The 55,633-nt window shown below is 59.8% G+C and carries 56 protein-coding genes; 30 read left to right on the forward strand and 26 right to left on the reverse strand.

Translation table 11 applies throughout. From position 1 onward, the window contains the following. The 4 genes from G7W63_RS19905 to G7W63_RS17905 all read right to left on the reverse strand — a co-directional run. A partial coding sequence (locus G7W63_RS19905) for a hypothetical protein (protein WP_207308990.1) occupies positions 1-303 on the reverse strand: 303 nt, incomplete at its 3' end. Continuing rightward, positions 300-710, reverse strand: a complete 411-nt coding sequence (locus G7W63_RS17895; RefSeq protein WP_242634480.1) for an ExbD/TolR family protein — start codon at positions 708-710, stop codon at positions 300-302. The genes G7W63_RS19905 and G7W63_RS17895, both read right to left, overlap by 4 nt. A gap of 4 nt (positions 711-714) precedes the next feature. Further along, positions 715-1,116: an ExbD/TolR family protein gene (locus tag G7W63_RS17900; RefSeq protein ID WP_166261623.1), complete on the reverse strand. Its 402-nt coding sequence runs from the start codon at positions 1,114-1,116 to the stop codon at positions 715-717. Continuing rightward, positions 1,103-1,864, reverse strand: a complete 762-nt coding sequence (locus G7W63_RS17905) for a MotA/TolQ/ExbB proton channel family protein (RefSeq protein WP_166261626.1) — start codon at positions 1,862-1,864, stop codon at positions 1,103-1,105. The genes G7W63_RS17900 and G7W63_RS17905 overlap by 14 nt, the downstream gene beginning before the upstream one ends. A 166-nt stretch (positions 1,865-2,030) precedes the next feature. Between G7W63_RS17905 and G7W63_RS17910 the strand changes: the two genes are divergently transcribed. Both G7W63_RS17910 and G7W63_RS17915 read left to right on the forward strand, forming a co-directional pair. Then, positions 2,031-4,373 (forward strand): sensor domain-containing diguanylate cyclase, encoded by a 2,343-nt coding sequence (locus G7W63_RS17910; protein ID WP_242634481.1) that lies wholly within the window; start codon positions 2,031-2,033, stop codon positions 4,371-4,373. 50 nt (positions 4,374-4,423) lie between these two features. Then, on the forward strand, positions 4,424-5,338 hold the full coding sequence (locus G7W63_RS17915) for a DMT family transporter (RefSeq protein WP_166261629.1): 915 nt from the start codon (positions 4,424-4,426) through the stop codon (positions 5,336-5,338). Here the strand turns inward: G7W63_RS17915 and G7W63_RS17920 are convergent. Then, entirely contained in the window at positions 5,327-6,085 is a 759-nt protein-coding gene (locus tag G7W63_RS17920) for a sulfite exporter TauE/SafE family protein (protein ID WP_207308991.1), read from the reverse strand. The genes G7W63_RS17915 and G7W63_RS17920 overlap by 12 nt on opposite strands. A gap of 39 nt (positions 6,086-6,124) precedes the next feature. Then, complete coding sequence (locus G7W63_RS17925; RefSeq protein WP_166261632.1) at positions 6,125-7,225, reverse strand: transglycosylase SLT domain-containing protein; 1,101 nt, start codon at positions 7,223-7,225, stop codon at positions 6,125-6,127. Positions 7,226-7,450: 225 nt separating this feature from the next. On the opposite strand from G7W63_RS17925, the gene G7W63_RS17930 reads away from it, so the two are divergent. Next, positions 7,451-8,950: an amidase gene (locus tag G7W63_RS17930; protein WP_166261635.1), complete on the forward strand. Its 1,500-nt coding sequence runs from the start codon at positions 7,451-7,453 to the stop codon at positions 8,948-8,950. Between the two features lie 112 nt (positions 8,951-9,062). Next, entirely contained in the window at positions 9,063-9,638 is a 576-nt protein-coding gene (locus G7W63_RS17935; RefSeq protein WP_166261638.1) for a hypothetical protein, read from the forward strand. A gap of 54 nt (positions 9,639-9,692) precedes the next feature. On the opposite strand, the gene G7W63_RS17940 is transcribed toward G7W63_RS17935, so the two are convergent. The 4 genes from G7W63_RS17940 to G7W63_RS17955 form a co-directional block, all read right to left on the reverse strand. Then, positions 9,693-10,817, reverse strand: coding sequence for a HupE/UreJ family protein (locus G7W63_RS17940; RefSeq protein WP_166261641.1), 1,125 nt, complete (start codon positions 10,815-10,817; stop codon positions 9,693-9,695). Further along, on the reverse strand, positions 10,814-11,917 hold the full coding sequence (locus tag G7W63_RS17945; protein ID WP_166261644.1) for a tetratricopeptide repeat protein: 1,104 nt from the start codon (positions 11,915-11,917) through the stop codon (positions 10,814-10,816). Before G7W63_RS17945 ends, G7W63_RS17940 begins: the two co-directional genes overlap by 4 nt. A gap of 91 nt (positions 11,918-12,008) precedes the next feature. Further along, the gene (locus G7W63_RS17950) at positions 12,009-12,251 is read right to left on the reverse strand and encodes a hypothetical protein (protein ID WP_242634482.1); all 243 of its coding nucleotides are present in this window, start codon (positions 12,249-12,251) and stop codon (positions 12,009-12,011) included. Between the two features lie 12 nt (positions 12,252-12,263). Beyond that, entirely contained in the window at positions 12,264-13,736 is a 1,473-nt protein-coding gene (locus G7W63_RS17955; RefSeq protein WP_166261647.1) for a DUF4331 domain-containing protein, read from the reverse strand. Positions 13,737-14,106: 370 nt separating this feature from the next. Between G7W63_RS17955 and G7W63_RS17960 the strand changes: the two genes are divergently transcribed. Together G7W63_RS17960 and G7W63_RS17965 are read left to right on the forward strand one after the other, a co-directional pair. Continuing rightward, on the forward strand, positions 14,107-14,661 hold the full coding sequence (locus G7W63_RS17960; protein ID WP_166261650.1) for a sigma-70 family RNA polymerase sigma factor: 555 nt from the start codon (positions 14,107-14,109) through the stop codon (positions 14,659-14,661). Beyond that, positions 14,658-15,365 carry an anti-sigma factor gene (locus G7W63_RS17965; RefSeq protein WP_166261653.1) on the forward strand — a complete coding sequence of 236 codons (708 nt, stop codon included), beginning with the start codon at positions 14,658-14,660 and terminating at the stop codon, positions 15,363-15,365. The genes G7W63_RS17960 and G7W63_RS17965 overlap by 4 nt, the downstream gene beginning before the upstream one ends. Positions 15,366-15,380: 15 nt before the next feature. On the opposite strand, the gene G7W63_RS17970 is transcribed toward G7W63_RS17965, so the two are convergent. Beyond that, positions 15,381-16,811: an HDOD domain-containing protein gene (locus G7W63_RS17970; RefSeq protein WP_242634483.1), complete on the reverse strand. Its 1,431-nt coding sequence runs from the start codon at positions 16,809-16,811 to the stop codon at positions 15,381-15,383. 183 nt (positions 16,812-16,994) lie between these two features. On the opposite strand from G7W63_RS17970, the gene G7W63_RS17975 reads away from it, so the two are divergent. The 3 genes from G7W63_RS17975 to G7W63_RS17985 all read left to right on the forward strand — a co-directional run bounded on the left by G7W63_RS17975 (position 16,995) and on the right by G7W63_RS17985 (position 19,542). After that, positions 16,995-18,002, forward strand: a complete 1,008-nt coding sequence (locus G7W63_RS17975) for a methionine ABC transporter ATP-binding protein (protein WP_166262373.1) — start codon at positions 16,995-16,997, stop codon at positions 18,000-18,002. Next, positions 18,002-18,667: a methionine ABC transporter permease gene (locus tag G7W63_RS17980; protein WP_166261656.1), complete on the forward strand. Its 666-nt coding sequence runs from the start codon at positions 18,002-18,004 to the stop codon at positions 18,665-18,667. Before G7W63_RS17975 ends, G7W63_RS17980 begins: the two co-directional genes overlap by 1 nt. A 92-nt stretch (positions 18,668-18,759) precedes the next feature. Continuing rightward, positions 18,760-19,542, forward strand: a complete 783-nt coding sequence (locus G7W63_RS17985; protein WP_166261659.1) for a MetQ/NlpA family ABC transporter substrate-binding protein — start codon at positions 18,760-18,762, stop codon at positions 19,540-19,542. A gap of 89 nt (positions 19,543-19,631) precedes the next feature. Here G7W63_RS17985 and G7W63_RS17990 read toward each other — a convergent pair whose 3' ends face one another. After that, a complete protein-coding gene (locus tag G7W63_RS17990) occupies positions 19,632-20,285 on the reverse strand; it encodes a peroxiredoxin (protein WP_166261662.1) in 654 nt (217 codons plus the stop codon). A 223-nt stretch (positions 20,286-20,508) separates the two neighbouring features. Between G7W63_RS17990 and G7W63_RS17995 the strand changes: the two genes are divergently transcribed. Next, the gene (locus G7W63_RS17995; protein WP_166261664.1) at positions 20,509-21,462 is read left to right on the forward strand and encodes an alpha/beta fold hydrolase; all 954 of its coding nucleotides are present in this window, start codon (positions 20,509-20,511) and stop codon (positions 21,460-21,462) included. Between the two features lie 12 nt (positions 21,463-21,474). Here the strand turns inward: G7W63_RS17995 and G7W63_RS18000 are convergent, their stop codons facing one another. Further along, the gene (locus G7W63_RS18000; protein WP_166261667.1) at positions 21,475-22,518 is read right to left on the reverse strand and encodes a GAF domain-containing protein; all 1,044 of its coding nucleotides are present in this window, start codon (positions 22,516-22,518) and stop codon (positions 21,475-21,477) included. Between the two features lie 243 nt (positions 22,519-22,761). Here G7W63_RS18000 and G7W63_RS18005 point away from each other — a divergent pair, with 243 nt between their 5' ends. The 3 genes from G7W63_RS18005 to fghA all read left to right on the forward strand — a co-directional run bounded on the left by G7W63_RS18005 (position 22,762) and on the right by fghA (position 25,234). After that, on the forward strand, positions 22,762-23,187 hold the full coding sequence (locus G7W63_RS18005) for a CBS domain-containing protein (RefSeq protein WP_166261670.1): 426 nt from the start codon (positions 22,762-22,764) through the stop codon (positions 23,185-23,187). An 80-nt stretch (positions 23,188-23,267) separates the two neighbouring features. Then, positions 23,268-24,377, forward strand: a complete 1,110-nt coding sequence (locus G7W63_RS18010) for an S-(hydroxymethyl)glutathione dehydrogenase/class III alcohol dehydrogenase (RefSeq protein ID WP_166261673.1) — start codon at positions 23,268-23,270, stop codon at positions 24,375-24,377. A gap of 8 nt (positions 24,378-24,385) precedes the next feature. After that, positions 24,386-25,234, forward strand: a complete 849-nt coding sequence (fghA, locus tag G7W63_RS18015) for an S-formylglutathione hydrolase (RefSeq protein WP_166261676.1) — start codon at positions 24,386-24,388, stop codon at positions 25,232-25,234. Here fghA and G7W63_RS18020 read toward each other — a convergent pair. The 6 genes from G7W63_RS18020 to G7W63_RS18045 form a co-directional block, all read right to left on the reverse strand. Then, positions 25,231-26,079: a DUF6279 family lipoprotein gene (locus G7W63_RS18020; protein ID WP_166261679.1), complete on the reverse strand. Its 849-nt coding sequence runs from the start codon at positions 26,077-26,079 to the stop codon at positions 25,231-25,233. The genes fghA and G7W63_RS18020 overlap by 4 nt on opposite strands. Then, complete coding sequence (locus tag G7W63_RS18025) at positions 26,076-26,441, reverse strand: thiol-disulfide oxidoreductase DCC family protein (RefSeq protein ID WP_242634484.1); 366 nt, start codon at positions 26,439-26,441, stop codon at positions 26,076-26,078. The genes G7W63_RS18020 and G7W63_RS18025 overlap by 4 nt, the downstream gene beginning before the upstream one ends. A 77-nt stretch (positions 26,442-26,518) precedes the next feature. Then, positions 26,519-27,487, reverse strand: a complete 969-nt coding sequence (locus G7W63_RS18030) for an NAD(P)H-quinone oxidoreductase (RefSeq protein ID WP_166261682.1) — start codon at positions 27,485-27,487, stop codon at positions 26,519-26,521. A gap of 24 nt (positions 27,488-27,511) precedes the next feature. Beyond that, positions 27,512-28,192 (reverse strand): type 1 glutamine amidotransferase domain-containing protein, encoded by a 681-nt coding sequence (locus G7W63_RS18035; protein ID WP_166261685.1) that lies wholly within the window; start codon positions 28,190-28,192, stop codon positions 27,512-27,514. A gap of 209 nt (positions 28,193-28,401) precedes the next feature. Next, positions 28,402-29,526, reverse strand: coding sequence for an HD-GYP domain-containing protein (locus G7W63_RS18040; RefSeq protein ID WP_166261688.1), 1,125 nt, complete (start codon positions 29,524-29,526; stop codon positions 28,402-28,404). 156 nt (positions 29,527-29,682) lie between these two features. After that, a complete protein-coding gene (locus G7W63_RS18045; RefSeq protein ID WP_166261691.1) occupies positions 29,683-30,132 on the reverse strand; it encodes an acyl-CoA thioesterase in 450 nt (149 codons plus the stop codon). 274 nt (positions 30,133-30,406) lie between these two features. On the opposite strand from G7W63_RS18045, the gene G7W63_RS18050 reads away from it, so the two are divergent. Beyond that, positions 30,407-31,426, forward strand: a complete 1,020-nt coding sequence (locus tag G7W63_RS18050; RefSeq protein WP_166261711.1) for a GGDEF domain-containing protein — start codon at positions 30,407-30,409, stop codon at positions 31,424-31,426. Here the strand turns inward: G7W63_RS18050 and G7W63_RS18055 are convergent. After that, positions 31,423-32,835, reverse strand: coding sequence for an MATE family efflux transporter (locus G7W63_RS18055; RefSeq protein ID WP_166261714.1), 1,413 nt, complete (start codon positions 32,833-32,835; stop codon positions 31,423-31,425). The two genes, G7W63_RS18050 and G7W63_RS18055, sit on opposite strands and share 4 nt — an antisense overlap. Before the next feature lie 209 nt (positions 32,836-33,044). Between G7W63_RS18055 and napE the strand changes: the two genes are divergently transcribed. The 8 genes from napE (at position 33,045) to G7W63_RS18095 (ending at position 39,452) form a co-directional block, all read left to right on the forward strand. Further along, positions 33,045-33,209, forward strand: coding sequence for a periplasmic nitrate reductase, NapE protein (gene napE / locus G7W63_RS18060; protein ID WP_166262377.1), 165 nt, complete (start codon positions 33,045-33,047; stop codon positions 33,207-33,209). A gap of 9 nt (positions 33,210-33,218) precedes the next feature. Further along, entirely contained in the window at positions 33,219-33,704 is a 486-nt protein-coding gene (napF, locus tag G7W63_RS18065) for a ferredoxin-type protein NapF (RefSeq protein WP_166261717.1), read from the forward strand. Beyond that, a complete protein-coding gene (locus G7W63_RS18070) occupies positions 33,691-33,975 on the forward strand; it encodes a chaperone NapD (RefSeq protein WP_207308992.1) in 285 nt (94 codons plus the stop codon). Before napF ends, G7W63_RS18070 begins: the two co-directional genes overlap by 14 nt. An 84-nt stretch (positions 33,976-34,059) precedes the next feature. Next, positions 34,060-36,564, forward strand: coding sequence for a periplasmic nitrate reductase subunit alpha (gene napA, locus G7W63_RS18075; RefSeq protein ID WP_166261723.1), 2,505 nt, complete (start codon positions 34,060-34,062; stop codon positions 36,562-36,564). 12 nt (positions 36,565-36,576) lie between these two features. Then, on the forward strand, positions 36,577-37,050 hold the full coding sequence (locus tag G7W63_RS18080) for a nitrate reductase cytochrome c-type subunit (protein ID WP_166261726.1): 474 nt from the start codon (positions 36,577-36,579) through the stop codon (positions 37,048-37,050). Continuing rightward, on the forward strand, positions 37,047-37,643 hold the full coding sequence (locus tag G7W63_RS18085) for a NapC/NirT family cytochrome c (RefSeq protein ID WP_166261729.1): 597 nt from the start codon (positions 37,047-37,049) through the stop codon (positions 37,641-37,643). Before G7W63_RS18080 ends, G7W63_RS18085 begins: the two co-directional genes overlap by 4 nt. A 73-nt stretch (positions 37,644-37,716) precedes the next feature. Continuing rightward, positions 37,717-38,685 (forward strand): iron chelate uptake ABC transporter family permease subunit, encoded by a 969-nt coding sequence (locus G7W63_RS18090; RefSeq protein ID WP_166262379.1) that lies wholly within the window; start codon positions 37,717-37,719, stop codon positions 38,683-38,685. Beyond that, positions 38,685-39,452: an ABC transporter ATP-binding protein gene (locus G7W63_RS18095; RefSeq protein ID WP_166261732.1), complete on the forward strand. Its 768-nt coding sequence runs from the start codon at positions 38,685-38,687 to the stop codon at positions 39,450-39,452. The genes G7W63_RS18090 and G7W63_RS18095 overlap by 1 nt, the downstream gene beginning before the upstream one ends. Positions 39,453-39,463: 11 nt before the next feature. Here the strand turns inward: G7W63_RS18095 and G7W63_RS18100 are convergent, their stop codons facing one another. After that, complete coding sequence (locus G7W63_RS18100; RefSeq protein WP_166261734.1) at positions 39,464-40,042, reverse strand: hypothetical protein; 579 nt, start codon at positions 40,040-40,042, stop codon at positions 39,464-39,466. A gap of 270 nt (positions 40,043-40,312) precedes the next feature. Between G7W63_RS18100 and msrB the strand changes: the two genes are divergently transcribed. Further along, positions 40,313-41,461 carry a peptide-methionine (R)-S-oxide reductase MsrB gene (gene msrB / locus G7W63_RS18105; RefSeq protein WP_423202303.1) on the forward strand — a complete coding sequence of 383 codons (1,149 nt, stop codon included), beginning with the start codon at positions 40,313-40,315 and terminating at the stop codon, positions 41,459-41,461. Between the two features lie 24 nt (positions 41,462-41,485). Here the strand turns inward: msrB and G7W63_RS18110 are convergent, their stop codons facing one another. From G7W63_RS18110 to G7W63_RS18130, 5 genes are all read right to left on the reverse strand, one after another. Further along, positions 41,486-43,402 (reverse strand): HAMP domain-containing methyl-accepting chemotaxis protein, encoded by a 1,917-nt coding sequence (locus G7W63_RS18110; protein ID WP_242634486.1) that lies wholly within the window; start codon positions 43,400-43,402, stop codon positions 41,486-41,488. A 96-nt stretch (positions 43,403-43,498) separates the two neighbouring features. Further along, positions 43,499-44,809 carry a TRAP transporter large permease gene (locus G7W63_RS18115; RefSeq protein ID WP_166261740.1) on the reverse strand — a complete coding sequence of 437 codons (1,311 nt, stop codon included), beginning with the start codon at positions 44,807-44,809 and terminating at the stop codon, positions 43,499-43,501. Further along, positions 44,806-45,357: a TRAP transporter small permease subunit gene (locus G7W63_RS18120; RefSeq protein ID WP_166261743.1), complete on the reverse strand. Its 552-nt coding sequence runs from the start codon at positions 45,355-45,357 to the stop codon at positions 44,806-44,808. Before G7W63_RS18120 ends, G7W63_RS18115 begins: the two co-directional genes overlap by 4 nt. Before the next feature lie 92 nt (positions 45,358-45,449). Beyond that, entirely contained in the window at positions 45,450-46,496 is a 1,047-nt protein-coding gene (gene dctP, locus G7W63_RS18125) for a TRAP transporter substrate-binding protein DctP (RefSeq protein ID WP_166261746.1), read from the reverse strand. 219 nt (positions 46,497-46,715) lie between these two features. Beyond that, entirely contained in the window at positions 46,716-48,326 is a 1,611-nt protein-coding gene (locus G7W63_RS18130) for a class I adenylate-forming enzyme family protein (RefSeq protein ID WP_166261749.1), read from the reverse strand. 141 nt (positions 48,327-48,467) lie between these two features. On the opposite strand from G7W63_RS18130, the gene G7W63_RS18135 reads away from it, so the two are divergent. From G7W63_RS18135 to G7W63_RS18165, 7 genes are all read left to right on the forward strand, one after another. Next, on the forward strand, positions 48,468-49,262 hold the full coding sequence (locus G7W63_RS18135) for an SDR family NAD(P)-dependent oxidoreductase (RefSeq protein ID WP_166261751.1): 795 nt from the start codon (positions 48,468-48,470) through the stop codon (positions 49,260-49,262). Beyond that, on the forward strand, positions 49,262-49,702 hold the full coding sequence (locus G7W63_RS18140; protein WP_166261754.1) for a PaaI family thioesterase: 441 nt from the start codon (positions 49,262-49,264) through the stop codon (positions 49,700-49,702). Before G7W63_RS18135 ends, G7W63_RS18140 begins: the two co-directional genes overlap by 1 nt. An 81-nt stretch (positions 49,703-49,783) precedes the next feature. Next, the gene (locus tag G7W63_RS18145; RefSeq protein ID WP_166261758.1) at positions 49,784-50,986 is read left to right on the forward strand and encodes an acyl-CoA dehydrogenase family protein; all 1,203 of its coding nucleotides are present in this window, start codon (positions 49,784-49,786) and stop codon (positions 50,984-50,986) included. Between the two features lie 163 nt (positions 50,987-51,149). Continuing rightward, positions 51,150-51,917: an SDR family NAD(P)-dependent oxidoreductase gene (locus tag G7W63_RS18150; protein ID WP_166261760.1), complete on the forward strand. Its 768-nt coding sequence runs from the start codon at positions 51,150-51,152 to the stop codon at positions 51,915-51,917. A gap of 142 nt (positions 51,918-52,059) precedes the next feature. Further along, the gene (locus G7W63_RS18155; protein WP_166261763.1) at positions 52,060-53,124 is read left to right on the forward strand and encodes a phosphotransferase; all 1,065 of its coding nucleotides are present in this window, start codon (positions 52,060-52,062) and stop codon (positions 53,122-53,124) included. Beyond that, positions 53,121-53,900 (forward strand): 5'/3'-nucleotidase SurE, encoded by a 780-nt coding sequence (gene surE / locus G7W63_RS18160; protein ID WP_166261766.1) that lies wholly within the window; start codon positions 53,121-53,123, stop codon positions 53,898-53,900. Before G7W63_RS18155 ends, surE begins: the two co-directional genes overlap by 4 nt. A gap of 22 nt (positions 53,901-53,922) precedes the next feature. After that, complete coding sequence (locus G7W63_RS18165; protein ID WP_166261769.1) at positions 53,923-55,587, forward strand: long-chain fatty acid--CoA ligase; 1,665 nt, start codon at positions 53,923-53,925, stop codon at positions 55,585-55,587. Positions 55,588-55,633 lie beyond the last annotated feature (46 nt).

Raw genomic sequence — 55,633 nt, forward strand, 5'->3', positions numbered from 1 at the left:
TGGCTCTGGCTCTGGCTCTGGCTCTGGCTCTGGCTCTGGCTCTGGCTCTGGCTCTGGCTCTGGTTCCGGTCTTGGTTCGGGCTTAGGTTGAGGCGCCGGGGCAGGTTCTGGTTCGACCGGCGCCTGGGCCTCTTCCTGGGACGACGCTTCTGCCAGGTCGATACGGATGCTGCTGGGGGCAGTTATAGCCGCCTCGCCACTGGTTAGCTCCACCTCAGGCGTCATGGGCAGGGCCGCAACAATGGTGACAGCCGCCAGGGCGGTGGCTGCCATGAGCATGAGCCAGCGCGACCGGGCCGTCATGGGGTAGGTTCCGTCAACAGCAGGATATCGGTGTGGCCCAGTTCTTCAAGCAGCCGGAACAGTGCCTCAAGGTCTGCCATGGTAATATCCCGGCTGGCGGCGATTCGCAGGGGTTGATCCTGGCCGGGCTGCGGCAGATGATCAGCAAGATCCGCCCTGGCCACAGGTTCACCTGCCACAAGCCATCGGTCAGCTGATTCCACAACGAGCTCTGCCTTCGGGGGCTCGGCCCGGTCCTCGCCAGCCATCGCTGGGAGCTCCGGCAAGGGCACCTCACTGATCTTGCCGGCCACGATAAAAAACATCAGCAGCAGAAAGACCAGGTTAATCAGCGGCAACAGGCTGTCTTCCACCCGGTCCAGCAGGCTTTTCCCACTGCCCGGAGTGATGGGGGTGAACTTGTTCACGGTTTCAGTTCCCGGTGTCTGAGGGCGGGCTGCGCTGCCATCGTACGTCCAGGCCGGCCTGGTCAAGGGCGCCCAGCGTCTGGGTAAAGGTTGCCAGGCTGGCATCGCCGCTGACCACCAGGTTGACGTCACTGTCGCCGCCCTGGGCCAGTGTTGCGACCAGCTCATCCGTAGCCCAGCTGCGGCCCTGCCAATGCAGCGCGCCGGAGGCCTGAAGCATCAGTTCGGGCCGTGCCTCACCCGTGCTTGATCCCCGGGACGCCGTGGTGTTCTCCAGCTCAAAGTGGTCAGTGGGCATCAGCCGGGTGGTGAGCATGAAGAACACCAGCAGGATAAAAACCACATCAATCAGAGGGGTGATCCGGATCGGCATGGGCCTCGGCGGCCGCGGGCTAACCAGCGACATGAGCCATTCTGGGGTGGCTGGCGTATTGCTCTGCCGTGGTCTCCCTGGCTTCTGGGGCGCTCGCTGTGCCCTGGCCCGGCAATTCCACGCTGACGATCTGAACCAGCGCGTCGTTCAGGCGGCTGTTAATGCGCCTCAGGCGGAATTCAACCCAAGCGGCCAGCGCGGCAAATGGAATGGCGAGCACCAGGCCGGCGGCCGTGGTGGTCAGGGCCTCATAGATGCCGCCACTGAGCTGGCTGGCGTTGGCCCGGCCCTCAGTGGCTGCCATGGCATTAAAAGCTTCCATCATGCCCATGACCGTACCGAGAAGCCCCAGCAGAGGGGCCAGCGCGGCAATGACTTCAATAATCTTGAGAGGCGCTTCAAACGGCTGCAGAAGTTTATGGGACCTGCGGGCCAACTCCTCCCGGAGGGCCGAGGGCTCCTTGCCGGAGAGCCGGGCGTTCATGGCAAAGGCAAGCAATGGCCTGAGAGGATTACCGCGGCCAAGGCCGGATTTGTTGGGCTCAACCCGCCCCGGCCAGCGTTTGTCCGGCGCTTCGTGCCAACCTGCAACCGCCTTGCGTACGTCAGCGGAGAACCGTGGCGCAAACAGGATGTCAGCCAGTACCAGATAGAAAAAGGTGATGAGCCCGACAACCGCAAGCGCGATCAGCACCAGCATGACAGGCCCGCCCATCTCGATAAGCTGATGGACCGGAGCTAACAGGTTTTCGGGGGCGCCGGTGAAGGATGTCTCTGACATGGCGTCGCCTCACATGGGGAACAGAAGGAATAAGAACGAATGATAACGATTATGATTTAAGGATGCCAGCCGTAACCGTCGCTTTTCCCTTACTCTGATAAACTTCGGTTTCAGATATGATTCGCAATCCTAACGGAAGTGCCTCAGGAGAGGATAGAACTGGAGCATGATGTTAAAGAACCTGATCCAGCGCTGGTATGACAGCCTGGTAAACCGTGCCGTAGCCTTGGTGGTATTGGGTATCGTGCTCACCGCGGTAACCGTCACACTGGTCAACAGCCACGTGGGTCGCCAGGAGCTCGAATCCCAGGTCCGGGAGCAGATGGCGGCGACAGCCTCCCTGGTGTCGCGGGAGCTGGATACCAAACTGACCGCTCGTTACCAGGTGCTGGCGAGCGTGGCGGCCCAGCTCAGTATGGAAAAGGTCACCCTGGAGCAGCGTGCCCAGCTGTTGCTGGATCGGCAAGTCGCCCTTCGTCACCTGTTCAACGGCCTCTACCTGTTCGATGCCGATGGTATTGTCATTGCCGAGCACCCCCCGGAACGGGAGCTTACCGGGCGCGATGCCAGCAGCCGGGCCTATTTCCAGGACACCAGTAACCAGCTCACCACCCTAATATCCGAGCCGTTTGTAACCGCTACGGGCCATCCGGCGGTGATGGTTACCTCACCCATATTCGATCGCAAGCAGCGTTTTATCGGCGTCATTGGCGGTGCCATCAGTCTGGCTGCGGACAATTTTCTGGGTGACGTCGAGCGCACACAGATCGGTGATACCGGTTATGTGGCGGTGGCTACCCGCCGTGGCATTACTCTGGCACACCCCCGGCAGGATGAGATCATGTCGGCGGTGCCCGAATCCAACGAGGTGCTCGTCAACGCCATGGCGGGTCAGGAAGGTACCTGGCGCACCAGCAACAGCCTGGGCGTCAATACGCTGATTTCAGTACGGCAAATGGATCAGGCTCCGTGGTTTGTAGCTGTGGTTTGGCCGGCCGCCGAGGCCTTTGCCCCGGTGCGAAGACTGACCGAAGTGATGCTGTGGGTCACTCTCGTTGTTGCTTTCCTGCTCGCCCCGCTGGCCCTGGTCCTGTTCCGCCGTCTGATGCATCCGCTGGGGGCCCTGGCAGAGCAGATCTCGGAGCGGAATCTTGGCCAGCAGGTCGAGCCCGTTCGGGTCGGCGGTGGCCGTGAGATCCGTGGTGTGGCGGAAACGTTCAACCAGGTCAACGCCGAACGCACCCGTGTCCTGAGCGCTCTGGTGGAGCGCGAGGCATTTTTCCGCTCCCTGTCCCAGAGTGCGCCTATCGGCATTGTGCAGACCGACGTGCTGGGTCGCATCGAGTTTGCGAACCCGGCTTTCGAAACCATTGTGGGCCGGGGCCTGGACAAGCTTACCCAGCGCTACCTGGTGACCGGCGTTTATGAGGAAGATCGCCAGATCGCGTTTGAGGCCTGGCGTGAGGCACTGGTCTCGGCGCGGCGCTACCGGGGCAAGTTCCGGCTGCGCAGTTCCTCGGGCGCCATGGTCTGGGTGGATGCCATGATTGCGCCTATCAAGACCGACGAAAAGTGCATAGGTACCATCTCGGTTGTGCGTGATATCACCCACGAGCTCGAGGTAGAGGCGCAGCTGAAGGCTGAGCAGAAACGGGCCGAAAGCATTCTGGGTATTCTCCACGAAGGGGTGTTGCTTACTGACAAGCAGGGCCGGATTCGCTATGCCAACAAAGCCGCGCGGCAATTCCTGGGCGTCAGTGAACTGACCGCAGAGGATAAGTTCTTCGATGCCGTCAGTATTCGCCTGGAAGATGCCATCTGGACCATGGGCAATCTTCTGGCCCGGGATGAAATCGAGAGCCTGGATGTGGTGCTCGCCAACAGCCGCGGGGAAAAATTCGATATTGAGCTCACCATGCTACGGCTCAACCGCGATAGCGACCACGAACGCCTGGTGCTTGTACTCAGGGATGACAGTGAACGGCGCCGGAACGAGCAGAGACTGTCATGGGAAGCGAGTCACGACAGCCTGACAGGTCTGCTGAATCGCCGGGCCTTCACTTCAGTGATGGCCAAATGGCTGGCGGAAGCCAACCGGTCAGCCAGCGCCAGCGTGTTACTTCTTATTGATCTGGACCATTTCAAGCCGGTGAACGATCATGGTGGCCACCTGCTCGGGGATGAAATGCTCAGGCAGCTGGCCGCTCGGCTGACCCAGGGGGTCAGACAGTCCGATTCCGTGGGCCGCCTGGGTGGTGATGAATTTGGTATCCTGCTGCCAGCCTGCGGCCTCGAACGGGCAGTCGCCATTGCCGAGCAGATTCGTGCCAGTATCGCTGAGCTTGTCCTTGAGCAGGATGGCGTCGAATACCGGGTGACGGCCAGTATCGGAGTATCCGAATTGTCGGCCTGGGACAATGGCATCAAGGAGGTTATGGCCCGTGCTGACCAGGGCTGCTATGCCGCCAAGGCCGAAGGTCGAGACTGCGTGGTCGCCGTGCCGCTCTGAGCGGACCCTTGCCCGGCTAAGGTTCACCCCAAACCGCGGAAATCCATGTCATGGACAGTCTAGATCAGTCCCAGGAACTCAGACGCCTGCGCACCCGTGGCTTTATGATTGCCGGGCTTGGGGTGTTGCTGCTGTCGCCGGATTCCCTGCTGGTCAAAAGTACCGATGTCTCGCCCCTGGTGTTTCTGTTCTGGCGGGGGCTGTTGCTGAGCATTGGCTTTCTCATTATCAACGGTTGGCGCTATGGCAATCGGTTGCCTGCCCAGATGCGCCAGTGTGGCTGGCCGGGCCTCTATTGCGGGCTCGCCTTCGGCGTTAGCACCGTTGGCTTCGTCACCGGCGTCAAGTACACCGCCGCCGGCAACGTGCTGGTGATACTCAATACCGCACCGGTGATTGCCGCCCTCCTGGCCTGGCTGATCTGGAAGGAACACCTGCCCCTGCGGACCTGGCTGCTGATCCTGGTCTGCGTTGGTGGCGCCAGCCTGATGGCTCTTGGTGAAATGGGTGCGGGCGAGCCCCTGGGGCTGATCATGGCGGGCATGGCGGCTTTTGCCCTGGCGTCCAATCTGGCTGTTGCGCGGTCACGGTCCGGGGTGGACATGAGTGTCATGCTGATCATTGGTGCAGTCGCCACCGCCGTAATCAGCGCCCTGCTGGGCGGCGCCCGCTGGCCCGGCTGGCCCGACATGGGCCTGATTGTCCTGCTCTGCCTGGGCTTTCTGCCGGCAGCCAGTATCCTGATCCAGACCGGCCCCCGCTATCTGCCGGCGGCGGAGGTGAGCCTGCTGCTGTTACTGGAAACCGTCATCGGAACCTTTCTGGTGTGGCTGTTTCTGGCCGAAGTGCCGCCCACTCTCAGCTTTATTGGCGGCGGGATTATTCTTGCCTCCCTGGCAGCAAACGCCCTTTACGAAGAGCTGCGTACCCGCTCCCGCAGGAGGGCCGGTCTCTCACAAAGATGACGCCAGTGCCTGCCAGATCAATCGTGCGGCAAGCAGGGTCAGGATCCAGGTGAAGGCGCGGTGAAAATGCTTGTTGCTCAGCGTATTGAGTAACTTCAGTCCGAGCCAGGTGCCAACAAAGCCACAGCCGATCATCGCCAGTACGAACACGGCCCACTCATGAAACACGAAACCAGCCAGGCTGAATATAAGCGCCTTGGGAGCGTGCTGCAGGGTCATTGCGCAGGCAAAGGTCGAGACCGTGGCAAACCGGTCACCTGGAATCTGCTTTATGAAGGCGGCGACCAGAGGGCCGGAAGCGCCCACAAAGAGACTGGCGAAGCTGGTGATGGCGGAGGCCAGCAAGACGCCGGCCGAGCCGAGCGCCTGTTTGGGCAGGCCTGGACCCCAGCAAAGGTAAAGTACAAAAGCGGCAATGGTCAGCTGCCAGATTACCGGTGGTAACTCAATCAACAGCAGGGAGCCCGCTGCTGCCCCGATCAATACCCCAGGTAGAAACGCTGCAATCACCCGCCAGTTCACGTGACGGAGGGTGAGACTTACCCGACCCGCGTTGGAACCCAGCTGGATCATCCCATGCACCGGTATTATCGCGGCCGGCGGCAGCCAGAGCGCCAGCAGTACCAGCAACAGCACACCGCCGCCGGCACCGAGGCTGGCGGTAATCATCGAGGTGACCAACGAGCAGACCAGCAGGAAACCAGCACTCGCCCAGGTCAGGGCTTCAGGGATGACGGGAAAATCCACCAACCGGAGACCTCCGCTTCAGCGCCTGGCATATCCGGCTCATTGGCACAGGGCTTTCTCGTTCATGGCCGGCGCGTTGCAGATCGCCTCGGTGGCAAGCTCCACGTCGGCCAGGTAATACAGTGAAGCCAGCCCGAAACGGTCGCGGCCGAGGTTGTGGAATATCAGGCCGAAGGCAATATCGCCGGCACTGAACCGTTGTTGATGCTCGGCAAAGTACTGTGCAGGCGCAGACAGGGTCTCATCAGCAAGCAGTGTTCGCACCCGTCCCAGTCCGCCGTGGTAGGCCTGGATGAGCAGCAGGGTAAACAGCCGGTCGCGCTTGTCATTCGGCAATGCTCCGAACCGGTCCTGGAACTCGGGGCGGAGGTTACGGGCGTTCTGGTGCATCAGCTTCAGGGCGCAATCGATCTGGGCCATCCGGTGCCAGTGGTTGCGCTCCGGTACACCACAATCGGTCAGCACGCTGGGCAACAACTGCATGATGCCCCGTGCGCCGGCGGCGGAGTGAGCCCGGGTCTGGCCTCCGCTCTCAATCAGTAACTGGCCTGCCAGGTAGCGGGGCAATTCCGGCGGCAGGTCGAGGCGTTGCTGTTGCTTACGGGTAGAGTAGATATGCATTAAAGCATCATGGAGTGGCAGCGGCTCTGAGGCAGAACCCAGGCTCAGGTCATCCCAGGTGCCCCACACCCGTTCCCCGGGCAATGTACCAAGAAAGCGCGCCAGTGCTTCGTTCAGGTTAACGTGGGGCTGGTCACAGGCAAGGGCAAAAGGGTAGCCCACCATTCCCTCATCGCCGGGAGTCCAGGCCTCAACCCGATCCTGGCTGGCGAGACGGGCACGGGTATCGTTAAGACGCTGCTGGGTCTCGGCCCGGGATTGTCCGTCCTCGATATAGCCCAGGAATTTGCCACGCAGGCCATAGAGAATGTGGCGATCCTGGTCGCTGCAGTAACCGGACTCGGCCAGTACCCAGCGGCGGATGGTCACGATATTGCTGAACACACCCTGGCTGACCCAGTAAGGTGTGGCCCTTATGATGTCCTGCCAGGTTGCCTCCGGCTCTGGTGTATCGGCGGCGCCGATCCCGGCAAAGCCCATGAGCATGACCAGCATGGTGGCGATACGTCTTGGATTCATCGCAGTCTGCTCCCGAGCGGAAAATCGGTGGAGTCCGTAGATCGTATAGTCTCCCGGGTGCCGCGTCCATGCGCACCGGGGCGTTGAACGCCTCGCCTGTGGCCCTGCCCCGCAACGGCCTTAACTGACAGGTTGGAGCCAGTTCCTTAATTGGCCGGTTGCGGTATGCTTGGGTCCACCTTCGCCCTAAACACATACCGAACGCCGAACAGGCCGGAAAACGCCATGAAACAGTCTGAATATCTTCGATACGACGCCGTAGCCCTGGCTGATCTTATCCGGCGGGGCAGTGTGACCGCGAAGGACGTACGTGAAGCGGCGATTTCCCGGGCGGAAACCGTCAACAGCACCCTGAACGGGATCTGTCAGCCCCAGTTCATACAGGCCCGTGAGCAGGTGGCACCCGAGGGGGCAACCTTTTCCGGAGTGCCGTTCCTGCTGAAGGATCTGGGTCAGGAACAGGCAGGGGAACCCTGCACGTTTGGCAGCCGGGCCTTCCGCAACTATCGTCCGGGCCAGGATTCGGAGTTCGTGCGTCGCTGTCGCCAGGGCGGCCTGGTCTTTATCGGCCGTACCGCCACGCCGGAGTTTGGCCTGAAGGCAGTGACCGAGTCGCAGCTGTGGGGCCCAACCCGCAACCCCTGGAACACCGAGCTGACCCCTGGTGGATCCAGCGGCGGTTCCGGGGCCTCGGTGGCGGCAGGGGTGGTACCCATGGCGGGAGCCAACGACGGCGGTGGCTCGATCCGGATCCCGGCTGCCTACAACGGTTTGTTCGGGCTCAAGCCGTCAAGGGGCCGGGTTTCGGCAGGCCCGCAGATGGCGGAGTTCTGGACCGGCGCCTCCAGTGACCATGTGGTGACCCGAACCGTGCGAGACAGTGCGGCCATGCTGGACCTGCTTGCCGGTCCGGCGCCCGGGGACCCGTTCGATATAGCGCCGCCGCCCGACAGTTACTCCGCCCTTATGCAGCGGCCCCCGGGGCGGCTGCGGATCGGCATGTTTACGGCCTCGCCCTATGGCACCGAGGTCGACCGGCATTGCACCGACGCCGTGGAGGCAGCGGCCCGTACCCTTGAGAACCTGGGCCATCGGGTTGAGCTGGCAAAGCCCGAGTTCGATGGTGCGGAGATGGCGAAATGCTACATGGGCCTCTATTTTGGTGAGGTCTCTGCGCTGATGCAGAAGGCCAGCCAGGAGATGGCCGCGAAAACCGCCGATTTTGAGCTGGATACCCGCCTGATTGGCCTGCTGGGCAAGACATTGCCCCTGCCCGACTACGTCCGCATGCGCCAGCGCTGGAACGAATTCGGCCGGGCCCTGGGCATGTTTTTCCAGGGCTACGACCTGTACCTGTGTCCCACCACCGGCCAGATGCCGGCGCGGATCGGCCAACTCAACACGCCGGCCCACCTCCAGCTCGCTTCCCGCCTGATGCTGCTACTCAAGGCCGGCCGTCTGGTGCACCTGAGTGGTCAGGTTGATGAACTGGCGCTGGAAAGCCTGGCCCGAACGCCCTTCACCCAGTTGGCCAACCTGACCGGAACGCCGGCGATGTCAGTGCCCCTGTACTGGACTTCGGAAGGGCTGCCGGTAGGTGTCCAGTTCGGCGCCCGCCATGGTGCTGAAGACGTCCTGCTGCAGCTGGCGGCCCAGCTGGAAGAGGCGGATCCGTGGTTTGCCCAGTACGAGCGTACCGAACAGGTCAGCCGGACAGGGTTGTGATCCGCCAATGCAGACTGCACGTTTATCTTTGGGGCCGGAACAGGCTATGCTGTAGGTGGGGTCCGTGGTAATCACGACCTCGTCCATGTGGCATCGAGGAGGCGGGCGCATTATGAACCAACCGATGGCAATCGATGAACTGGTATCCGTAGCGCAGGCCGAGGCCATGGGTGAGCTCGACGCTCCCATGATGGCCATCGTCCTGTCCAGTGACCAAAGCTACGACTTGCCGATCAATTCACTAGAGACCGAGGCCGACAAGGCCCGTTGGGCACTGATCCTGAGAGCGGCCCGGGAACATGTAGAAGGTGATGCGGTGGCAGTACTTTACCCAGCGTGGACCACTATCCGCCACAAGGAAGAGGGCAGTCAGGCCGGGGACACCCCTGACCCGATCGACACCCTGTTCGTCCAGCTGCACACCCGTGACCGCATCTACTGGCGTGGTTTCGAGCAGATCAGGGACCCGAGGCATCAGCGCATCATCGGCTTCAAGCGCATTCGGGCCTTGTCCACTGACTATGACCGTAGTGAGGCACCCAATGTGGCAGCCTGGCTCAGCACCCTGTTCGAACCTCTGCCAGAAGAAGGCGAAGAGACCGACATCGACCGCGAGCTGGCTGATATGCTGGAGGAGCCTGAAGTGACCGCAGCTCTGTACCCCCGCCAACTCAGGGCCCTTCACTGATCTGGATCCCTCGTTATGTCCCCGGCTACCGCGAAGCGCCGGGGACCTGGTGATTCAGATCACCATGGTTCTTTCGACAACCCAGTACAGGCTTATTGCCCCCACTGTGATCAGTATCACCGGCACGGCAGCCTTGCCGTAATGATCCGTTTTGCCCCAGAGATAGAGTAGCGGAAAGAAAACCACCAGCAGCCCCAGTTGTCCCAGTTCCACACCGATGTTGAATCCTGCCAGCGCCAGCACGGTTTGCGACAACCCGGCGGTCAGGTCGCCCAGAACGCTGGCAAAGCCGAAACCGTGTATCAGCCCAAAGCCGAAGGCCAGCTTCCAGGTCTTGCTGCCCAGTATCGGCCACATCACATTGATGGCGGCCACTGCTATGGACAACGCAATCACGACTTCCACCCAGGCTATAGGCAGGCGCATGATTTCAAGGGCGGCCAACGCCAGGGTGACAGAGTGAGCGACGGTAAAGGCTGTCACGATGGCCGCCAGTTCCAGCAGACGCTGCTTTAAACCGGCTTGCTCCGTGCCTTTCCGCGCTCTCATTGTCGCTGGTAGCATCAGTACCAGCAGGAAGAGGATGTGGTCGAGGCCAATGAGAAGATGAATGACTCCCTCGTAAACAAACGTTCCGAACAGCGTCAGGCCGCTCGCTGCCTGCCCGATGGTTAGCGGTAAGCTGCGGTTATCCGGAGCCAACACGCCGAGGGTGCTGCCCTCGCCGGTTTCAAGGCTTACCAGTCCCCGGTGCAAGGGGTCCTGGGAGAACAGGAGGTTGTATTCCAGCAGGTCGGGCGCGGCACCGTCCGGGCAGTGCACATAATAAAGTCCTGCGGCGTAGGGCCCGTCGCTGTGGTTGGCCAAACCCCAGCGTTGCCCCGCCATTCGACAGTTGCCACTGGGGTTGGACAGCGTTATCCCCTGTTCCATCCAGCGTGTAATCCCGTCACGGCTGGCACGCACCTCCGAGCCACTGAGCTCCCGGTCGCCATTGCGATCCAATGGTAAGACCAGTGCCAGGTCCCGCAAGGCCACGTCAACGCGTATTTCGGACTTGTCGGTATTGACGTAGATAAAGCTGTCGCTGGCTTTATGAGCCACCGCCGTGGCTGAAAACATCAGCCAAAGCAGCCCGATCGGAAGCGTAAGCCAGGCCAGGTGAGTCCGGTACGTCATGATTCAGCCTCCGGAAAACGGGCGTCGTTCTGCCGGTATTTGTTCAGCCAGCGCCTGGCCTCCTGCTCCGCCTGTCGGTCGTTCGCGGCCTTTGCGGCGCGTAGCAGCAGGCGGGTATCCAGGGGTTCACGCTGTGTCTGCCAGTTGCCCTGGGCATAGGTGAGGGCGGCCTCTTTATTACCGTCGATATCCAGGTGAAAGCGCGCCATGTCTCTCTGGTGCAGAAGATTGCCTCGCCAGCGAGCTTCATCGAACCGCTCCCTGAGCTTGTCCGCCAGTAACGAGGCACGCGGGTGTCCCAAACGGGCCATGGCAATCGCCCTTATGACGGCAAGGGAATCTACCTGCTCGTGGCCTTCGGTCAGGGCCAGGGTTCTGTCGGTCTGGTTCCGACTGAGATACCAGTCAGCCAACTGGGTACGGGTATAGAGATCGTCGGGACTGGTGCTGAGAACGCTATGCCAATGCCCGGCTGCGTCAGGGAGTCCCAGCTGGGCGGCAATATCTCCCAGGGTTCCCTCAGCCCAGACTCTGCTGATGGGGTCTGAACGGGTGTCAGCCACCTGTTGCTGAAGTGATTGGTAGGCCTGTTCAGGTGATCCGGTCCTTGCCTCTATCTGGGCAAGGCAACTGTGGGCGATCAGTCCGGGATAGCTTTGCTGCAGGTGCTCACAGTGCGTCCGGGCGATCTCATAGTTCCCCTGTACGATTTCCAGGTTGGCAAGTAGCAGTGTTGCCTGGGTTTTCTGCAGCAGGTCGCCGGTGCGAGCAATCACATTGCCGAGGTCGCTCCGGGCGCTGTCAAAACGATGAAGGCTTTGCTCCAGGGTGGCACGCAATACCAGTAGCCGGTCTGTCATCTCTCCCTGCCACTGCTGCAGAGCGCCTTCGGCATAGCCGAGGAAACGCGGGTCGCCGCTGCTTCTGGCACGGTCGATCTGGCGGCGAACAAGGTCTGCCAGCTGCTCCGCTGAATCAGAGGATGCCGGGGTGATCAAGGCTACGTCCGGCAGCTTCACAAGAATGTCATTGTCGTTGAAATCTGTCTCGATAGTTCCCGGTGCGGCGATTGCGGTGGTGCAAAAGCCCGCCAGTGCCATCAGCAACAATAGCCCGGCACAGAAACCCCCACCCGATCGGGTGGGGTATGTGCTCGCCGGCTTCAGGAGTTCTGGAAGCCGGCGTAGGCTCCTAGTGCATGAACAGATCATCAAAGGCCTGTTCATTGTTCTGGTCATTGAAACTGAACTCCTGTTTGTTAACCAGGACGGCTTCGCGAGTGTCACCCGTATCTGCGATCTGTGTTTTCACAAAAGATGTGAAATCAACCGTTGGATCCGGCCCTGCTGCCCGGTTGCTGCTGGAACTGTCCGAGCAGGCCACAATCGTTGCAGTCATAGCCACCAGGCATGACGTTTTCAGTAATACATTCATCATGACCTCCTGTTAGCTATTGGGTGAGCCGGCGATCGGGGTAGCCAGGTACGGAAAGCTTTCCCTGAGCTCAGCCGGGTCCAACTGAACCCCGTCGGTGAACGGCGTGTCTTTATTGGGGGCGTCAGAAGTCAGAGCACCCATCACCACACGCAGCGCAATGTCTACGGTGTCATCAACCGGCCGACGGCCGTTGGGGAAACCAGCATTGTCAGCGCCAAGCACACCCAGGTCGTTCTGGCTGGCAGCTGCGGTAGCTGGGATGGCAGGGTTCAGGCGCAGAATTTCTGATGCTGTGACGCCCTCAGGCTGATTCAGATCAGGCACCCCAGTCAGAAAGGCCGTTACCAGATCGGTACGCGGGAAGTTATCCGGCGCCGAGGCTCCTGCGCTGCTGAACAGTATTTCCAGCAGTTCCGGCAAGGTGGGATGAGTGACATAAGTGGCGAACTGGCCGTCGTCTTTGGGCTCGCTGGCGTTGAACAGATCCTTGTCTTTCAGGCCGATGACCACTTCGTTCACCAGCGGCATGCCGAGGCGGGACACCTGGGTCCAGGCACCGCCCTCAACTGTGGCGCCCTTGCCGTTGGTGGTCGGTGCAGGATTCAGTACCCGGGCCTGACGCACGCTGGCGGTGGTCCAGCCACCGATCACCGGGTCACCGGATGCGGTTGCTGCCGTGCCTGTCACGCATTCGGTGGGCACTTCCAGGGCGAATGAAGTCACGTTCTTGTCAGCCAGGTCGCCTGGGCCTTCACCATCACGGGTGCCGAGCGGGTTGGTATTGACCAGGTCAAAAATCTCGCCGAGGTTCACCGCAAAGGCCTCCTTGCGCTGCCCCACAAACACCTGGCCGTTGGTGCTGCAGCCCGGAATGGCGATGTCAAAGATATGCTCGTTGGCATAGCTTTCATAGTCGGCAAAGGACTTGCCGCCAATATTGTCCAGCGGCTTGGCAAAGCTTTCCGTGCCGGTGCTGGCATTGGTGGCGGTCTGCACTGTCCCCGTGCGGCGATCGCCGCGGATGATTTCTACTGTGTACGCCTGGCTGAACTGGACATTATCGCTATTGCTGGCGTCGCCAATGTTCTTGAGCGGCACGGATACCATTTCCTGCTGGCCATCCGGCCCTACCGCCAGTTGGATGTCGTTCAGCGTATCGGTGAACCGGAAACGGAAAGTGAGGTCTTCCTGCGCGTTACCGCTGTTATCAATATGGATTTCGTAAGCCGCATCCTCGTCCAGATCGAAGTAGTTGGGTCCGCCATAGGCGTCCTGCAGTGGCAGGTAATTGGCAACCAGGGTCACGAAGTTTTCGCGGCCGACTTCGTAACTGCGGAACATGTAGAAGTCGGTACCGTCCACTTTCGGGATCTCGGTGATGAACGGGGCTTCGCGGTGGCTGGAGGCTTGCGCCAGGCCGGTGGTCAGGCAGAGTCCGGCAATCGCAACTGCAAGACCGGAGCGTTTTAGCAGTGTATTCATTCGGTTTTCCTCTTCTGTTGTTGGTGTTATCGGAGTGGAACGAATCGGCAGACGAAAAAGATGCAGTCTTGAAAAATTTTTTTGCGGGCAGGACTAATGCGCATCTCGTGCCGACAGCAAAACGCGCCTTTACCAGCGTATTTTTATCCCCAGAGCATTTTCGTCGTTACTCTGTTACAAAGTGAGTCAGCGATATAAGGTGATCTGTTCACTGGGGTACTTTGCGTGAGAAAACCGGCTGGTTTGTGCCACCGTGCTGCTGGCGTGTCACAAAAACTGGCAGGGAATACTTCGGGTGGGTGCATCCTTGAGGCATCCGCAACCGTAGAACAGAGACCTAACCTAAAAACAAACAGACGGATATCAATTCATGGCCACGGATACCGAACAGGACGAACTCATGGGTCTGCTGATTGCTGTCGCCCGTGAAGACCGGCAGGCGTTCCAGCGACTGTATGAAAAAATCTCCGGTAGGATGTTCGGGCTATGCCTGAAACTGGCCAGCCAGCGGGAGCTGGCGGAAGAGGCGGTGCAGGATGCCTTTGTGCAGATCTGGCACCATGCCGGTGAGTACCACGATGAACGTGGCGCCCCATTGAGCTGGATGCTGACGATCGCCCGCTACCGCACGCTCGACCTTATGAGGTCCAGAAAGGCCAAAAAGACGGCAGGCGATAGCCAGCTTGAGTATGTCGAGGACGGTCGCGAAGGGCCACTGGATGTTTCCCTGCGCAGCGCCGGTGTCGCTGAACTTACCGGGTGTCTTGAGGAATTGTCCGAGTCCCAGCGCGACAGCATATTGCTCACTTATTACCGGGGTTTCAGTCATGATGAGCTGTCTGAAACGTTGAGCTCCCCCATAGGAACCGTCAAAAGCTGGGTTCGTCGCGGGCTGATTGCTTTAAAAAGGTGCCTGGAACGATGAAGAAGACATCCGAAAGAATTGAGGCACTGGCAGCGGAGTATGTTCTGGGTTCTCTTCGCGGGCCAGCCCGCCGGCGTTTTGAACGCTGGATGATGGAGTCAGTCCGGGTCCGTCAGGAGGTCTGGTTCTGGGAGCAGAAACTGGGGCACCTGGGCGAACGTATAGAAGAAGCCACGCCGCCGGCCTCGGTATGGTCAGAAATTGAGCGCCGGCTATGGCCGCAAAGCATGGGCGCCAGGCCTGCACCAGCCGCCAATGATGGAGTCGGCCATTGGTTGTGGCCTGGCTGGAGCCTGTTGGCAACGGCAGCAGCGCTGGTGCTGGCGGTCGTTCTGTTGCAGCAACCGGCACCACAGGATGACCAACGGTTGTCCGGTGCCATTGTGCAGGCGGAACTGAGCGATCCGTTGTGGCTGGTGAGTGAGTCAGCGTTCGAAAAGCAGCTGAAATTACGCCCGGTTGCCGCCACGGCAGCCGAGCAGGGCAAGGACTACGAGCTCTGGATTGTGCCGGATGACGGTCAGCCGGTGTCACTGGGGGTAATGCCGGTGGGCGACGCCTACGAAGTGATCCTCGACGACGAGACCCGGAAGCTGCTCAGCAGTAGCCGGACCTTGGCCATCAGCCTGGAGCCTGCGGGCGGATCGCCCACCGGTGCCCCCACCGGGCCGATTTTGCACGTGGCCAAGTTGTATGAACTCTGATCAGTTCGTGGCAGATCAGTTACTGGACAGCAAGGTAATGCACAGCTGGGCGTTCTGGACGAAGTGTCCGAACGCCATGAGTTGATCATCGGACGGCAAGTAGTCTGCGGCAGCGTTGTCAGCATAAAACAGTCCTACCAGGCGTCCCTTGGCTTTCAGTGGGCCGACCAGTGCCGGCACATTGCCCAGCCAGCGATCGTATGAGACTGTTTCCGCTCCTGATTTGGGCTGGTAAACGTAACAGCTCGCATGAGGCAGCACGGCTCCCAGGGTGCCGGTGCCATCCTTGCGTATGATGAAGTTGTCTTTCCAGTTTTCGGTGCCCTTGCCGCCCAGCTTACGGGGTATCAGCTCCATCCCACTGTGGTCGCTCATCAACAGCACAACCCTTTGCATACCCACCGCCCGGTGTATGCCTTCAATGACCAGTTGGCAGACTTCGTTGATATCTGGCTTATCGGTCAGACTGTGGGTCAGATCCCTGAGAATCTGCAGTTGCAGCACGGGGTCCACTTCCGGGGCTGCGGCGGTCTCCTTCCCGGAATCAGGCTGACTGCCGGGCATCAGGGCGGTGACCTGAGGAATGCCTAGGGAGACCGCCACCCGGGCTGCCTCTCCGGCGTTGATTTTGAGCTTATCCCGTACCGTTGCGGGGCTTTCACCGATGTCCTTGCCCAGTGCTTCCATCACTTTTTCCATTTCCACGCCACGCCACCCCTTCTCGGACAGCTTCGCCATTTCGACGGCGTTGCGCACCAGACTGGCTGCCTTGGAATTGGCTTGCCCTGGCGCGACCACTTCCTTGATGAACGGGCCCAGCGACCAGGCGTCTACCAGACCCCGGGTGATCTGTGCAAACGTCGTGTGGAGCACTGCTTTTTGGGCCTCTACCGGGGGTTCATCCGCACGCAACCTTACTTCCAGCTCGTTGGCCTGGTCTGTTTCACAGGACCAGAAAGCCAGCTCACCAATGTTCATAAGCAGGGCGCCGATAAACACCTCTTCCAGCGCATGATCGGTGCGCTTTGGCAGCAGGCAGCGGGCCTGAACGGCCGCATGGATTGCCCGGGCCAGACAGCGAAGCAAGTGGGGCCGGTCGTTTTTCTTGAGCAGGGAATCCACGAGCAGCGAAGAGATGGCCATCGATTTCACAGCGTCGAAGCCGATCAGGGTGATCGCACGGCTCACAGTGCTGACCTGGGTGCGGGTCTGGTTGTAGAAAATGGTGTTGGAGAGTCGCAGGACCTGGGATGTCAGCTGGGCGTCATTGAGAATGACATTGGCCAGTTCGTTGACCGTGCTGTTGCTGCTGTCCGTCAGCTCGTTGATGCGGCGCAGGGTATTGGCGAGCACCGGCAGCTCGACTTTGCTCAAGTACTCGACCCATGCCTGGGTCGAGTTCATGCGGGTCGGTAGTGTGTCACTGGAATTATTATGGGTGACCAAGGGGCTCTGATGCCTCCCTCTTAGATTACGTGGCAGCGTTTACAGACTCTGTTTGATTCTAGCGCATTGGCGGCGGCGCGGATAATGGCCCGTAACGGCTTTTTACGCAACCGGTGGCTCGGGTTCGCTGGCAGATTGGGCTATACTGTCGCGCTTCTGACGCTGCACTCACAAGGCTGCTACGTGATCGAATTTGACCAGGTAAAAAAGTCCTACCAGGTCGGTGACCGGGCGATCCCCGCGCTTCACCCCACCAGTATGACCATCCAGACCGGCGAGGTGTTCGGCATTGTCGGGCATTCCGGGGCGGGCAAATCCACCCTGATCCGGTTGATTAACCGTCTCGAGGCCCCCTCAGGAGGGCGTATACTGATCGACGGCGAAGACGTGACTGGTTATGGCGCAGATGAGTTGCGCAGCTTTCGACGCAAGGTCGGCATGATCTTCCAGCATTTCAACCTGCTTTCCTCCAAGACCGTTCGGGACAACATCAGTTTTCCCATGAAGCTTGCCGGCATCTATTCCCGCAATGAAATCCGCCAGCGGGTGGATGAGCTACTGGCGCGGGTGGGGCTGAGCGATCAGGCCGGTAAATACCCGGCCCAGCTCTCCGGCGGGCAGAAACAGCGGGTCGGTATCGCCCGTGCCCTGGCCTGCAGGCCCACCATTCTTCTGTGTGACGAGGCCACCAGCGCCCTGGACCCACAGACCACCCAATCGGTCTTGCGGCTGCTGGCGGACATCAACCAGGAGCTGGGCCTGACCATCGTACTGATTACCCACGAGATGGACGTTGTGCGCCGGGTCTGTGACCGGGTGGTGGTCATGGACGCCGGTGAAGTGGTGGAAATGGGGCCGGTTACTGATGTGTTTCTGCACCCCCGGCACCCCACCACCCGGGATTTCGTGTTTGAAAGCGAGAATATTGACCGGGACGAGCTGCAACAGGACCTCCAGCGGGCTGAAGGCCGGATTCTGCGCCTGACATTCAAGGGCGAGGCCACCTACAAGCCTCTGCTGGGGCATGTAGCCCGGGAATCGGGGGTGGATTTCAGCATTCTGTCCGGTCGTATTGATCACATAAAGGCAACACCCTACGGCCAGCTTACCCTGTCCCTGGTGGGGGGTGACCTTGACCTGGCCATGGCCGCTTTTCACCGGGCGGACGTGGATGTGGAGGTAGTTAGATAATGGATGAGCTACTGAGCAATGTGCAGTGGGACGAGATCGGCTGGGCCAGTTGGGATACGCTGGTCATGGTGGGGCTGTCCCTACTGTTCAGTGTCCTGATCGGCCTGCCCCTGGGGGTGCTGCTGTTTCTGACCGGCAAGCGCCAGCTCTTGGCCCAGCCGGTGGCCTACGCGGTGATTTCATTCGTGGTCAATATCCTGAGGTCGGTGCCGTTCATCATCCTGCTGATCGTGATGATACCGGTGACGGTGATGATCATCGGCACTTCCCTGGGTGTGGCTGGTGCGATTCCGCCCCTGGTCGCTGGCGGCGCGCCCTTTTTCGCCCGTCTGGTGGAAACCTCACTCAGGGAAGTCGACCGCGGCATTATCGAGGCGACCCAGGCCATGGGCGCCAGCGTGCGCCAGATCGTGATGGGCGCGCTGTTACCGGAAGCGCTGCCGGGCATCATTGCGGGCATCACCGTGACCGCCATTACGCTGGTGTCCTATGCCGCCATGTCTGGTGTCGTGGGCGGTGGTGGCCTGGGTGACCTGGCGATACGCTTCGGTTATCAACGATTCCAGACCGACGTCATGATTATTACAGTGGCGCTCCTGGTTATTTTCGTTCAGCTTCTGCAAATGCTTGGTGATCGTCTGGTGCTGTATTTCAGCCGGCGCTAGAACCACCTCGAAAAGTCACGGCAACCACGACTGTAACGGCAGCAATGTCGGCAATGGTTGCCCAACCTCAGAACCCCAAAGAGGGATATAGTATGAAAACAACCCGAATCATTGCAGTGCTTGCTGCGGCCCTGGCGGCATTTTCAGTCCAGGCTGCGGAAAAATTGAGCGTGGCAGCCACGGCTGTGCCCCACGCCGAAATTCTCGAATTCATCAAGCCTGACCTCGAAGACCAGGGCGTCGAGCTGAATATCAAGGTGTTCACGGACTACGTCCAGCCCAACACCCAAGTTGCCCAGTCCCGTATGGACGCCAACTTCTTCCAACACCAGCCTTACCTCGAGTCCTTCAATGAAGGCAAGGGCACCAGCCTGGTCAGTGTGGTAGGGGTCCATGTGGAGCCCTTTGGCGCCTATTCCAGCAAAATTGAGTCGCTGGATGAACTTGAGGACGGTTCCACTGTAGCCATCCCCAACGACCCCACCAATGGTGGCCGGGCCCTGTTGCTGCTCCAGAAAGCAGGCCTGATCAAGCTCAAGGACGACAGCAAGATCACCGCGACACCCCGTGATATTGCCGAGAATCCCAGGAATCTCGAGTTTTATGAGCTGGAAGCGGCAACCCTGCCGCGGATCCTGGATCAGGTGGCGCTGGCCATGATCAATACCAATTACGCCCTGGAAGCGGGCCTGAATCCCACTGAGGACGCCCTGATCATCGAAGGGTCAGAGTCACCCTACGTGAACATTTTGGTGGCCCGGGAAGACAACAAGGATTCCGAAGCGATGCAGAAGCTGGCAGATGCCCTGACCTCGGAAAAAGTGAGGGAGTTTATCGAAGAGGAATATGAAGGAGCCGTTGTACCGGCCTTCTGATTAAGCCTGTCAGGCGCATTAAAAAAGCCGGCGCAAGTTCTGCCTTGCGCCGGCTTTCTGCTATCTGGCGTTCAGGTCAGAGGCAGACCTTATTCGCCGCTCCAGTTGGTTTTCGGGTCCGGCGTCATGCGCAGGTAGGGCCGCACCGCTTCGTAGCCCTTCGGAAAGCGCTCTTTTATTTCCTGCTCGTCCTGCAACGAGGGCACAATCACCACATCATTGCCCCGTTCCCAGTTACCCGGGGTGGCCACCTTGTGCTCGTCGGTCAGCTGCAGCGAATCCACCACGCGTAACACCTCGTTGAAGTTCCTGCCGGTGCTGGCGGGATAGGTAATGATCAGGCGGATTTTCTTGTTCGGGTCGATCACGAACAGGGACCGCACAGTCAGGGTCGCGTTGGCGTTTGGGTGGATCATGTCGTAGAGCTCGGACACCTTCCTGTCGTGGTCGGCGATGATGGGAAAGTTCACCGTGCAACCCTGGGTCTCATTGATGTCGTTGATCCAGTCCTTGTGGGATTCGACCGGGTCCACGCTCAGGGCGATGGCCTTGACGTTGCGTTGAGCAAATTCATCTTTCAGCTTGGCAGTCAGTCCCAGTTCCGTGGTGCACACGGGGGTAAAGTCCGCCGGGTGGGAAAACAGGATCCCCCAGCTATCGCCCAGCCATTGGTGGAAACTGACGCGTCCTTCGCTTGAGTCCTGCTCAAAGTCCGGTGCGGTATCACCCAGATGTAAACTCATGATTGCTCCTCCTGCATGAACCGGTCGGTTGGCCGGTAAGTTGGCTTGTTCGTCTCCCTTTAATGGTGACGAGCTGGCTGTGAATCAAGGCGTAGTCCTACTCGAGTTAGCGGGGTAGAAGGGGCCAATGTCTGTCTGTGTCTGAGTGTAGCAGCAAGCGGGGTTAACGCACCGGTGCGGTATCGGTTAATCTGGAGCTAACTGAATCAGCAAGTGACGAGTCATGACACAGCAGAATCCCGATAACAGCAATCCGCAACCCCATAAGCCCGAACTCAGCCATACTGAAGCTAACGGGCTGAACTTCTGCGTGGAAACCCGGGGCGACCCGGCCGGTGAGCCGGTAATTTTCGTCATGGGGCTCGGCGCCCAGATGACCCTGTGGCCGGAAATGTTGCTGAACGCCTACAGTGATGCGGGCTTCCGGGTCATCCGGTTCGATAACCGGGATATCGGCCTGTCCAGTCATCTGAAGCACCGCCTGTCCGGCCATCCAATGACCGTGATGGCCCGGGCCCGTATGGGGCTGACGGTGGACGCGCCCTATACCTTGCGTGACATGGCGGCGGATGTGGCTGCACTGATCGAGGCCATGGGCCTGGCCAGCGCCCATCTGGTGGGCGTATCCATGGGCGGCATGATCAGCCAGATTCTGGCCTCTACCCGGCCGGAACTGGTGCGCTCGCTGACTCTGATCATGACCTCCACCAACAGCCCGCGCCTGCCCCTTCCCCAGCCCAGGCTGATCTGGAAACTGGCGGGTGTCGGGGCCAAGGGCCACGAAGAGGACATGGTGGTCAGCCGTAGTCTGGAATTCTGGAAAGCCATACAGAGCCCTGGATTTCCGCCCCGGGAAGACGAAGTCCGTGAGCGGATCCTGCGGGACTTCAGGCGCAGCTATCATCCTGCCGGTATCCTGCGTCAGACCCGGGCCATCATGGCCACAGGCAGTCTGTCTTCTCTTACCCGGCGAATCAGGGTCCCGACCCTGATCATCCACGGCGATGCCGACCCCCTGGTGCGGCCGGTGGCAGCGGAGCAGCTCAAGTATTTGTTGCCCCACGCCCGGCTCGAAGTCGTCAAGGGCATGGGCCACGACCTGCCGGAGCCTCTGTTGCAGGACTTTGCCGGTATGAGCATGGACCTTATTGGCAGCAGGGGTGCCTCGGCAGCGTGAAGCCGGGCGGCTTTACGGCAACAGTCTTATCCGCTCCCGGACCCCGTAGTAGTCCAGACTGAGGGTGCCTAGTGGATCTGTGTAGTCGGGCAACTGCTGCTCCAGTTCGTCAAGAAGATCGGCAATACTGAGTTTCAGGGGCGCCCCGCACCGGGCAGTCAGCCTCAGGTGCTGCAACTCGGCAGGGCTGTGCAGGAAATAACCGCGAACCCGGTCGCAGAGCAGGCCGAGGCGGCTGACCAGGGAGTCGCGGTCGACGCCATCAAGAATCAGCATGAACTGGCCACCGCCGATCCTGCCGACCGTATCCCGGTAATCAAGCCCGGCCAGAAGCTCCCGTGCCAGTTCGCGCTGGACCTGGTTGATCATCGCGACGCCAGGATCAGGTGGCAGGCTGTAGTTCACCTGAAGCCAGACCAGGGTCTGCTCACCACCCACAAGTCTGAGGCGGTGGCTGGCCTCTTCAAGAAGCCGGGTAATACCGTCCCAGTTCCACAAGCTGGTGACTTCATCCAGCAGCAGCGGGTGGGCGGTATTCCCCAGGCCTATGTCCGGTGCTCTGTTCAGGGGACTTTCCAGGCAGAATTCCCGTTCGGCGAGCGCAGCCAGGTCCCGTAGCACGGAAATGTCTATGTCCTGCGCCCGGCGTGGCTTGTCATCGATAATGCACAGGGTCCCCACCCGCATCTGGCCTGGGGAGTGTAAGGGGATGCCGGCATAGAACCGAATGTATGGCTCGCCGGTGACCAGCGGGTTGTCCTTAAAGGCTTCGCTCGTTTGGGCATCCTCGACGAGAAACACCTCATCATCGAGTAGGGCATGGGCGCAGAAGGAAACCTCCTTGGGCGTTTCCTTTATATCGAGACCCTCAACTGCCTTGAACCATTGGCGCTCAGCATCAACCAGGGTGACAGCGGCGACCCCGGTTCCGAAAAATTTCCTGGCCAGCCGGGTAATGCGTTCAAAACGCTCCTCCACAGGGGTGTCCAGGACACCCATGGCGAGGAGCGCCTCCAGCCGCTGGGGCTCGTCCAGGGGCAATGGCGGCTTTTTCATAGACTTTCCCTTGAGTACCGGTGTGCAACGCTTTAAGCATAGTTGTTTAATTTCTCAAGAAGCCAGCCCGGGGCATTAACTCTTGCTTAACAAACGTTTTTGAAGAGCCTGGGCTTTTGTCTGCCAATTCTGTTTCTATTTTGTATTGCACCTTTCGGGAACCATTACCTATGGTTAAAGGAGCAGGTACAGTGGTTAGAAAGGCTTTACCCATTCAGCGCGTGTCACAAGGAGAAACCTGTCATGCTCTCGCTCAAAGCCTCTGATGTCATGTGGAATCATATCGAACCGATCCGTTGCGGCACGCCGCTGACACGTGTAGTGAAAACGCTGCTTGCCAACCATGTCTCGGGTTTGCCAGTGGTGGACGCCCACCGCAAGGTACTTGGGTTCGTATCTGAACAGGATTGCATCCATGCGCTTCTGGTGACTAATTACCATAGTGAGGGCGAACCCAATGTGGATGATGTGATGGTCAAGGAGCCTGTCACCGTCAGCCCTGAAATGTCTGTCGTTGACCTTGCCCAGAATCTCGGCCACGGTAAACCCAAGGTGTTCCCGGTTGTCGAGGGTGGCCGCCTGGTGGGCATTGTTACCCGGACCGCCATTCTTGCGGAGCTGGCCAGGGCTGGTTTTGGCATAGAGTCGCCCAAATTCGTCCAACACTGATCGGCATGTACCGAAGCTCGTACATTGAAGGCACCTTGAATAAACAAGGTACTTTGAACTAACCAGAACTGAGGATCGTCATGAAGTCACGTGCTGCGGTAGCTTGGGAGGCGGGCAAACCGCTTGTTATTGAAGAAGTCGATGTCGAGGGGCCGAAGGCCGGTGAGGTATTGGTGCGGATCGTCGCCACCGGAGTATGCCATACCGATGCCTATACTCTGTCAGGGGCCGACCCGGAGGGCAACTTCCCGGCCATTCTTGGCCATGAGGGCGGCGGTATCGTGGAAGAGGTGGGCAAAGGCGTTAATGGCCTGAAGCCCGGCGACCACGTCATTCCCCTGTATACCCCTGAGTGTGGCGAGTGCGCCTATTGCCGTTCCGGCAAAACCAATCTCTGTCAGGCTATCCGCACGACCCAGGGCCAGGGACTGATGCCGGACGGCACCTCCCGCTTTTCCCTGAACGGCAAGCAGATCAAGCACTACATGGGCACCTCCACGTTTTCGGAATACACCGTCATGCCGGAGATTGCCCTGGCCAAGATCAGCAAGGAGGCGCCGTTGGACAAGGTCTGCCTGCTGGGCTGTGGCGTCACCACGGGTATCGGTGCGGTGCTCAATACTGCCAGGGTGGAGCCCGGCTCCACAGTGGCGGTCTTCGGTATGGGCGGCATCGGTCTGAGCGTGGTTCAGGGCGCGGTCATGGCGAAAGCGTCGCGGATCATCTGCGTGGACATCAACGAGGACAAGTTCGAAATGGCCCGCATGCTGGGGGCAACCGACTTTGTAAACCCGAAAAAATACGATCGCCCGATCCAGGAAGTGCTGGTGGAGCTTACCGATGGTGGCGTTGACTATTCCTTTGAATGCATAGGCAATGTGGATGTCATGCGTTCGGCTCTGGAGTGCTGTCACAAGGGCTGGGGTGAGTCTGTCATCATCGGCGTCGCTGGCGCCGGTGAGGAGATCTGCACCCGGCCGTTCCAGCTGGTCACCGGCCGCGTCTGGCGCGGAAGTGCCTTCGGGGGGGTCAAGGGTCGTACTGAACTGCCAGGCTATGTGGAGCGCTACATGCGAGGTGAAATAAAGATCGACCCCATGGTGACCCATACCATGGCACTCAAAGACATTAACCAAGCCTTTGACCTGATGCATGAAGGCAAGAGCATAAGGTCTGTCATCCTATTCTGAGGTGCGTCATGGAACAGATAGCGACCAATATGAGTTTTGGCGGCGAGCATCGTCGCTTCAGGCATCAATCCAAAGTGCTGGGCTGCGATATGGAGTTTGCCGTGTATCTGCCGCCCCAGGCTCTGGGCACGCAGCCACGGCAGGTGCCGGTGCTTTACTGGCTGTCGGGGCTGACCTGTACCGACCAGAACTTCATGCAGAAAGCCGGTGCCCACCGGCGCGCAGCAGAGCTGGGGATGGCCATCGTGTGCCCGGATACCAGCCCAAGGGGCCTCAACCTGCCGGGTGAGCACGACAGCTATGAGCTTGGCAGCGGCGCCGGGTTTTACCTTAATGCGACCCGGGCGCCCTGGGCCGACCACTACCGCATGTACGACTATGTGGTCGAAGAGTTGCCGGCGCTGGTTGAGAGCGCATTGCCGGTTTCGCCTGTGCGGTCGGTGAGCGGGCACTCCATGGGCGGCCATGGGGCCCTGGTCTGCGCTCTGAAGAACCCCGGGCGCTACAAGTCGGTTTCAGCCTTCGCGCCCATTGCCAACCCCAGCGATTGTCCCTGGGGTGAAAAGGCGTTCAGTGCCTACCTGGGTGAGGATAAAGAAGAGTGGGCAGAGTGGGACGCCACCATGCTAGTTCCTGGTGCACCTGAAAGACTGCAGTTGTTGATCGACCAGGGCACTGCTGACGAATTTCTGGATGAACAGCTCAACCCGGATGCGCTAGTGGAAGCCTGTGAACAGGTGCATCATCCCATTCGGCTGCGGATGCGCAGGGGCTATGACCACAGCTATTTCTTCATTGCTTCGTTTATTGACGAGCACCTGGAGCACCACGCCCTGGCCATGGGCTTGCAGGCCTAGCACTGCAAAGCTCGGAAGTCCCGGCGCAGGTCAGCCAACTCCTGGATAAGATGCCGGCGCTGTTCCGGACTGGCGTCCTGCAGCAGGCCGGTTATCAGATCAATCAGGGCTGTACGGCTGTCCTGCACCATGGCCTGATATTCAGGTCCGCGCGCGGCCTGACTGTTCTGGATAAGGTTGGCCAGACGTGGTTCGAAGTCCTCCCGGTGGCGGTCGCCAAGAGCCTCGCTTAGACGCTCTTGCCAGCGCCGGCGGCCCTCCAGCCAGATCTCGGTCTGATTACCCCGGTCCAGGTTCCATTGTCGGATCAGCTCTTGCTGTTCCGGGCCAAGCTCACCCAGCCATCGTTCGACCCGCTCACGGGTACGGTCTTCCCGACGCTGGCGCTGCTCCTCGGGGTCGGGACTGAGGAACTCCTCTTCCTTTTCCCGGTGCTTTTCAGCCATGGTGCGGTCAAGCTGGGCAACCTGCACGGCGCCCAGTCCTGAAAGAAGATCGACGGCTGTTGGCGTGATCCTGACCAGAAGACGGTCCAGGGCTAATGACAACTCCTCAAAGCGGGCCCGAACCAATTGCCGATTGCTATTGCCCTTTGCAATATCGGCCTCCAATCCGGCCAGCCAACCGCTGTAAATCGGGAGTTCCTCACCGCAATGCCATTGTTTGAATGCCTTAATGTCCTGCTTCAGGCTCGCTTCCTGAGCCTCGGTAAGCGTGACATAGTCATCGACCCACCAGACGATGCCCCAATCGGCGAAGCGATAGGCAGTGCGGGTGGAACTGCAGCCTGCCAGCACCACCAGCAACAGAGCCAGGGCCAGTCCGCGTAACGGAATCGCGCTCACCGGTCAGACCTTGAGCATGGGCCACAGGCGTAGCGCTTGTCGTAGCGGCGGTCAGCCCAGCGTTCGTAGACCCTCCGGGCGACACCGTGCACGCCGGGCCAGAGCAGCGGACGGAACAGCCAGCCGAGGCGGGTATGGGACCAGGCGCGGACATTCGCCTGCAGCCCGACAATCCAGTGCCCCTCTCCAGTCAGAAGGTGTAGCCGCCTGAGCAGATTTTCCCTTGATGGCAGGTGCGCCGGGGCATCGGCGGCAGACTGATGTATGTCAGCGAAAGCGAGCCCGCCGGATTGCAGGCGTTTAAGCGCGGCGATTTCCTGCTGACACAGGGGGCAGCGACCATCAAAGAACAGGGTATCCATAGGCCTCTCCATGAAATTCATGGTGATTGTACGTTCCGTTTACCCTGGCAGATGGGTTACAGGCCCGGCGGCAGAACTCAGGTCTGTGGAATGGCAAGCAGTACCTTGCCGGTGCTGCTGTTGCTTTCGAGGTACGCCATGGCTTCGTCTGCCTTGGTTATTGGCCAGGTCCTGTCGATCACGGGCACGATTTCGCCGGACTCCAGCATAGGCCAGACGGTTTCGTAGAGGGCATCCATGACCTCACCCTTGGCAGCAACCGGTAGCGACCTGAGGGTGGACCCAATGAGTCGTTGCCGCTTCATCAGCATCAGACCGGAGTCAATCTCGGCCTTGCGGCCGCCCATCCTGCCGATCAGTACGATCCGGCCGTCAGGGTTCAGGGCTTTCTGGTTTTGGCCAAGATAAGAGCCGCCTACCGGGTCCAGTACCATGTCGGCACCGCCCCACTCACGCACCTTGTCCGCAAAGCTGCCGTGGTGCCGGTTCCAGGTTGCCTCGGCGCCCAGCTTGCGACAGAACGCCAGCTTTTCGTCGCTGCCGGCGGTGGCAAACACAGGGTTGCCCATGGCTTTGGCCAGCTGGATAACGGCCGTACCGACACCACTTGCGGCCGCATGGAGCAAGAGCCGCTGTCCGGGTTTGAGGTCTCCGACGATATAGAGATTCAGCCAGGCAGTGGCAAATACTTCAGGCAGGGCGGCTGCCTGTTCCAGGCTAAATCCGGCCGGAATGGGCAGCACCTGGGCAGCCGGAACCGTCACCTCCGAGGCATAGCCGCCACCGGTCAGCAGCGCACAGACGGGATCACCTGGTTTGAGGTGGGTAACGTTAGCGCCCACTTGTGACACTTCCCCGCTCACCTCGAGGCCAAGAATCTCAGAAGCGCCCGGCGGTGGCGGGTAAAGCCCGGCCCGTTGCATCAAGTCGGCCCGATTCATACCAGCCCAGGCCACGTTGATGGTTACTTCATCGGCACCACAGGTAGGCAGTTCCGCACCGGGTTGCCAGCGCATACCGGTGTCCGTGATTGCTATAGCGTGCATAGGTTGCTTCCTGACAAACGGGGTTCAGTGTTTAAGGGCATCAAGCAGGGCTTCTGCCGCGGGCTTTGACGAAGCCGGATTCTGGCCGGTAATCAGTTTGCCATCGACCACCACATAGGGAGCCCAGTCATCACCACGGCTGTACTGGCCACCATTGTTCTTCAGCATATCCTCCACCAGAAAAGGCACCACATCGGTGAGCTGGACGGCCTCTTCCTCGGAGTTGGAGAAACCGGTCACTCTGCGGCCGTCGACAAGGGGTGCGCCCGAACCGTTGCGGGGATGTCTGAACACGGCCGGGGCGTGACAGACCGCGCCCACCACCAGGTCACGGTTAACGGCATCTTCAATCATCGCAATGGCGGCCGGGTCTTCCGCAAGGTCCCACAGGGGGCCATGGCCTCCGGGAAAGAAAATCGAGTCGTAGGCGTCGATGGGCACTTCCGTCAGTTTGCGAGTATTGGCCAGCTCCTCCTGGGCCTCACGGTCTTCGCTGAATCGGCGAGTGGTGTCGGTGAGCGCTTCCTCGACCTCACTGTTGGGGTCCACCGGCGGTTGGCCACCGGCTGGGGAGGCCAAGATAATGTCGGCACCGGCGTCCTTGAAAACGTAGTAAGGCGCGGTGAACTCTTCCAGCCAGAAGCCGGTTTTATGTCCGGTATCGCCCATCTCGGCATGTGACGTGAGTACCATTAGAATCTTCATGAAGCGCTCCTTACTCTGGCATTTGCCGTGGAATCAGGGCCGGGTATGGCCTGAGATCATTGACTTGATATGTTCTGTGCATCAGGTGTATCACTACTGACGCTCCAGGCCAACCGGTCTGAATAAACCCTGGCAGTTTGTCAGCTATAGGTTGTGCGGGCAGGCGGGCATTTCAAGGGCCCGGCGGATCCGTGGGATAGTCCGCCTTGCTAATCAGCGTGCCAAAGCAGGCCAAAGTCCATGGAGGGCATCACATCCAGGTCTTCGAGGGCGCGGATATTAAATTCAAGAAGACTGGTGTCGCGCCGGAACATGCCCATGTAGCGCTTGCCGGTAGGACCAATGATGGCCTGGGCTATATGGTCACCGAGCCGTTTGGGCCGTTGTGTAACCACAGCCACCTCATTGTTGGCCAGTCGGACCAGGGTGCCCGGGGGGAAGCTCGTGAGGGCTTTCAGTAGCGCCCTGTAGATCTCCGGGCGGGGGTTGTCACGGAAGGCTTCGTGAATGGCCTGGCAGGCCTGGGTGACATTCAGCCGCTGACGATAGGCCCGACGGCTTATCATGGCGGTGTAACGTTCAGCCAGAGCCAGGATCCGTGCCTCAACCAGTATGTCAGTGTCCTTCAGCCCGGCGGGATAGCCGGAACCATCATGCTCTTCGTGATGCTGCTCAATGATCCGGAGCAGCCTCGGGTTGGTCACCCCGGCTTCCTCGAGGGCCCTGATGCTGACCAGCGGATGCTTGCGGATCACCATGCGCTGATCCTCTGAAAGCCGCTTGCGGGAATTGTTCAGTTTGTCGAGAAAAGGCAGCAGGGCAAGGTTCGCGGTCAGGGCTGCACCCATCAAAACCAGGCGGTTTTTCTCGGCCAGTCTGAGCTCAACGGCAATGAAATGGCACAGAATGGTATGAAAAAGCGTCTGCTCGTAAGCCGTGGGCTCCACTGAATACAGGTGAACCAGGGCCAGGCTGGCATCCGGCGCCTCAAGGCACATGCGGTCCAGAAGCCTGGCGAAGCCCGTGAGTCGCTGGCGGGCTGAGGCGTCTTTGTCTGAAACCGCGGCCAGTGTGATTTCCAGCGCCTCCAGCAGGCTGGGGTAGTCGGCAATCGGGTTACGGGCCCGGGTGTCCTCAATCACCTCTGCTTCTACCTTGAGATTGATCTTCCTCGGTGCGAACAGGCCACGCTCGAACAGCTGCTCAAGCTGCATGTCATTCTGGATCACATAGCCCTGGCGCAGCAGAACGTTGCCGTCTGCATCGTAGACGGTCCAGGGTAGAGGTTTGCCAACGATCAGGGCTCCGGGTGCGACACGAACATGCTTGGACACGCTTTGGACTCTTACTGGTTCTTGTGGGTACATCGACTACCGACCGGCTGAGCGACGGGTAACTGCGTGCAGGGAAGCCCCCTGCATAAGCGGCCTGCCTGTACCCGTAAAGATAGCCTAGTTCAGGCGCCAAGGCACGGAGCCGCAGGGGTCATTTCAGCCAACGGTTTCGCCCGCATGGCTGATCAGGACACCCGGTGCTCCGGCTTCCAGTAATGCTCTTGTTGAGTCCGGAATCACCTGCTTGTTCCCGGTGGAAGGGGCGATCAGGACATAGGTTATGTCTGCATTGGCGACTTCCAGGTCAGTGCCGAACCTGACAAACCCGAGCTTGAGGCTGAACGAGCTGTTGCCGAGACGACCCGGCACGATGGTGGCGCAGAGAACGTCGTCAAACAGAGCCGGCGCCTTCCAGTTGATGGTCAGACTGACCACCTGAATGTCCATGTCCTGATTCAGAAGGTTGCGATAATCGCCGAACAGGGTGCGAATATACTCATTCACGGCGATATCCACGTATTCAGCGTAACGGGCATTGAAGACTACGGCCTGGGCGTCGCATTCGCCGTAGCGCACCCGGAACCGGAACTCAAAAGGACGGGTCATGGTTTAGCACACCTGTTGTTTTTGAACGGTTGTTTGCCGGCCATGCCAGCCAGGGTGGCTTGATATGGAAGCATAATTCCGGCCCGGCTGTCATGGCCAGGATAAAATCCTGTTAAAAATGTGCCCGCTGTTGGTTTTATGACAACTTAGACTATCCTCTAATGATAAGCTGGCTATGCTCGAATTCTAACAATTTCGTAATCCGGATAACCCGGTTGAAAACCTGAGCGCTGAACGGCGGGACACGCCGGTCGCGCGAGGAAAAAGACCTCTGATGCTTTACCGTTTGCGCCACGATTTCCGCCTGTCGATCATCACCATGCTCGGTGTCTGTGCTATCGGCGGCATCACGCCCTTTGCGGTTTTCCGCTTCCTGGACGGCAATCTGCTGGCCGGCTTTGTGGACACAATAATACTGCTCGGTATCTGTACCGCCATGGCCTATGCGTGGATGACCGGCGACACCCGCCGCAGCGGGTTTGTGGCCGCCCTGATTGCCTGCGGCGGCGGTGTTGCGGTTGCCGCCGTGCTGGGCAATATTGGCCTGTTCTGGCTTTACCCGCCTTTTATTACCAGTTTCTTTCTGACCAGTCCGCGGATAGCCGTGATTATCAACGGCGCGACCCTTGCGGTTCTGGTGGCCGGTAACATTGCCTTTGAGTCCACTGAGCACATGCTGTCTTTCGTCACCACAGCGCTGGTGGTCAGTGGTTGCGCCTATGTATTCGCCCTGCGCAATGAAAGCCAGCGGGCCCGGCTGGAGCACCTGGCGACCCTCGACCCCCTGACAGGCGTCAAGAACCGCCGCGCGCTGGAAGAAGAGCTGCAGGCCGCGGTGGCCTCCCAGGAGCGCAATGGGCTGCCGTTTGCCCTGGCGTTGCTGGATCTGGACCATTTCAAGCAAGTCAACGATGACCACGGCCATAGCGCCGGGGATGAGGTTCTGATTGACTGTGTTGAAGTGATTCAGCGCAATACCCGGCAGGCCGACCAGCTGTTCCGCTATGGTGGCGAGGAGTTCGTGCTGCTGTTGCCCGGGGTTGAGGATTTTGCCATGCGTTCGGTACTGCACAATCTGCACCAGGCATTGCGGCGGGAGCTGAGAAGCCCGACCAGTCCGGTTACAGCCTCGTTCGGTCTGGCCCTGTTACGGCCCGGAGAAACCGCGGACCAGTGGCTTGCCCGGGCCGATGATGCCCTCTACCGGGCCAAGGAAAATGGTCGGGACCAGGTCTGTATTGCCGGCGAGGGCACCCTCAAGGCCGAGATTGCTGGCGTCGGGTTGATCGACTAGCCTTTGGTCGGGAGGTTTTGGGCGCCCTGAGCCGGGCTGAACAGAAACAGACGCGCACCCAGCAGAACACTGGCCGAGACCAGCCCGCTTGTCAGTCCTACCCAGAACCCGGCTGCCCCCATGGCTGGCAGCAGATAATCCGTAAAAGTCAGCAAGTACCCCAGGGGCATCCCCAGCACCCAGAACGAAAACAGCATGATCATCATGGGAATCCGGGTGTCCTTGTAGCCTCGCAAGGCGCTGATGCAGGTTACCTGAATCACATCCGCAATCTGGAAAATCGCCGCATACACGAGTAGGGATATAGTGACCGCCTGAACCGCGGGATCGCTGGTGTAGAGCCGGGCAATTGCATCGGAGAACACGTACAGAGCAGTGGCGAATACCAGCGCCACCGCCGCCGCCAGAACCAGTGAGCTGCGGGAAAGCAGGCTGGCCGATGCTGGCGCATCGGCGCCAATGAGGAAGCTGACCCGCAACGTGAGGGCCATGCCCAGGCTCAGGGGCACCATGAAAAGCAGGGAGACCACATTGAGGGCGATCTGGTGGCCGGCAACCACGACCGGTCCCAGGGGCGCCAGAAACAGGGCGATCACACTGAACATACTGGCTTCCACGAAGATCGTGAAGCCGATGGGCACCCCAAGACGCAGGATGTACCTAATGCTATCCAGGTCCGGGCGGACCCATTCAGCCAGCAGGTGGAAACTCTGGTACGCCCGGCTTCTGTTCAGATAGACCAGCAGCGCTATAGCTGCGGCGCCGTTTGAGAGCGACGTGGCCCAGCCACAGCCCACGCCCCCCATGGCCGGCAAACCCAGTTTCCCATAGATGAAGATATAGTTCAGAGGCAGGTTCAGCAGTGTGCTGAGGACCGAAAAGGCCATGATCACCTTGGTATGGCCCAGCCCGTCAGTGAGACCCCGCAACGCCGCCATCAGCAGTAATGCCGGTACGCCCCAGGCGAAGGCATTGAGGTAGCCCTGGGTAATGCCTGCGGTCTGGCTGTCCAGCCGGAGGATGTCCAGCACTGGCCGGACATGGGTCAGCAGCAAAATCATGATCACGGCCGCCGCCAGCGCGATATAGAGCCCTTGCCATACCGTCGGCATGATCAGGTGGAACTCGCGCCCTCCCCGGTAACCGGAAATAATCGGCTGCAAGGCGCCCAGCATGCCCATGAACAGCAGGAAGAGGGGCATCCATAGGCTGCTGCCGATGCCCACCGCGGCCAGATCCTCGGCGCTTGCATGGCCGGCCATCACGGTATCGATCACCCCATTGGCCATCTGCGCGAGCTGGGCGATCAGAATGGGGCCCCCCAGCAGGGCCAGGGTCCGCCACTCGGAAAGCGTCCGTATGAGCAGGGGCTGCTCGGGCTCAGGGATGGGTTGCCGGATTTCGTCCACAGGAACAGTCAGCCAGTTTGCATGGGCCCGAGAGTATACCGGAAGCCGCGCAGTGTTATGAATGCCTCGGGCCTGGCACCGGGTCCCTGTGCCTGGGGGGCACTTGGCCATTACGTGATTTATATCAATTGACTCAATTTTTCTGGCTGCTAGGGTTTCGGTAAGAAGTGACCAAAGGTGAGCTTATGGATGACCCTCAAGATGTCCCTATGGAAAGGGACTCGCAGATGTCCCGTAAAAAGGACGAGCGCAGACTGTTCATTTTCCTGATCGTTTTCCTTTTTCCCATGCTCGCGGTGGCGGTGGTAGGGGGCTATGGCTTTGCCGTCTGGATCTCGCAGATGTTTCTCGGCCCTCCGGGACCTCCGGGCTGAGGTGGGGCAATGTCACTGAATACATCCCGGCGATCGCTTCTCCGAGGTCGCCCCGGCCCGAACCCCAGCCGACGACCGCCCTGGACCGGGCTTGACTTTACCGACCAGTGCACCCGCTGTGGCGACTGTGTCAGCGCATGCCCCGAGCAGGTACTGTTCAAGGGTGACGGAGGCTTTCCGGAAATCCGGTTCGGCGAAGGCGAGTGCACTTTCTGCCAGGCCTGTGCCGATGTCTGCGAAGCACCGGTCTTCGACCTCACCCGCAAGGCCTTCCCCTGGCATGCAACGCCTGTGCAGCCGTGCCTGGCCCTGAACAATATTCATTGCCAGAGTTGTCAGGACGCCTGCGACGCTGCGGCGGTGAAATTCAGGCCGGCCCTCGGCCATGTGCCCCGGCCCGAGGTTGATCCAGACCTGTGCACCGGTTGTGGCGCCTGTGTTTCCGTGTGCCCTGTGGACGGACTTGGCCTGGAGGATGCCAGTGTCCAAGTCTGATCAATGCCATATCGCCAGTTTCATCGTTCATGTCCATCCCGACCAGAGCGGGCCTCTATTAGCGCTGCTTGAAGCGGAACCGGCCCTTGAGGTCCACGGCGCCAGTCCGGAAGGCAAGCTGGTGGTTGTCATGGAAAGCTCGGACCAGCAGGGCGTTGCCGACACCATAGACCGGATCAGCCAGCAGACCGGTGTTCTTAACTGCGTATTGGTCTACCACGAAGTGATGACCGGGGCTGAAGGTGACCAGGAATTGATCGGGACCGGGTAAACCGTCCGCTTACTGCAAGGCCATAGAAGGTGGATCAGGGAAAGAGTGATCAGGGAAAGAGGAACAAAAACTAAGGACCCAGCCATGAAAATGACCCGTCGAGAATTTGCCAAGGCCAATGCAGCGGTGGTCGCAGCGTCGGCAGCCGGGCTGTCGTTGCCTGCAGCAGCGTCGAATCTGGTGACCAACGAGGAACTGACCCGCCTGAAATGGAGCAAGGCGCCGTGCCGGTTCTGTGGCACCGGATGCAGTGTGATGGTGGCGACCCGGGACAACCAGATCGTGGCCACCCACGGTGATACCCAGTCTGAGGTCAACCGGGGGCTCAACTGCGTCAAGGGCTATTTCCTGTCCAAGATTCTCTACGGCAGGGACCGGCTGACCCGGCCCCTGCTGCGCATGCGCGATGGCCAGTACCACAAGGAAGGGGATTTCGAGCCGGTCAGCTGGGACCAGGCCCTCGACCTCATGGCCGAAAAATTCACCACGGCCATTCGTGAACATGGCCCTGAAAGTGTCGGTATGTTCGGCTCCGGCCAGTGGACCATCTGGGAAGGTTACGCTGCCAGCAAGCTGTTCAAGGCCGGTTTCCGGAGCAATAACATAGACCCCAATGCCCGTCACTGCATGGCTTCGGCGGTGGGCGGTTTCATGCGTTCGTTTGGCTCCGATGAGCCCATGGGCGTCTATAACGACATTGAGCATGCGGATGCGTTTGTGCTCTGGGGCTCGAACATGGCCGAGATGCATCCGATTCTCTGGACCCGCGTCACTGACCGGCGGCTGTCGAATCCCGATACGAAAGTGGCGGTGCTGTCCACCTTTACCCACCGGAGTTTCGACCTGGCCGATCTGGGCATGGTCATGACTCCCAACGCGGACATACCGATACTCAACTACATCGCCAACCACATCATCGAATCGGGGTCGGTGAACCGGGAGTTCGTCGACAGGCACACCAGCTTCGCCCGTGGCGTCACCGATATCGGCTACGGTCTTCGCCCGGAAGATCCCCGTGAGGCGGAGGCCGCCAATGCTGATAATCCGAACGAATGGTCGGACATGTCCTTTGAAGAATTTGCGGAGTATGTCAAGCCCTACACTCTCGAGCGGGCGGCTGAAGCATCGGGCGTGCCGCAGGATCGGCTGAAGCGCCTGGCGGAACTTTACGCCGATCCGGACAAGCGTGTGATGACCTTCTGGACCATGGGGGTGAACCAGCATACCCGGGGCGTCTGGATCAATAACCTGATCTATAACCTGCATTTGCTCACCGGCAAGATCTCCACTCCCGGCAATAGCCCCTTCTCCCTGACTGGCCAGCCATCTGCCTGTGGCACTGCGCGGGAAGTCGGCACTTTTGCCCATAGGCTGCCAGCGGACATGGTGGTCACCAATGCTGAACATCGTGCCAAGGCGGAAAAAATCTGGAAGCTGCCGGAAGGCACTATCCCCGAAAAAGTCGGCTTCCACGCGGTTTTGCAGAGCCGAAAGCTCAAGGATGGGGTGCTCAAGGTTTACTGGACCCAGGTGACCAACAATATTCAGGCCGGCCCCAACACCATGCAGGAAACCTTGCCTGGCTGGCGCAACCCGGACAACTTCATCATTGTCTCCGATATCTACCCGACGGTGTCCGCCCAGGCGGCGGACCTGATTTTGCCGTCTGCAGGCTGGGTAGAGAAGGAGGGCGCGTTTGGCAATGCCGAGCGCCGGACCCAGTTCTGGCACCAGTTGGTGGACGCGCCCGGTGAGTCCCGGTCTGACCTCTGGCAGACCATGGCCCTGGCCCAGAGAATCCGAGTAGCCGATGTCTGGCCTGAGGAGATGCTGGAAAAGGCACCGGAATTCCGGGACAAGACCCTGTTCGATATTCTCTACAAGAACGGCAATGTCGACCAGTTCGGGCTGGAGGAAATTCATCCCGACTACGCCAATGCCGACGCCCGGGCCCTCGGGTTCTATGTGCAGAAGGGGCTGTTCGAGGAGTACCGGCAGTTTGGCAAGGGCAAGGGCAAGGACCTGGCCCCGTTCGACACCTACCACGAGACCAGGGGGCTGCGCTGGCCGGTGGTTGACGGAGAAGAGACCCTCTGGCGCTACCGGGAAGGCTCCGACCCCTACGTCGAGGAAGGTGCCGGCTTCCAGTTCTATGGCAATCCAGACAACCGTGCGCGCATCTTTGCCCTGCCTGATGAAGGGCCGGCTGAGGCACCGGATGAAGAGTATCCGTTCTGGCTCAGCACCGGGCGGGTACTGGAACACTGGCACACAGGTTCCATGACCCGCCGGGTGCCAGAACTTCATAAGGCGGTGCCCGACGCCCTGCTCTACATGAACATGGAGGACGCCCGGGAGCAGGGCTGGCGCCGGGGGAGTGAGGTCAGGATCATCAGCCGTAGGGGCGAAGTCCGGGCGCGGGTTGAGACCCGGGGTCGGGTGAGCATGCCACGGGGGGTCGTCTATGTGCCTTTCTTTGATGCCAGTTGCCTTATCAACAAGGTCACTCTTGACGCGACCGATCCTATCTCCAAACAGACGGATTTCAAGAAGTGTGCTGTTCGTCTTGAGCTGGTCAACCTGGCATAAGGACCCATAGCCATGAAAACCCTGAGCCTGTTTATCCTCATTGTCTGCTTTGCCGGCTTCGCATGGGCTGCGGAGAAAAGCCTTGACCCATCGGCCCCGGACGGCCTGCGCAAGGGTGGTACCCTGACAGAAACGCTGCCGGCCGAACCGATTGCCGATGAACCGAGAGCCAGTGGCCGGGAAGTGCGGAACTGGCCCGAGCAGCCACCGGTCATCCCCCACAGTATCCGCGGCTATCAGGTGGACAAACGGTACAATCAATGCTTGACCTGCCACAGCCGGACGGCAGCGCCCGAGGCAGGCGCACCCATGGTGAGCGTCACCCACTTCATGGACCGGAACGGCCAGACCCGATCTGCGGTCACGCCGGGGCGTTACTTCTGCACCCAGTGCCATGTGCCCCAGACCGATGCCGAGCCGCTGGTGGGTAACGGATTCAAGTCCGCTGAAGAAGTGATCGTCGGGGAAGGCGAGGACTCCAAATGAAGCGTCTGCGTCACTACTGGTCTTTGCTGCGGCGGCCCAGCGTCCACTACAGCCTGGGCTTCCTGACCCTCGGCGGTTTTCTGGCGGGGATCGTGTTCTGGGGCGGCTTCAACACCGCCATGGAGGCCACCAACACCGAGCAGTTCTGCATTGGGTGCCACGAGATGAAGGTCAATCCCTACGACGAGCTTAAAACCACTATCCACTACACAAACCGTTCCGGGGTACGCGCCACCTGCTCCGACTGCCACGTTCCCCATGACTGGACAGATAAGATCGCCCGCAAGATGGAGGCGTCCAAGGAAGTCTGGGGATGGATCTTCGGCACCATAGACACGCAGGAGAAGTACGAGGAAAAACGCCGGGTTCTTGCTGAGCGGGAATGGCAGAGGCTCAAGGCCAACGACTCCCTGGAATGCCGTAACTGCCATGAATTCGAGTTCATGGACTTCACACAGCAGGGCCCGCGTGCCGCCCGGATGCATGCCAACGCGCTGGCGCCGGGGCAGGACGAAGAAGGCGCCACCTGTATCGACTGCCACAAGGGCATCGCCCACGAACTGCCGGATATGAGTGGGGTCCATCAGCGCTGAAGGTCTGGAAGGTCTTGTAGGTGTGGTAAAGTTCCCGGCTTGGACTTATCAGGGTACGGGGATACGCACCACCATGCAGGGACTTATCCGACCATTGGCCGTTTTGCTGGCGCTGGCCCTGGCAGCGCTTTTGCTGGCGGTCATGGTGGGCAGTGTTGCCATCACCCCTGGTGAACTGATGGCGGTGGTCATGGGCCAGGGCAACCCGCTGCACCATACCCTGATAACCGAGCTGCGCCTGCCCAGGGCTTTGTCGGCCCTGGCCACCGGCGGCCTGCTGGCGGTGGCCGGAGCCCTGATGCAGATCCTGCTTCGCAACCCTCTTGCCGACCCTTACGTGCTGGGCATTTCCGGCGGCGCCGCTGTGGGTGCCCTGCTGGCCATGCTCGGGGGCCTGGGAGCTTTTCTGGTATCAGGTTCGGCCTTTGCCGGGGCACTGCTATCGACCCTGCTGGTATTTGGCCTGGCCCATGGCACCGGTAGCTGGACACCCACCCGGCTACTGCTCACCGGCGTGGTGATTGCTTCGGGCTGGGGCGCGATGATTACACTCATGCTGGCAATCAGTCCCACCGAGCAGTTGCCTGGCATGCTCTACTGGCTGATGGGCGACCTGACCTACGCCAACAGTCCATGGCCTCCACTCTTCGTGCTGGTGACGCTGTGTCTGCTCCTGATGCCCCTTGGCCGCAGTCTGAACGTTCTGGCGCGGGGCGCATTGCAGGCGGCTGCGCTTGGGGTTTCGGTGCGTCCGCTGGAATGGCTGGTTTACATTCTCGCCAGTCTGGTAACCGCCGTTGCGGTAACCACCGCCGGCAGCATTGGCTTTGTAGGGCTTATCGTTCCTCATATGCTGCGCCTGGTGCTGGGCAACGACCAGCGGCTCATCCTGCCGGCCTGCGCGCTGGCCGGCGGCACCCTGCTGCTGCTCGCGGACACCCTGGCACGGACAGTCATCGCGCCGGAGCAGCTTCCGGTTGGGGTGATCACGGCCCTGCTGGGGGTGCCGGCCTTCCTGATTCTGCTGTACCGGAGCCGCTGATGAGCCTACTGAGTACGGACCAGCTTGTCACCGCCATACCCGGCCGGGCGCCGGGCTATGCTCTTGACCTCAGTTTCGAACCCGGTCAGGTGTGGGGTATCCTGGGACCAAACGGTGCCGGCAAATCCACCCTGCTGCACACGCTTGCCGGCTTGAGTCCGGCCCGGTCGGGTCATGTCAGGCTGGATGGCCACGATATTGCAGGGCTCGCCCGGCGCAAGGTGGCGCGGCAACTGGGGTTGCTGTTCCAGGATCACCACGACGGCTTTCCGGCCACGGTTATGGAAACCACTCTGATCGGGCGGCATCCGTTTCTTTCCCCCTGGCAGACCGAAACACGGGAGGATATGGCCTGTGCCTATAATGCCCTGACTGTCCTCGGGCTGGGTGCTCTGGCGCCGCGGCTGGTCAATACCCTCTCCGGTGGCGAGCGCCAACGGGTTGCCCTGGCCACCCTGCTGACCCAGGACCCGGATATCTGGCTGGTCGATGAGCCAACCAATCATCTCGACCTGCACCACCAAGTGGAAACCATGACGCTTATGGCCGACCGCGCTAGGCAGGGGCGCACGGTGATCATGTGCATGCACGATCTGAACCTGGCGGCCCGCTGGTGCGACCATATCCTGTTGCTCTACCCGAACGGAGACGCCTGCTGGGGCCCTGCGCGGCAGATGCTGGTGCCCCACGCGCTGGAGCGTCTTTATGGCCAGAGGCTGGCGACTGCCGAGATCGAGGGCGTGCCGGTGTTCATACCCCGTCCCTGATCAGGCCGGCGTCAGTTGTTCTCCGCCAGGTTTCGATCCAGGGCCTCCATGTGGGGCTCTATCGCTTTTATATCTTCTTCCGGGGCATTAGCCATGCTCTCTACCGATTTCATGGCACCGCCCATCATGGCCATCATCTGTTCTTTCTGGGCCTGGCTCATGTCGGGGTTATTCTGTATCTCACGCATGGCCGCGGACATCTCGTTCTGCATTTCGTTTCCTTCACCGCCCATGCGCTTGGCCATATAGGCATTCAGGACGCGATCGCCGACGGTGCTCCACTCCTCCACCGAGTCGAAGCCGTGATCTTCCACGACCTGTTCGACCTTGTCATACATTTCATGGCCCCGGATCTGCTCCATGCTGTTGGACATCAGCTTGCTCATGTCGGGCGGGGTCTTACCGGCTCCGGCGCTCATATCGGGACCCATGTCCTGGAACTCACTTTCCATGGTCTTGAGCTCTTGCAGGCTGGCGATGAAATTTTCGATACGTTTGTCTGTCAAAGTCTCCGCCTGCAGTGAACCGGCTACTGCCAGAAGCGCCAGCACCAGGACGGCTGTTGCGGATTTGATGAGGCTGTTGTTCATATCACCTGCTCCCTTTGGTGTCTCTTGCGGTCACCCCGGGTGTAAAGCAGGGGCGACGGACTATTCAACATAGTGTCGGTAGCGGCTATGGGCAAGTGATCCCGGCCCGATGAGATGATCTCAAGCGGCGCCGGATTCGTAAGCTATCGAACAAGAGCATTACTGCGTTCCGGGCGTTGGCCCGCCTGTAGCGGCTAGCCGCCGGCCCGGCCGCAACATTAGAGGTAAAGACCTATGAATTTAAGAATGACTACGATGATTCTGGTCGTCATGACCGCAGTGCTCGGCATACAGATCAGCGCTACCGGCGCTGATAGCAAGGATTCCAACTACGCGCCCCAGGATGACTCCCTGGCAGTGGCGACCTTTGCCGGGGGCTGTTTCTGGTGCGTGGAGGCGGGATTCGAAAAAATTCCCGGGGTGAAAGAGGCGGTTTCCGGCTATAGCGGTGGTGATGAGAAGAATCCCACCTACCAGCAGGTAGCCGGTGGCATCACCGGGCACACCGAAGCCGTTCAGGTCTACTATGATCCTGAAGTTATCACCTACGAGGGACTGTTACAGGGCCTCTGGCGGATGATGAATCCAACCGACGTGAAGGGTCAGTTCGTGGACCGGGGCCAGCAATACCGCCCGGCCATTTTCTACCATGACCAGGAACAGAAGCGTCTGGCTGAGGCGTCCATACAGGCCCTGGAAGAGTCCGGCCGGTACGACCATCCGGTACTGATCGAGGTTGTGCCCTTGGACACCTTTTATGAAGCCGAGGATTACCACCAGGATTACCACAAGACCAATCCGGTCCGTTATAACGTCTATACCTTCAACTCGGGGCGTTACCAGTTCATTGACAAGGTCTGGGGCGACGACCGGGAGATCGACTATGCCCGTTTCGCGCCGGAGGCAGGCAATGGGGAAGCGTCGGGGGAGCCAGAGCAAACCGGCAACTCTAAAAGCTTCGATGCCAGCAGCTACCAGAAGCCTTCCGATGCCGAGCTGAAAGAACGCCTGAGCCCGGTCCAGTATCAGGTCACCCAGCAGGACGGTACCGAGCGGGCCTACGATAACCCCTACTGGGATGAAAAACGGCCGGGCCTGTACGTGGACATTGTCTCGGGAGAGCCACTGTTTTCGTCCAGCGACAAGTACAAGTCAAACACCGGCTGGCCCAGTTTCATCAGGCCGCTCAAGCAAGGCGCCGTCATTGAGCATGAAGACCGCTCCTGGTTCGGCGTTCGCACCGAGATCCGCAGTGCCGTTGCCGATTCCCATCTGGGCCATGTGTTTAACGATGGGCCGGAGCCGACAGGCCTGCGGTATTGCATGAATTCGGCAGCTCTTCGCTTCATCCCCAAGGACGAAATGAAGGCCGCCGGTTATGGTGAGTATGTTGATCAGGTTGGCGAGCCGATCAGCTAAAGCAGCTGATTGAAATGTTCCGGCTCAGGTCCGGAACCGCGCTACCAGGCCGCGCAGTTCCTTGCCGAGGCGGGCCAGTTCCTGGCTCGTCGAGGCTACTTCTTTGGCATCCCCTGACGACCGGTCGCTGACATCCCGTATCAGTGTGACGTTCTGATTGATCTCGTCGGACACGGCCGTCTGCTGCTCTGCGGCGGTGGCTATCTGGCTGTTCACCCGGTTGATCTCATCCACCGCCTCGGTGATCTCACGGATCTGCTCGCCGGTGGCGTGGGCCTTGTCCAGCGTTTTCTGGGCCAGGTCAGAACCCACGGTCATGGTGTTCATTGAGCTGTCGGCGCTGGTCACCAGGGTCTTTATCAGGGTTTCGATTTCAGTGGCTGAGGTTTGGGTACGCTGGGCCAGGGAACGCACTTCATCCGCTACAACGGCAAAGCCCCGGCCCTGTTCCCCGGCCCTTGCCGCCTCAATGGCCGCGTTGAGCGCCAGCAGGTTGGTCTGTTCCGCCACCGATTTGATGACATCCAGTACAGTGCCTATGTTCTTGGTGTCGGCCTGAAGCGCCTGAAGACTGCCCATGACTTCAATAACCTTGTCGTTCAGCTCGGTGACGTGACCAAGCGTCTCGCGAACGGCCGTTTCGCCGGTTTTTGCCTTTTCGCTGGCCTGGCTTGCGGCGCTTGAGGCTTCACCGGCGTTGTGAGCCACATCATTAGCTGTCGCCACCATTTCGTTCATGGCGGTGGCGACCTGATCCGTCTGGTCACGCTGCTGGGCGACACCGGCACTGGTGCGCTCAGTCACCGTCGATAACTGCTCGGCGGAGGCTGCGATCTGGCTGGAGTTGGTCTCAATATTGCCCACCAGGTCTCGCAGGTTGACTACCATGGTGTCGAGGGCAGACATCAGTTGCCCGAACTCATCGCCCCGATGGCTCTGCACGTTCTGGCTCAGGTCGCCGGAGGCCACCTTCGACGCCAGGGTCACGGCTTCGTGGATAGGCCGGGTAATACTGCGGGCCAGGAGCCAGCCCAGCACCGAGCCGATCAGCAGTACCGCCGCCACCACAATAACGATGAACCAGGTAGCCTGGCTCTTGTCATTGACCATCTTCTCCAGCTGCAGTTCCTGCAGGGCCACCGCGTCCGCAAGAATTGCACGCGCTATGTCCACGGTTTTCAGTTCCTGGGCTTCGGTGGTCTGCCTGGCACCCAGCGCTGCACTGAAAGCGGCGGTGTAGGCCTGGAACTGCTCCCTGACCTGCTGCTTGGCATCAGGCTCGGCATAGCTCGAGTTAAGGGCTGAGGTCACATCGTCGATCAGGGCCCGGAAGCGTGCCGGGGCCCCGCTGTCATGTTCGAGCAGAAATTTGCGTTCTTCCTGGCGCATGGTTGCGAAGGCGCGATCCACCTCAAACAGGGCCTGTTCTTCGGCCAGCTGGGTTTCGATCGCCAGGGCTGCCGCCTCGATGGCACCCACCTGGGCGGCTTGCTCCCGACTGGCCTGTGCGAGCAGGGCGATCTCTTTGCGATAGTCGCGGATGCCGTCCAGCATGGCCTCTACCCGGGCAAGGTCGGCGGGCACCACCAGGTTGTTTTGCAATGAAGCCAACTGACGGGCGGCCAGGTCAATGGCGGCGGTATTCTGGTCGAGAAATTCCTGTTCACCCCGGATCAGGAAATTCTTTTCGTCGGTGCGGGCTTCCAGTACCGCAGCTTCGATGCTGCTGGTCTCAGCCACAATCAGTGACCGCGCGCCGTAGCGATCCAGGGCCATGATGCCAATGGCACCGACCACAAGAGAAAGTAAAACCAGTATGGCAAAGCCGGAATACAGCTTGGCGCCGATGGACCAGCGAGCGGTGACATTGGAGAGCGGCATGCTTGGTTCCTGATCAATAGGACAGAACTGCTGGCGAATCATCGCCTTCTGATTGTTCATCGACCGGTCAGGGCAAAAGTTTAATTTTTGTGCAAATAAAAAGGCCTGCAACGACAGCGTTGCAGGCCTCAAGTTCCAGTCAATGTGACCGGTCTGTCAGAACAGCAGATCCGGCAGATAAGTGGCAATCTCCGGAAACACCATAAGGCAGCCGATACCCACGATCTGGATGAGCACGAAGGGCACGACTGACCGGTATATATCGCTCATGGTTATCCCCGGCGGCACCACCCCCTTAAGGTAGAACAGGTTGAACCCGAAAGGCGGCGTCATGTAGCCGATTTCCATATTGATCACGAACAGAATGCCGAACCAGATCGGGTCGAAGCCCAGGGACGCCACGATAGGCGTGAATACCGGCAGGGTGATCAGCATGATGCCCACCGGGTCCAGCACCATGCCCAGCAGGAAGACAATCAGCATCATGAAGAGGATGATTGCCCAGGGTCCGCCAGGTAGGGACATGAGTATCTCTTCGATCATCGGCTGGGCACCCATGCTCTGGTAGGCGGCACTGAACGCATGGGCCGCGAACAGGATCCACATGATCATGCCGGTGAGCTTGAATGTCCGCACCGAGGCATCCCTGATCAGTTCGATGTTCAGGGCGCGGTAGACCGCGGCCGAGAGCAGTGCACCCAGCACACCCATAGCCGCTGCCTCGGTGGGCGTGGTGATGCCCCCGATGATCGAGCCCAGCACCATGAACACCACCAGGATCGGTAGCAGCACCGAGCGCAGGGCGGCGAATTTTTCCGGCCAGGTGCCCCGCTCTTCTTTGGGCAGGTCGGGAGCCAGGTGAGGCTGCAGATAGCAGCGTATTAGCACGTAAGCCGAGGTCAGGACCATCAGCATGATCCCCGGCAGTATACCGGCCGCGAACATCTTGCCCACCGACACGCCGGTGATCAGGGCATAGAGAATCATCAGGATCGAGGGTGGGATAAGCACACCCCAGCCACCGCCGGTGTTGATGACCCCAAGTACCATTTTCTTGTCGTAGCCACGCTCCAGCATGGCTGGCAGCGCAATGGTACCCATGGCCACAACAGCTGCACCGCTGATGCCGACCATCGCTGCGAAAATCGCACAGATCACCAGGGTGCCAATGGCCAGGCCGCCGCGGACGCCACCGAACCACAGGTGCATCATCCGGTAGAGGTCCCGGGCAACCCCGGTTCGCTCAAGAATCATGGCCATGAACACGAACAGTGGAATGGCTACCAGGGTAAAGCTTCCCATGGTGCTCCAGATCTGCGAAGCCACCAGGTAGAAGGAGTCAAAACCCCAGGTAAAGTAGAGGAATATAACGGAAACACCGCCGAGGACGAACGCCAGTGGCAGGCCCAGTACCAGAAAGAACAGCAGGGAGCCGAAGAAAAGCAGGGTCAGTAATTCGATGCTCATGCCATATCCTCCGGGTGTTCTTCTACTTCAGGTTCTGGCTGGTAGTAACTGAGGTTGAATGCAATGGCAATGTCCTGCAGCAGCTTCACAACGCCTTGCAGGATCAGCAACAGGGTGGCTAATGGTATAAATGCTTTCACCGGCCAGATGGGCGGGTTCCAGGATGAATACGACGTTTCCCGGTTGCTGAACGATTCCCAGGCCATGTCGACAGCAAAGTAGAGCAGTGACAGCGTAAACAGAAAAAACAGGAGCGACGTAAACAGGTCAAGGAACGCCCGGTTTCGGCGGCTGAATTTTGAGTACACCAGATCCACATTGACGTGGCCGTTGTGGGCCAGCAGATAGCCGCCGGCCATCAGTCCGTAGATTCCGAAAAGCAGCTGGGTCAGCTCCCCAGTCCAGGACAGGGGCCGCTCAAGCAGATATCGAAAAGCCACACCCGTGATCAATAACAGGAACATAACCATGACCAGGTAGGAGAACCACCGGCCGAGTAGTTCGTTGAGCCTGGTTATGCCTGTCATGAATGCGGTTAGAGCACGCATCTTGTCCCTCCGCCGTAAGGATTTGCTTGAGAAGATAGTGATTGGCAAAGAAAAACCGGGCGGGAGCCGCCCGGTTTTTGCTGTATGCCTGCTTACAGACGGCCGAGCTGCTTCAGATAGTCCTTGACCATATTGACGGCTTTCTGGGCGTTTTCGCTACGCTCAGCTTCCTCGTCCCAGATTACCTGGGCCGCTTCCATCATGTGATCCTGGACATCCTGCGGCAGTTGGTTGATCTCAACGCCTTCTTCGTCGATGGCCTTCTGAAGAGTGACTTTTTCCTTGTGCTGGTACTCGTTGGTACGGAACCAGAACTGGTCCCTCAGGGCATCCTTGACGGTGGCCTGCATCTCTTTGGGAAGTTTATCGAGCGCTTTCTGGCTGACGATAATGGCGTCTGTACCGGCCACGTTTAGTGCTGGCTTGACGTGGTACTTGGCCACTTCGTACAGGGACATGCTATACGCGCCCTGGGCTGCACCCCAGTGGGCCCCGTCAACAATGCCGGAATCCAGCGCCGAATATAGCTCAGCACCGGAAATGTAGGTAGTAGATGCGCCTGCTTCGTCCAAAAACTTTTCAAGGGCGCCTGAGGAGCGGATTTTCAGTTTTTTCAGATCTTCCACGCTCTTGATTGGATTCTTGACCACCATCTCGGTCGGGTAGACCTTGTCAGTCGCCCAGTAGACGTTATGTTCGGCGGCTTCTTCCTGCAGCATCTCTTCGAAGCCCATGTTCATATGGAAATAGGCAGCTTCGGCCGGGGTGTGGAAGGCCAGCGGAAGACCGGAGGCCACGCCTGCCAGGCTGATCTTGTCCTGGGCATAGGCCGGCGAGATGGTGCCCATTTCCAGAATGCCACGACTCACGGCGTTGAAGGTTTCCGTGGGCTTGAACAGGGAGCCCGACTCGTACAGCTCCAGTTTGAGGCGGCCGTCCGTGCGTTCATCCAGTTCCTTCTGCAGACGGCCGAGGCTGTCCTTGTAAGAGGAGCTGGCGCCGGGCCAGTGTGACTGGACTTTCCAGGTAATGGTGTCCTGGGCGTTAACCGGCGCGGACACCAGGGCAGCACTCAGGCCGAGGGTGAGAGCTGAGGCATAAACAGTAAGGGTTTTTTGGGCAGTGTTTAGCATCTTCATTGCGGGACCTCGATCGTTATGGCTTTAATTGTCGTTATTATTAGTTTCGCTCTGCAGAATTAACGACTGCAGAATGGATCTCAGTAATTGAATCTATCACACACTTTGCTTTTTGCAATAGGTTACAGATTGATATTCTGTTATCCGTTTTAGTTTGCAAGAGAAAGTATAGTGGTTATCCCTGGCTCCAGGCGGACATGTCCATTTGGTCACTTTCCGTCAATGCCAGTAAGGGGCGCGAAGCTCCCGCTTTAACACCTTGCCGATGGTCGAGCGCGGTAACTCCTTGCGTAGCTCTATGGCCGCCAGGCGCTGAGTTTTGCCCAATTGGCCGTTAGCCCACGCCAGCAGTTCGGCTATGGCTTGCTCACTGCTGTCCTGATCGGGCCTGAGCACCACCAGCCCCAAGGGCGTCTCCCCCCACTGGTCGCTGGGAATACCTATCACAGCGGCATCGGCTACAGCCGGGTGCGCCAGCAGCACCTTCTCCAGATCCACCGCGTAGATATTGAAGCCGCCGGATATGATCATGTCCTTGCGGCGATCAAGGATGTAGACAAAACCATCCTCGTCTACGCGGCCCATGTCGCCGCTGCGGAAGAACGCCAGGCCTTCGGGGCTGGTCCACAACATCTCCCGGGTTTGGTCATCCCGGTTGACGTAGCCTCGCATCATGGAAATGGCACGGCCGACGATTTCCCCGGTTTCGCCCCGGGCAAGCTCATTGCCCTGCTCGTCAATCACCCGCACCTCGGCACCTTCGGTGGGCAGGCCCACCGAATCCCATTTGTCCGGGTGGGCGGCGCAATCCAGGCTGGTGGAAATGCCGCCTTCGGTGAGACCGTAGATCTCACGGATGTTGCCCGGCCAGCGGTCCATGGCTTCGCGGATGACCTCCGCACGCAGGGGCGCGCTGGTGCACAGCTTGAGCTGGAAAGACGACAGGTCGAAGCGCTCAAACTCCGGATCGGCAAGAATGCGCTGATACTGCACGGGCACCAGCATGGCGTGAGTGACCCGGTGGCGTTCGGCCAGCTCCAGGAAGCGCCGGGCATCGAATCGGGCCATTAGTACCAGCGTGCCGCCGTTGAAGAGGGTCGGCAGTGCCGATACCAGGGTCGTGTTGGAATACAGCGGCGTGGAAACCAGGTTGACGGCGTTGCCATCCAGTCCGAACCGGCTCAGGCGTACCATTTGGCGCTGGCGGAACCGGTAATCGTGGAGAATGCCCTTGGGTGTGCCGGTGGTGCCGGAGCTGTAGATGATATTAAACGGATGGTCCAGGGTAACCGGCGCCGGCCGGGCCTCGGTGCTGACCGTGCCAAGCCACTGCTCAAGATCAGGCAGCGCTGGCCCGCTCTCCGCGGTTTTGTCGGGCTGTGGGTCGAGCGCAATGCAACTTACGTTGAGGCTCTCCAGCTCGCCTGCCATTGCCTCCAGTAACGGCAGGTTCTTGCCTGAAACGAACAGAAAACGGGCGCCGCAATCCTTGACCATCAGGGCCAGGCTGGCCTCACTGGCCATCCCGGACAGTGGCACCATGCAGCCCCCGGCCACCAGCGTGCCCAGATACAGGGCGACCGCCTCAATCCGGTTTTCAGACAACAGTGCCACGGTATCCCCTGACTCGAGACCCTCGGCCCGCAGCCTGTTTGCGATACGGTTGGCCTGCGTCACCAGTTCGCTCCAGCTGATCTGGCGCTCATCGTCGATGAGTGCGATCTGCTGCGGACGTTCTGCTGCCAGTTTCTGTATACGTTGGCCGATGGCTTTCATGGCTTCTTCGGGATCGACGGGCCCGATAACGGGCATTTGCAGCAAGCTTTTCATTTTTCGGGCCTTCACTGTTGTCGAGTTTTATCTAGTGAAATTAACTTCCGATTATATTGACTCAAAACCGGAAGGCGTGACAAATTACTTCGAGATGAAATTTGCGTTGGCAACAACAAACCACAACAGGGAGCATCAGTAATGGGGCGTTTCGATAACCGGGCAGCCATAGTTACCGGCGCCGGCAGTGGCATTGGCAGAGCTACTGCGATCCGCCTGGCGCGTCAGGGAGCCCGTGTCATGATGGTGGATCGTTCCGAAGCCGGTTTGCTGGATACCGAAAGCCTGCTGCCCGAGGGCGCTGATAGCCTGCGGCGGATTGCTGATGTGGCTGATGAGTCCCAGGTCAAGGCGCTGGTGGAAGAGGCCGTCAAGGCCTTCGGCAAAATAGACGTGCTCTGCAATGTCGCCGGTATCGCCAGCAAAGGGGGCACTCATCCGGATATCACCGCTAACGATCGGGAAGAGTGGGAAGCGGTGCTGGCCGTGAATCTGATCGGCACCATGCTGCTCATCAAACACGTATCGCCTCACATGCGGGCCCGCAAGCTCGGAGCCATCGTCAACACCGCCTCGGTGGCGGGAATCCGTTCCGGCGCCGGCGGTAATGCCTATAGCGCGTCCAAGGCCGGCGTGATCAACCTGACCCAGACGGCTGCCTGTGACCTGGGCGGGGATAACGTGCGGGTGAACGCGGTCTGTCCCGGGCTGGTGGAAACCGGCATGACCCAGGCAGTCTTCGACTACGCGCGCGCCAACGAAAAGGCCCATAAACTGGGCTCACGGTGCGAACTGCGTCGCTATGGCGCACCGGACGAAATAGCTGCGGCTATTCTCTTCCTGGCCAGTGACGATGCCAGCTACATCACCGGCCAGGCTCTGCCCGTGGATGGCGGCAATACTGCTTCTTTGAACCTGCCGGGAATGAAAGTGTAATGAATGACCACAGCCTGCCTATCAGAGGTGGCCAGGATCTGCCGGGATTCCACCGCTTGCTGGGTTACCGCCAGGTTTCCTGGCAAGAGAACGAAGCGGTGATCGAACTGGAGCTTGCCTCGCAGCACCTGAACCTTGGCGGCGTAATCCATGGGGGGGTGCTGACCTCGCTGCTGGATATCGCAATGGCCGAAGCGGGTACTTACTGCCCCTACCCAGGCCGCATGCGCAAGGCGGTCACGCTGTCCCTGACAACGACCTTTACCGGCCAGTGTTCTGCCGGCACTATTCGCGTAACCGGCCGCAAACGGGCAGGCGGCACCCGCATATTCAACAGTACCGGCGAAGTCCATGACGACCAGGGCAACCTGCTGGCCATCGCCGAGGGCACTTTCCGCATCCGCTCGGGCAGTGAAAAGCCGGAAGGTGTGCCAATCTGAATATCGGGACAGAACAAACAACACGGAACACGCCGCTGGCGTCCCCATCAGCAAAGCCAATCAACGAATGAGGTAACGGACATGTTCGAGCTGTCTGACAAAGCGAAAAAACTGCAGACGCAGCTTCACGAATTCATGGATGCTCACATCTATCCCAACGAGCACAAGCACCATGAGCAGGTCGAGCAGGCCGAAAACCGCTGGGCGCCCGTACCGATCATCGAGGAGCTGAAGGCCAAGGCCAAGGCGGCCGGACTCTGGAACCTGTTCCTGCCGGAGAGCGAATACGGTGCCGGCCTGACCAACTACGAATACGCTCACCTATGTGAAGTCATGGGCCGATCCGAAATGGCGCCCGAGGTTTTCAACTGCTCGGCGCCCGATACCGGCAATATGGAAACCATCGCGCGCTACGGCAACAAAGAGCAGCAGGACAGGTGGCTGAAGCCCCTGCTTGAGGGCGAGATCCGCTCCTGCTTTTCCATGACCGAGCCGGATGTGGCCTCCTCGGACGCCACCAATATTGCCTGTGAAATCCGCCGTGACGGCGACGAATACGTGATCAATGGCAAAAAATGGTGGTCCTCGGGCGCCATGACCACCACCTCGAAGATCGCCATCGTCATGGGCAAGACCAACCCCGAGGCCGAGAAGCACCAGCAGCAGTCGATGATCCTGGTGCCGCTGGATACCCCGGGGGTGAAGATGATTCGCTCACTGACGGTCTTCGGTTACGACCATGCCCCCCACGGCCACGCCGAGATCCACTATGAGAATGTGCGGGTGCCGGTGGAGAACCTTCTGCTGGGCGAGGGCCGCGGTTTCGAAATCGCCCAGGGCCGCCTGGGACCGGGCCGTATCCATCACTGCATGCGCACCATAGGTGTCGCCGAGCGCGCCCTGGAACTGATGTGTAAACGCGCCAATGAGCGTGAAGCTTTCGGTAAGCCGCTGTCCAGCTTTGATTCCATCCGCAAGGACATCGCCCGCAGCCGCATCGAGATCGAACAGGCGCGGCTGATGACCCTGAAGGCGGCGCATATGATGGACACCGTCGGCAACAAGGTGGCCCGTCAGGAAATCGCCATGATCAAGGTGATCGCCCCGAGCATGGCATTGAAAGTTCTGGACCGTGCCATTCAGGTCCATGGTGGTGCCGGTGTGTCCCAGGACACCTTTCTGGCGAGTGCCTGGGCCAAGGTGCGGACCCTGCGGCTGGCGGACGGCCCGGATGAGGTGCACCTGGATTCCGTGGCCAAGATCGAGCTTCGTCAGTACCGCTAAACCGATAGCCTCTGAGTCAGGGGTAGAGCGGTCGGGGTGGTGTCCTTCCGAGACACACCGTGAATACGTCCATGTAGGCTTGAGCAAAACATCCCTGTTTTGCACAGTCCCGAAAGGACACCACCCCGGCCACTCCCACGCTTCAGTGCATGAGGATTGAATAATGACTAATCCACTGTTTGATATGACCGGAAAGGTCGCTCTGATCACCGGCTCCACCAAGGGCATCGGCCGCTCCATCGCCGAGGAAATGGCTCGGCTGGGCGCTAAAGTGGTGATCTCCAGCCGCAAGGCCGACGCCTGTGAGCAGGTCGCCGGTGAGCTGAAAGCTCAGGGCTACGAAGCCATTGCCATTCCCTGCCACGTGGGCAAGAAGGACGAACTGCAGAACCTCGTGGATAAAACCAACGAAGCCTGGGGCACCATCGACGTGCTGGTGTGCAACGCCGCCACCAACCCGGTGTACGGCACCACCGCCGAAATGAACGATGAGGCCTGGGACAAGATCATGGACACCAACGTCAAGGGCACCTTCTGGCTCACCAACATGGTGCTGCCGCAGATGGCCGAAAAAGGCGAAGGTGCCGTTGTTCTTCTGTCCAGCATCGCGGGTATCCGTGGCAACACCACCATCGGCACCTATGGCGTATCCAAGGCTGCGGAAGCGGCGCTGGCCCGGAACCTTGCAGTGGAGTGGGGCCCGAAAGGCATACGGATCAACAGTATTGCGCCCGGCCTTATCAGAACCGACTTTGCCAAAGCTCTGTGGGAAGACCCGGTGCGCATTAAACGTGCGGAAGACAAGACTCCGCTCAGACGTATCGGTGAGCCGGTGGACATTGCCGGCCTCGCAGTCTTTCTTTCCACAAAGGCAAGCGCGTACATCACCGGCCAGGTCATCGTGGCCGATGGCGGCGAGACAATCAGTTGAGAACCCGCCTCGGTGGGCCGAAGCAGGTGGGTGGGTTATTTTTCTGTCGGGAAAAGGTGTCTGAGCGCAGCGAGTTCTTTTCCCGACAGAAAACTATCACTCCCGCCGGCCATCACCCCCAAATATGAAGGCAACATAAAAAATGAGTATCACCCCAGAACTGGTCGACGTACTGGACGCCCACAAGTTCGATGAAGCCAAGCTCTTGGCTTGGCTGCAGGAATCCATACCAGGCTTCGGCAAGCGCCTGGAGGTCAGGCAATTCCAGGGCGGCCAGTCCAATCCCACGTTCCTGCTGGACACCGACAGCGGCCAGTATGTGCTGCGCAAGAAACCACCGGGAAAAACTCTGCCCTCTGCCCACATGGTCGAGCGGGAATACAAGGTCATGCGTGCCCTGTCCGAACATACCGATGTGCCCGTGCCGAAAACCCGGGCTCTGTGTGAAGACAGCAGCATCATCGGTACGCCGTTCTACGTCATGGACTATCTGGAAGGCCGCATCGTCAGTCACCCCGCATTACGGGCACTGGATCGTTCCCAACGGATGCCAGCTCATCATTCGGCTATCGATACCCTGGCTGCATTGCACTCAGTGGATGTCAACCTTGTGGGCCTTGGGGATTATGGCCGGCCCGAAGGTTACGTGGCTCGACAGGTGGCCCGGTGGAGCAAGCAGTACCTGGCATCGAAAACCGACGAAATGCCGGCCATGGAAAATCTGATGGACTGGCTGCCAAAGAACCTACCGTCCACAGAGGAATGCGCCATTGCACACGGCGACTACCGTTTCGGCAACCTGATGCTGGCCCCGGACAAGCCCGAAGTGATCGCCATTCTCGACTGGGAACTGTCCACTCTCGGTCATCCCCTGGCGGATCTGGCCTACTACTGCCTGCCTTACCATCTGCCCTCCGATATGGGAGGCATGCGTGGGCTGCAGGGAGAGGATCTGGAAGCGCTGGGGATACCTGACGAGCAGGAGACTATTGCTCGTTACTGTAAGCAAAGCGGCCGTGAGGGCATTGCCGACTGGCATGTTTTCCTGGCGTTTTCCCTGTTCCGCCTGGCGGCCATCGTCCAGGGGGTATACGCACGGGCGCTACAGGGCAACGCTGCCAACGCCGATGCCCTGCAGGTCGGCAAGCGGGCCAGTCTGCTGGCTGATGCCGGCTGGCGCATTGCCAGTGAGGGAGCCTCCCGATGAAGGAGCCTATTGTCCAGCGTATCCTCATCACCAATGACGACGGCATCAATGCGCCGGGACTTAAGGTGCTTGAGCAGATCGCCCGCAATCTGGCGGAAGAGGTCTGGGTAGTGGCGCCGGAACACGATCGCAGTGGCGCTGGCCAGAGTATTTCCATTCATGACCCGCTGCGGGTGTATGAGCAGGGGGACAGGCGCTTCGCGGTCTCCGGCACTCCGGCCGACTGCGTGCTGTACTCCCTGGCCCAGTGGTTCGGCGAAACCCCGCCGGATCTGGTGCTGTCGGGGGTGAACTGCGGCGCCAACATCAGCGACTCGGTGCAGTATTCCGGCACCGTGGGTGCGGTGCTCAGTGCCCAGCACATGGGCATACCCGCCATCGCCCTGAGCCAGGCCTTTCTGAGCCGTGAAGGCATAGACTGGTCGCCGGTGTCCGTTTTCGGGGAAGCCGTAGTGCGCCAATTATGGCAGCCAGGTCAGCGCCTCGCCTGGAATGTGAATTTTCCGGCTTGTGAAACCGCGAACATCAACCAGGCGCGCTGGTGCACCCAGTCAAACGGGTCCATCCAGCGTGCCCGTCTGCTGGCGGGTCAGGATGCCCGCAGTCTGCCGTACTGGTGGCTGGGCTTTGATCGTAGTTCCCGGCACATAGTGGCGCCGGGTGAGGACGTCAGCGTGCTCCGGGACAAGGCAATTGCCATCACACCACTGCGCCACCAGGAAACGCTGCCCGGCGGCCTGGACTTTTTTGATCTGGCCGGCACAGCGGCTCACTGAACAGGATAAGGGGATCACAACAATGACATTTACTCGCCACTACGCCGTTTGGCCGAAAGAGTTACCCAAGAGCATGGCGCTGCCACGGACCAGCCTGGTGACAAACCTTGAGATTTCGGCGCTACGTTACCCGGACCGCACCGCCATCATTTTCTATGATGCCCCGATCACCTACAGCAAACTGTTGCAGGAAGTGGAGGCGATGGCCGGCTACCTGCAGTCCGAGGGCGTCAAAAAAGGCGATCGGGTACTGCTGTACATGCAGAATTCTCCCCAGTATGTGGTTTCCTATTACGCCATTCTTCGAGCCGATGCGGTGGTAATCCCCATAAACCCGATGAACCGGGCGGCGGAGCTGGAGCATTATGTGGCCGATACCCGTGCCCGCCTGTGTCTGGCCGGGCAGGAGCTGACCGGCTATATCGCCCCGCTGCTGGATACCACCGATCTGGAACAGGTCGTGGTGGCCTCCTACTCCACCTACATTAAGGCGGATACGGATCTGGATCTGCCAAAGGAAGTGGCTGCCCCGGCCTGGTCCCAAAACGTCCCCGGGGTGATCCCATGGGAACAGGCACTGGCAGAGAACCGGCAGCCCACCGCCCGCACAGCGGGCCCGGATGATCTGGCCGTGATTCCCTACAGTTCCGGAACCACCGGCGCGCCGAAGGGTTGCATGCACACCCACCACAGCGTGATGGCAACTGCCGTGCACCGGGCGTTCTGGAATCTCAGCACCGCCAACACCGTGCAGTTGGCCACCCTGCCGTTCTTCCACGTCACCGGCATGACCGGGTCCATGAACAGCCCCATCTACAGCGGTTCTTGCTTCGTGATCATGACCCGCTGGGATCGCACCACCGCGGCCCGGCTTATTGAGCGCTACCAGGTTACCGGCTGGACCAACATCGTCACCATGGCGGTGGACTTCCTGTCGAACCCGGACATCGGCCAGTACGATCTGAGCAGTCTCAACACCATTGGCGGCGGTGGAGCTGCGATGCCCGAATCGGTGGCGGCCAAGCTCAAGAACATGACCGGGCTGGACTACATCGAAGGCTATGGCCTGTCAGAAACCATGGCGGCTACCCATATCAACCCCCCCAACCGTCCCAAGCCCCAGTGCCTGGGCATACCGGTATTTGATGTGGACAGCCGGATTATTGATCTGGAGACCCTGGAAGAGAAAGGGCCGGGCGAAGTGGGTGAAATTGTCTCCCACGGTCCCCAGGTTACCCAGGGCTACTGGAACCGTCCGGCAGACACCGAAGCGGCCTTTGTGGAAATCGACGGCAAGCGCTTCTTCCGGACCGGCGATCTCGCCTACTACGATGAAGAGGGCTATTTCTTCATGGTGGACCGGGTCAAACGGATGATTAACGCATCCGGCTTCAAGGTGTGGCCCTCGGAAGTGGAAGCGCTGATGTACCATCACCCCGCCATCCACGAAGTCTGCGTCATTTCCTCGCCCCATCCCAAGCGAGGGGAGACTGTGAAGGCCTGCATCGTGCTGGTGCCCGGGGCGGACGCCACAACCGAGGCGGATATTGCCAGCTGGTGCAAGGAGCAGATGGCGGCGTACAAGGTGCCTGAAATCATTGAATTTGTGGACGAGTTACAAAAATCACCCACAGGCAAGCTGATGTGGCGGGCTTTGCAGGAAGAGGAGTGGAAGTCACAGGGCTGACCGAGCTCGCCCGCGGGCGATTGGCCGGTGAATAAAAAAGGGGCCC

Source organism: Marinobacter salicampi (assembly GCF_011074795.1).
Lineage (GTDB): Bacteria > Pseudomonadota > Gammaproteobacteria > Pseudomonadales > Oleiphilaceae > Marinobacter > Marinobacter salicampi.

Excerpts from the sequence above, each read along its gene's own strand:
- G7W63_RS17900 (WP_166261623.1), bottom strand. The coding sequence starts at position 1,116 with ATGTCGCTGGTTAGCCCGCGGCCGCCGAGGCCCATGCCGATCCGGATC.
- G7W63_RS17905 (WP_166261626.1), bottom strand. The coding sequence starts at position 1,864 with ATGTCAGAGACATCCTTCACCGGCGCCCCCGAAAACCTGTTAGCTCCG.
- G7W63_RS17910 (WP_242634481.1), top strand. The coding sequence starts at position 2,031 with ATGATGTTAAAGAACCTGATCCAGCGCTGGTATGACAGCCTGGTAAAC.
- G7W63_RS17915 (WP_166261629.1), top strand. The coding sequence starts at position 4,424 with ATGGACAGTCTAGATCAGTCCCAGGAACTCAGACGCCTGCGCACCCGT.
- G7W63_RS17925 (WP_166261632.1), bottom strand. The coding sequence starts at position 7,225 with ATGAATCCAAGACGTATCGCCACCATGCTGGTCATGCTCATGGGCTTT.
- G7W63_RS17930 (WP_166261635.1), top strand. The coding sequence starts at position 7,451 with ATGAAACAGTCTGAATATCTTCGATACGACGCCGTAGCCCTGGCTGAT.
- G7W63_RS17935 (WP_166261638.1), top strand. The coding sequence starts at position 9,063 with ATGAACCAACCGATGGCAATCGATGAACTGGTATCCGTAGCGCAGGCC.
- G7W63_RS17940 (WP_166261641.1), bottom strand. The coding sequence starts at position 10,817 with ATGACGTACCGGACTCACCTGGCCTGGCTTACGCTTCCGATCGGGCTG.
- G7W63_RS17945 (WP_166261644.1), bottom strand. The coding sequence starts at position 11,917 with ATGGCACTGGCGGGCTTTTGCACCACCGCAATCGCCGCACCGGGAACT.
- G7W63_RS17950 (WP_242634482.1), bottom strand. The coding sequence starts at position 12,251 with ATGAATGTATTACTGAAAACGTCATGCCTGGTGGCTATGACTGCAACG.
- G7W63_RS17955 (WP_166261647.1), bottom strand. The coding sequence starts at position 13,736 with ATGAATACACTGCTAAAACGCTCCGGTCTTGCAGTTGCGATTGCCGGA.
- G7W63_RS17960 (WP_166261650.1), top strand. The coding sequence starts at position 14,107 with ATGGCCACGGATACCGAACAGGACGAACTCATGGGTCTGCTGATTGCT.
- G7W63_RS17965 (WP_166261653.1), top strand. The coding sequence starts at position 14,658 with ATGAAGAAGACATCCGAAAGAATTGAGGCACTGGCAGCGGAGTATGTT.
- G7W63_RS17980 (WP_166261656.1), top strand. The coding sequence starts at position 18,002 with ATGGATGAGCTACTGAGCAATGTGCAGTGGGACGAGATCGGCTGGGCC.
- G7W63_RS17985 (WP_166261659.1), top strand. The coding sequence starts at position 18,760 with ATGAAAACAACCCGAATCATTGCAGTGCTTGCTGCGGCCCTGGCGGCA.
- G7W63_RS17990 (WP_166261662.1), bottom strand. The coding sequence starts at position 20,285 with ATGAGTTTACATCTGGGTGATACCGCACCGGACTTTGAGCAGGACTCA.
- G7W63_RS17995 (WP_166261664.1), top strand. The coding sequence starts at position 20,509 with ATGACACAGCAGAATCCCGATAACAGCAATCCGCAACCCCATAAGCCC.
- G7W63_RS18000 (WP_166261667.1), bottom strand. The coding sequence starts at position 22,518 with ATGAAAAAGCCGCCATTGCCCCTGGACGAGCCCCAGCGGCTGGAGGCG.
- G7W63_RS18005 (WP_166261670.1), top strand. The coding sequence starts at position 22,762 with ATGCTCTCGCTCAAAGCCTCTGATGTCATGTGGAATCATATCGAACCG.
- G7W63_RS18010 (WP_166261673.1), top strand. The coding sequence starts at position 23,268 with ATGAAGTCACGTGCTGCGGTAGCTTGGGAGGCGGGCAAACCGCTTGTT.
- fghA (WP_166261676.1), top strand. The coding sequence starts at position 24,386 with ATGGAACAGATAGCGACCAATATGAGTTTTGGCGGCGAGCATCGTCGC.
- G7W63_RS18025 (WP_242634484.1), bottom strand. The coding sequence starts at position 26,441 with ATGGATACCCTGTTCTTTGATGGTCGCTGCCCCCTGTGTCAGCAGGAA.
- G7W63_RS18030 (WP_166261682.1), bottom strand. The coding sequence starts at position 27,487 with ATGCACGCTATAGCAATCACGGACACCGGTATGCGCTGGCAACCCGGT.
- G7W63_RS18035 (WP_166261685.1), bottom strand. The coding sequence starts at position 28,192 with ATGAAGATTCTAATGGTACTCACGTCACATGCCGAGATGGGCGATACC.
- G7W63_RS18045 (WP_166261691.1), bottom strand. The coding sequence starts at position 30,132 with ATGACCCGTCCTTTTGAGTTCCGGTTCCGGGTGCGCTACGGCGAATGC.
- G7W63_RS18050 (WP_166261711.1), top strand. The coding sequence starts at position 30,407 with ATGCTTTACCGTTTGCGCCACGATTTCCGCCTGTCGATCATCACCATG.
- napE (WP_166262377.1), top strand. The coding sequence starts at position 33,045 with ATGGAAAGGGACTCGCAGATGTCCCGTAAAAAGGACGAGCGCAGACTG.
- napF (WP_166261717.1), top strand. The coding sequence starts at position 33,219 with ATGTCACTGAATACATCCCGGCGATCGCTTCTCCGAGGTCGCCCCGGC.
- napA (WP_166261723.1), top strand. The coding sequence starts at position 34,060 with ATGAAAATGACCCGTCGAGAATTTGCCAAGGCCAATGCAGCGGTGGTC.
- G7W63_RS18080 (WP_166261726.1), top strand. The coding sequence starts at position 36,577 with ATGAAAACCCTGAGCCTGTTTATCCTCATTGTCTGCTTTGCCGGCTTC.
- G7W63_RS18085 (WP_166261729.1), top strand. The coding sequence starts at position 37,047 with ATGAAGCGTCTGCGTCACTACTGGTCTTTGCTGCGGCGGCCCAGCGTC.
- G7W63_RS18090 (WP_166262379.1), top strand. The coding sequence starts at position 37,717 with ATGCAGGGACTTATCCGACCATTGGCCGTTTTGCTGGCGCTGGCCCTG.
- G7W63_RS18095 (WP_166261732.1), top strand. The coding sequence starts at position 38,685 with ATGAGCCTACTGAGTACGGACCAGCTTGTCACCGCCATACCCGGCCGG.
- G7W63_RS18100 (WP_166261734.1), bottom strand. The coding sequence starts at position 40,042 with ATGAACAACAGCCTCATCAAATCCGCAACAGCCGTCCTGGTGCTGGCG.
- msrB (WP_423202303.1), top strand. The coding sequence starts at position 40,313 with ATGACCGCAGTGCTCGGCATACAGATCAGCGCTACCGGCGCTGATAGC.
- G7W63_RS18110 (WP_242634486.1), bottom strand. The coding sequence starts at position 43,402 with ATGAACAATCAGAAGGCGATGATTCGCCAGCAGTTCTGTCCTATTGAT.
- G7W63_RS18115 (WP_166261740.1), bottom strand. The coding sequence starts at position 44,809 with ATGAGCATCGAATTACTGACCCTGCTTTTCTTCGGCTCCCTGCTGTTC.
- G7W63_RS18120 (WP_166261743.1), bottom strand. The coding sequence starts at position 45,357 with ATGCGTGCTCTAACCGCATTCATGACAGGCATAACCAGGCTCAACGAA.
- dctP (WP_166261746.1), bottom strand. The coding sequence starts at position 46,496 with ATGAAGATGCTAAACACTGCCCAAAAAACCCTTACTGTTTATGCCTCA.
- G7W63_RS18130 (WP_166261749.1), bottom strand. The coding sequence starts at position 48,326 with ATGAAAAGCTTGCTGCAAATGCCCGTTATCGGGCCCGTCGATCCCGAA.
- G7W63_RS18135 (WP_166261751.1), top strand. The coding sequence starts at position 48,468 with ATGGGGCGTTTCGATAACCGGGCAGCCATAGTTACCGGCGCCGGCAGT.
- G7W63_RS18140 (WP_166261754.1), top strand. The coding sequence starts at position 49,262 with ATGAATGACCACAGCCTGCCTATCAGAGGTGGCCAGGATCTGCCGGGA.
- G7W63_RS18145 (WP_166261758.1), top strand. The coding sequence starts at position 49,784 with ATGTTCGAGCTGTCTGACAAAGCGAAAAAACTGCAGACGCAGCTTCAC.
- G7W63_RS18150 (WP_166261760.1), top strand. The coding sequence starts at position 51,150 with ATGACTAATCCACTGTTTGATATGACCGGAAAGGTCGCTCTGATCACC.
- G7W63_RS18155 (WP_166261763.1), top strand. The coding sequence starts at position 52,060 with ATGAGTATCACCCCAGAACTGGTCGACGTACTGGACGCCCACAAGTTC.
- surE (WP_166261766.1), top strand. The coding sequence starts at position 53,121 with ATGAAGGAGCCTATTGTCCAGCGTATCCTCATCACCAATGACGACGGC.
- G7W63_RS18165 (WP_166261769.1), top strand. The coding sequence starts at position 53,923 with ATGACATTTACTCGCCACTACGCCGTTTGGCCGAAAGAGTTACCCAAG.